At 72.5% G+C, this 57,498-nt stretch carries 49 protein-coding genes and 1 pseudogene (1 of these 50 only partly in view); 22 read left to right on the plus strand and 28 right to left on the minus strand.

What is annotated here, in order from left to right; translation table 11 throughout:
* Positions 1-272: 272 nt before the first annotated feature.
* Complete coding sequence (locus VIW71_RS00835) at positions 273-1,484, minus strand: aminotransferase class I/II-fold pyridoxal phosphate-dependent enzyme (RefSeq protein ID WP_331619824.1); 1,212 nt, start codon at positions 1,482-1,484, stop codon at positions 273-275.
* Between the two features lie 409 nt (positions 1,485-1,893).
* Between VIW71_RS00835 and VIW71_RS00840 the strand changes: the two genes are divergently transcribed.
* Positions 1,894-3,354, plus strand: a complete 1,461-nt coding sequence (locus VIW71_RS00840) for a bifunctional phosphatase PAP2/diacylglycerol kinase family protein (RefSeq protein ID WP_331619825.1) — start codon at positions 1,894-1,896, stop codon at positions 3,352-3,354.
* Between the two features lie 269 nt (positions 3,355-3,623).
* On the opposite strand, the gene VIW71_RS00845 is transcribed toward VIW71_RS00840, so the two are convergent.
* A complete protein-coding gene (locus VIW71_RS00845; protein WP_331619826.1) occupies positions 3,624-4,046 on the minus strand; it encodes an SseB family protein in 423 nt (140 codons plus the stop codon).
* Positions 4,047-4,442: 396 nt separating this feature from the next.
* Between VIW71_RS00845 and VIW71_RS00850 the strand changes: the two genes are divergently transcribed.
* From VIW71_RS00850 to VIW71_RS00860, 3 genes are all read left to right on the plus strand, one after another.
* Positions 4,443-5,084, plus strand: a complete 642-nt coding sequence (locus tag VIW71_RS00850) for a hypothetical protein (protein WP_331619827.1) — start codon at positions 4,443-4,445, stop codon at positions 5,082-5,084.
* A 10-nt stretch (positions 5,085-5,094) separates the two neighbouring features.
* The gene (locus VIW71_RS00855; RefSeq protein ID WP_331619829.1) at positions 5,095-5,520 is read left to right on the plus strand and encodes an ankyrin repeat domain-containing protein; all 426 of its coding nucleotides are present in this window, start codon (positions 5,095-5,097) and stop codon (positions 5,518-5,520) included.
* Positions 5,521-5,841: 321 nt separating this feature from the next.
* A complete protein-coding gene (locus tag VIW71_RS00860; protein WP_331619831.1) occupies positions 5,842-6,021 on the plus strand; it encodes a hypothetical protein in 180 nt (59 codons plus the stop codon).
* 140 nt (positions 6,022-6,161) lie between these two features.
* Here VIW71_RS00860 and alc read toward each other — a convergent pair whose 3' ends face one another.
* From alc to VIW71_RS00880, 4 genes are all read right to left on the minus strand, one after another.
* On the minus strand, positions 6,162-7,295 hold the full coding sequence (alc, locus tag VIW71_RS00865) for an allantoicase (protein ID WP_331619832.1): 1,134 nt from the start codon (positions 7,293-7,295) through the stop codon (positions 6,162-6,164).
* 162 nt (positions 7,296-7,457) lie between these two features.
* Positions 7,458-8,381, minus strand: coding sequence for a LysR substrate-binding domain-containing protein (locus tag VIW71_RS00870; protein ID WP_331619833.1), 924 nt, complete (start codon positions 8,379-8,381; stop codon positions 7,458-7,460).
* A 142-nt stretch (positions 8,382-8,523) separates the two neighbouring features.
* A complete protein-coding gene (locus VIW71_RS00875; protein ID WP_331619834.1) occupies positions 8,524-9,471 on the minus strand; it encodes a TIGR03560 family F420-dependent LLM class oxidoreductase in 948 nt (315 codons plus the stop codon).
* A 19-nt stretch (positions 9,472-9,490) separates the two neighbouring features.
* Entirely contained in the window at positions 9,491-9,868 is a 378-nt protein-coding gene (locus VIW71_RS00880) for a nuclear transport factor 2 family protein (RefSeq protein WP_331619835.1), read from the minus strand.
* Between the two features lie 288 nt (positions 9,869-10,156).
* On the opposite strand from VIW71_RS00880, the gene VIW71_RS00885 reads away from it, so the two are divergent.
* On the plus strand, positions 10,157-10,780 hold the full coding sequence (locus VIW71_RS00885) for a DUF4291 domain-containing protein (protein WP_331619837.1): 624 nt from the start codon (positions 10,157-10,159) through the stop codon (positions 10,778-10,780).
* 201 nt (positions 10,781-10,981) lie between these two features.
* On the opposite strand, the gene VIW71_RS00890 is transcribed toward VIW71_RS00885, so the two are convergent.
* From VIW71_RS00890 to VIW71_RS00920, 7 genes are all read right to left on the minus strand, one after another.
* Entirely contained in the window at positions 10,982-11,761 is a 780-nt protein-coding gene (locus tag VIW71_RS00890) for a L,D-transpeptidase family protein (protein ID WP_331619838.1), read from the minus strand.
* Between the two features lie 199 nt (positions 11,762-11,960).
* Positions 11,961-12,707 carry an alpha/beta fold hydrolase gene (locus tag VIW71_RS00895; protein ID WP_331619839.1) on the minus strand — a complete coding sequence of 249 codons (747 nt, stop codon included), beginning with the start codon at positions 12,705-12,707 and terminating at the stop codon, positions 11,961-11,963.
* Between the two features lie 136 nt (positions 12,708-12,843).
* Positions 12,844-13,572: an SRPBCC family protein gene (locus VIW71_RS00900; RefSeq protein ID WP_331619840.1), complete on the minus strand. Its 729-nt coding sequence runs from the start codon at positions 13,570-13,572 to the stop codon at positions 12,844-12,846.
* A gap of 54 nt (positions 13,573-13,626) precedes the next feature.
* Positions 13,627-14,172 carry a dihydrofolate reductase family protein gene (locus tag VIW71_RS00905; protein WP_331619841.1) on the minus strand — a complete coding sequence of 182 codons (546 nt, stop codon included), beginning with the start codon at positions 14,170-14,172 and terminating at the stop codon, positions 13,627-13,629.
* Between the two features lie 61 nt (positions 14,173-14,233).
* A complete protein-coding gene (locus VIW71_RS00910) occupies positions 14,234-14,893 on the minus strand; it encodes an ArsR/SmtB family transcription factor (RefSeq protein WP_331619843.1) in 660 nt (219 codons plus the stop codon).
* 670 nt (positions 14,894-15,563) lie between these two features.
* Positions 15,564-16,295, minus strand: a complete 732-nt coding sequence (locus VIW71_RS00915; RefSeq protein WP_331619844.1) for a Mut7-C RNAse domain-containing protein — start codon at positions 16,293-16,295, stop codon at positions 15,564-15,566.
* A 305-nt stretch (positions 16,296-16,600) separates the two neighbouring features.
* Positions 16,601-17,404 (minus strand): exodeoxyribonuclease III, encoded by an 804-nt coding sequence (locus VIW71_RS00920; RefSeq protein ID WP_331619845.1) that lies wholly within the window; start codon positions 17,402-17,404, stop codon positions 16,601-16,603.
* A 155-nt stretch (positions 17,405-17,559) separates the two neighbouring features.
* Between VIW71_RS00920 and VIW71_RS00925 the strand changes: the two genes are divergently transcribed.
* Positions 17,560-18,054, plus strand: a complete 495-nt coding sequence (locus tag VIW71_RS00925) for a GNAT family N-acetyltransferase (protein WP_331619846.1) — start codon at positions 17,560-17,562, stop codon at positions 18,052-18,054.
* A 37-nt stretch (positions 18,055-18,091) separates the two neighbouring features.
* Here VIW71_RS00925 and VIW71_RS00930 read toward each other — a convergent pair whose 3' ends face one another.
* From VIW71_RS00930 to VIW71_RS00940, 3 genes are all read right to left on the minus strand, one after another.
* Entirely contained in the window at positions 18,092-19,303 is a 1,212-nt protein-coding gene (locus VIW71_RS00930) for a M14 family zinc carboxypeptidase (protein ID WP_331619848.1), read from the minus strand.
* Positions 19,304-19,954: 651 nt separating this feature from the next.
* Entirely contained in the window at positions 19,955-20,116 is a 162-nt protein-coding gene (locus VIW71_RS00935) for a hypothetical protein (protein ID WP_331619849.1), read from the minus strand.
* Between the two features lie 470 nt (positions 20,117-20,586).
* The gene (locus VIW71_RS00940) at positions 20,587-21,402 is read right to left on the minus strand and encodes an IPT/TIG domain-containing protein (protein ID WP_331619850.1); all 816 of its coding nucleotides are present in this window, start codon (positions 21,400-21,402) and stop codon (positions 20,587-20,589) included.
* Between the two features lie 826 nt (positions 21,403-22,228).
* On the opposite strand from VIW71_RS00940, the gene VIW71_RS00945 reads away from it, so the two are divergent.
* Positions 22,229-23,245, plus strand: coding sequence for a terpene synthase family protein (locus tag VIW71_RS00945; RefSeq protein ID WP_331619851.1), 1,017 nt, complete (start codon positions 22,229-22,231; stop codon positions 23,243-23,245).
* Positions 23,246-23,247: 2 nt separating this feature from the next.
* Positions 23,248-24,594 (plus strand): cytochrome P450, encoded by a 1,347-nt coding sequence (locus VIW71_RS00950; RefSeq protein ID WP_331619853.1) that lies wholly within the window; start codon positions 23,248-23,250, stop codon positions 24,592-24,594.
* Between the two features lie 102 nt (positions 24,595-24,696).
* Here the strand turns inward: VIW71_RS00950 and VIW71_RS00955 are convergent, their stop codons facing one another.
* Genes VIW71_RS00955 through VIW71_RS00970 form a run of 4 tightly spaced genes read right to left on the minus strand, consistent with a single transcriptional unit; the run spans position 24,697 to position 29,984 of the window.
* On the minus strand, positions 24,697-25,674 hold the full coding sequence (locus tag VIW71_RS00955; RefSeq protein ID WP_414720619.1) for a S66 peptidase family protein: 978 nt from the start codon (positions 25,672-25,674) through the stop codon (positions 24,697-24,699).
* 29 nt (positions 25,675-25,703) lie between these two features.
* On the minus strand, positions 25,704-27,698 hold the full coding sequence (locus VIW71_RS00960) for a prolyl oligopeptidase family serine peptidase (protein ID WP_331619854.1): 1,995 nt from the start codon (positions 27,696-27,698) through the stop codon (positions 25,704-25,706).
* Complete coding sequence (locus VIW71_RS00965; protein WP_331619855.1) at positions 27,695-29,155, minus strand: M20/M25/M40 family metallo-hydrolase; 1,461 nt, start codon at positions 29,153-29,155, stop codon at positions 27,695-27,697. The genes VIW71_RS00960 and VIW71_RS00965 overlap by 4 nt, the downstream gene beginning before the upstream one ends.
* The gene (locus VIW71_RS00970) at positions 29,148-29,984 is read right to left on the minus strand and encodes a M55 family metallopeptidase (RefSeq protein WP_331619856.1); all 837 of its coding nucleotides are present in this window, start codon (positions 29,982-29,984) and stop codon (positions 29,148-29,150) included. The genes VIW71_RS00965 and VIW71_RS00970 overlap by 8 nt, the downstream gene beginning before the upstream one ends.
* 1,191 nt (positions 29,985-31,175) lie before the next feature.
* Between VIW71_RS00970 and VIW71_RS00975 the strand changes: the two genes are divergently transcribed.
* Complete coding sequence (locus tag VIW71_RS00975) at positions 31,176-32,777, plus strand: MFS transporter (RefSeq protein WP_331619857.1); 1,602 nt, start codon at positions 31,176-31,178, stop codon at positions 32,775-32,777.
* Between the two features lie 29 nt (positions 32,778-32,806).
* On the opposite strand, the gene VIW71_RS00980 is transcribed toward VIW71_RS00975, so the two are convergent.
* Positions 32,807-35,272 (minus strand): MFS transporter, encoded by a 2,466-nt coding sequence (locus tag VIW71_RS00980; protein WP_414720620.1) that lies wholly within the window; start codon positions 35,270-35,272, stop codon positions 32,807-32,809.
* A gap of 224 nt (positions 35,273-35,496) precedes the next feature.
* Complete coding sequence (locus tag VIW71_RS00985; protein ID WP_331619859.1) at positions 35,497-35,940, minus strand: SRPBCC family protein; 444 nt, start codon at positions 35,938-35,940, stop codon at positions 35,497-35,499.
* Positions 35,941-36,045: 105 nt separating this feature from the next.
* Here VIW71_RS00985 and VIW71_RS00990 point away from each other — a divergent pair, with 105 nt between their 5' ends.
* From VIW71_RS00990 to pssA, 10 genes and pseudogenes are all read left to right on the plus strand, one after another.
* The gene (locus VIW71_RS00990) at positions 36,046-37,086 is read left to right on the plus strand and encodes an Rv2578c family radical SAM protein (RefSeq protein ID WP_331619860.1); all 1,041 of its coding nucleotides are present in this window, start codon (positions 36,046-36,048) and stop codon (positions 37,084-37,086) included.
* 18 nt (positions 37,087-37,104) lie between these two features.
* Positions 37,105-37,704, plus strand: a complete 600-nt coding sequence (locus VIW71_RS00995; protein WP_331619861.1) for a GNAT family N-acetyltransferase — start codon at positions 37,105-37,107, stop codon at positions 37,702-37,704.
* Positions 37,705-37,980: 276 nt separating this feature from the next.
* Positions 37,981-39,867 carry a 3-hydroxyacyl-CoA dehydrogenase family protein gene (locus VIW71_RS01000; RefSeq protein ID WP_331619863.1) on the plus strand — a complete coding sequence of 629 codons (1,887 nt, stop codon included), beginning with the start codon at positions 37,981-37,983 and terminating at the stop codon, positions 39,865-39,867.
* A 124-nt stretch (positions 39,868-39,991) separates the two neighbouring features.
* A complete protein-coding gene (locus tag VIW71_RS01005) occupies positions 39,992-40,783 on the plus strand; it encodes a TetR family transcriptional regulator (RefSeq protein WP_331619864.1) in 792 nt (263 codons plus the stop codon).
* 384 nt (positions 40,784-41,167) lie between these two features.
* The gene (gene ccrA, locus VIW71_RS01010) at positions 41,168-42,505 is read left to right on the plus strand and encodes a crotonyl-CoA carboxylase/reductase (RefSeq protein WP_331619885.1); all 1,338 of its coding nucleotides are present in this window, start codon (positions 41,168-41,170) and stop codon (positions 42,503-42,505) included.
* A gap of 71 nt (positions 42,506-42,576) precedes the next feature.
* Positions 42,577-44,568 (plus strand): annotated as a pseudogene (locus VIW71_RS01015) (protein meaA); the annotation flags it as partial.
* A 2-nt stretch (positions 44,569-44,570) separates the two neighbouring features.
* Positions 44,571-45,122 carry a MaoC family dehydratase gene (locus VIW71_RS01020; RefSeq protein WP_331619886.1) on the plus strand — a complete coding sequence of 184 codons (552 nt, stop codon included), beginning with the start codon at positions 44,571-44,573 and terminating at the stop codon, positions 45,120-45,122.
* A 1-nt stretch (position 45,123) separates the two neighbouring features.
* Positions 45,124-46,338: an acyl-CoA dehydrogenase family protein gene (locus tag VIW71_RS01025; protein WP_331619865.1), complete on the plus strand. Its 1,215-nt coding sequence runs from the start codon at positions 45,124-45,126 to the stop codon at positions 46,336-46,338.
* Positions 46,339-46,519: 181 nt separating this feature from the next.
* On the plus strand, positions 46,520-47,167 hold the full coding sequence (locus VIW71_RS01030) for a phosphatidylserine decarboxylase (RefSeq protein WP_331619866.1): 648 nt from the start codon (positions 46,520-46,522) through the stop codon (positions 47,165-47,167).
* Positions 47,154-48,008, plus strand: coding sequence for a CDP-diacylglycerol--serine O-phosphatidyltransferase (gene pssA / locus VIW71_RS01035; RefSeq protein WP_331619867.1), 855 nt, complete (start codon positions 47,154-47,156; stop codon positions 48,006-48,008). The genes VIW71_RS01030 and pssA overlap by 14 nt, the downstream gene beginning before the upstream one ends.
* Positions 48,009-48,256: 248 nt before the next feature.
* Here the strand turns inward: pssA and VIW71_RS01040 are convergent, their stop codons facing one another.
* Positions 48,257-49,378, minus strand: a complete 1,122-nt coding sequence (locus VIW71_RS01040) for a glycerate kinase (protein WP_331619869.1) — start codon at positions 49,376-49,378, stop codon at positions 48,257-48,259.
* Between the two features lie 194 nt (positions 49,379-49,572).
* Here VIW71_RS01040 and VIW71_RS01045 point away from each other — a divergent pair, with 194 nt between their 5' ends.
* The 3 genes from VIW71_RS01045 to VIW71_RS01055 all read left to right on the plus strand — a co-directional run bounded on the left by VIW71_RS01045 (position 49,573) and on the right by VIW71_RS01055 (position 51,559).
* Positions 49,573-50,115: an NUDIX hydrolase gene (locus VIW71_RS01045; RefSeq protein ID WP_331619870.1), complete on the plus strand. Its 543-nt coding sequence runs from the start codon at positions 49,573-49,575 to the stop codon at positions 50,113-50,115.
* A 282-nt stretch (positions 50,116-50,397) separates the two neighbouring features.
* A complete protein-coding gene (locus tag VIW71_RS01050) occupies positions 50,398-50,682 on the plus strand; it encodes a hypothetical protein (RefSeq protein WP_331619871.1) in 285 nt (94 codons plus the stop codon).
* 142 nt (positions 50,683-50,824) lie between these two features.
* The gene (locus VIW71_RS01055; protein WP_331619872.1) at positions 50,825-51,559 is read left to right on the plus strand and encodes an SIR2 family NAD-dependent protein deacylase; all 735 of its coding nucleotides are present in this window, start codon (positions 50,825-50,827) and stop codon (positions 51,557-51,559) included.
* 71 nt (positions 51,560-51,630) lie between these two features.
* Here the strand turns inward: VIW71_RS01055 and VIW71_RS01060 are convergent, their stop codons facing one another.
* The 5 genes in view from VIW71_RS01060 to hydA are tightly spaced (at most 48 nt apart) and all read right to left on the minus strand, a layout consistent with a single transcriptional unit that may run on beyond the window.
* Positions 51,631-53,052, minus strand: coding sequence for a phytoene desaturase family protein (locus VIW71_RS01060; RefSeq protein WP_331619873.1), 1,422 nt, complete (start codon positions 53,050-53,052; stop codon positions 51,631-51,633).
* Positions 53,049-53,924, minus strand: coding sequence for an inositol monophosphatase family protein (locus tag VIW71_RS01065; RefSeq protein WP_331619874.1), 876 nt, complete (start codon positions 53,922-53,924; stop codon positions 53,049-53,051). The genes VIW71_RS01060 and VIW71_RS01065 overlap by 4 nt, the downstream gene beginning before the upstream one ends.
* A 12-nt stretch (positions 53,925-53,936) precedes the next feature.
* A complete protein-coding gene (locus VIW71_RS01070) occupies positions 53,937-55,451 on the minus strand; it encodes an NCS1 family nucleobase:cation symporter-1 (protein WP_331619875.1) in 1,515 nt (504 codons plus the stop codon).
* Between the two features lie 48 nt (positions 55,452-55,499).
* Positions 55,500-56,519, minus strand: coding sequence for a TIGR03842 family LLM class F420-dependent oxidoreductase (locus VIW71_RS01075; protein WP_331619876.1), 1,020 nt, complete (start codon positions 56,517-56,519; stop codon positions 55,500-55,502).
* A 45-nt stretch (positions 56,520-56,564) separates the two neighbouring features.
* Positions 56,565-57,498 carry the 3' portion of a dihydropyrimidinase gene (hydA, locus tag VIW71_RS01080; RefSeq protein ID WP_331619878.1) on the minus strand. Its footprint extends 470 nt past the window's final position, so 934 of the gene's 1,404 nt are visible here — the last part of the coding sequence; the start codon falls outside the window, past its right edge — the gene reads right to left on this strand; it ends in the stop codon at positions 56,565-56,567.

Consider the following 57,498-nt stretch of genomic DNA (forward strand, 5'->3'; position numbering starts at 1 on the left):
GACGAGGCGCGGTGGGCGGGGACTATCCGGCCGCAGGCCGGTCCCCGGCCACGGCCCCGTTCGCCGCCGGTCGGCTGGTCCCCACGCCGTCCCCGGCCGACCGGCCGTGCGCTGCCGAGGTACGAGACGGCTCGGCGAACCCGCGGGTGCCGGCCGGCGGGGCGGGCGGGTGGGGCGTGGTCGGGGCGAGAGGGGGCTCCGTGGGGTGGGTCATCTGGGCTCCTTCGCGGACGCGGCTCGCTCGCGGCAACCGGAGATCTCCCGAAGGTAAGTCAGGCGCCGCGGGGCCGCGATCCCGTGCCGGCCGCGTCGCCGACCCCGCCGGAGCGGGGGAGGGCGGCGAACGCCGAGGTCAGGGCGGCGAGCCTGGCGGCTGTGTGGGGGACGGCGAGCGGATCGGCGGCGGCCAGCGCCGTACGCCGTTCGGTTTCGGTGGCACCGTGCAGCGGGCCCGTGTCGACGCGGACCCGCGGCTCGTGCGGGTCGTCACCGAAGCGGTGGCCGCCGAGCACGGGCCGGCCGAGCACGGCGGTGAGGTACTCCTCGACGGCCGCCGCGTCGAGGTCGTGGGTGCGCACCGTGGGATAGAGCTGGAAACCGGCCTTCGGCGGGCGGCACAGCGCACCCGCCTGGGTGACCGCGCGGTACGCGGCGGCGGCGATCCGCGCGTGGAGCCGGTTCGCGGCGGCGGCGTGCTCGGTGACGTCGACCGGTTCGCCCAGCACGTACGCGGTGGCGGCGGCGACCGGCGCGGGCAGTACGGCGCGCAGCGCGGCCAGCACGCCCGCCGTCCGGTCCCGCCAGGACGTGCCGTGCCCGGTGCCGGGGAAGCGGGCCAGGGCGGCCGGCACGGTGGCCGGGACGAGGGTCGCGCCGAGGTCGGTGAGGACCACCGTGTGGTCCGGCAGCATCTCGGCCGGGCTGAGCAGCACCGTGTCGTGGTGGTGCAGGGTGTCGCTGTACGTCTCGTCGGAGACGATCAGCAGACCCGCCTCGGCCGCGGCCTCGCACGTCTCGTGCAGCAGCTCGGGCGCGGTGACCGTACCGCTGGGGTCGTCCACCGCGCCCAGCACCAGCAGTCGCGGCTCGCCGCCGTCCGCGCGGGCCCGCCGTACCGTCTCCAGGAGCGCGAACGGATCAGGCACTCCCCCGCCCTCCGCCGCGGTGGGCGCGGTGTGCGCGCGCCGGCCGAGCAGCCCCGCCAGCGGGGTCTGCCAGGCGGCGCACGGCCGGGCGAGAACGAGGTCGCCGTCCACCGCGGCCAGCAGCGCCAGCAGCAGCACCTCGGCGCCCGGCGCGGCCAGTACGTGGCGTGCGTCGCCGGCCAGCCCGCGCCGCCCCCAGTACCCGCAGGCGGCCTCCAGCAGGAACGGTCCGCCACCGGGCGGTTCCGCGCCCGCACGGGCGGTCAGGTGGGCCTCCCAGTAGGGCGGCACCGGCAGCCCTGGGTCGGGCCTGACGTCGTAGGGCAGGGCGAGCCGCATTCCGCACCTCCGCTGCGTGGACCTCTCTCACGTGGACCTCTCTCAGGTAGAGGCCTTCCCCGCCCACGATCCACCCCCGCACGCCGTCCCGCACCAGCGGCCGGTTGCGGTCTCCTGCCCCGGGCGCCGATCGGCGGCTCGACCCCGGCCGCCTCGCCGACGTCACCCGGATGCGCGGGTGCGTCTCGACGGCGGCGGTCATGCCGTCGTGCGAGCGGCCCGTGCCCGGTTCGGTGCCCTCCTCCTGGCCGGGCGGCCGGCCCGGCTCGTCCAGGACCCGCGCGCCACGCGGCCCCCGCCATCGGCAGCCGCACAGCCCTCGGGCGTCCCGCACGACTCCCTGGAGCCCGCTCACCCCGCGGAGCGTACGGCGGGCGTGCCGCGACTCACCGAGGGTAAACGGAGCGTCATGACGTATCGCTGGAAGAACTGGGACCGTGCGATGTTCGCCCAGGTCGCCGACCGGCACTGGCCGGGCGCCGAGCCCGTGCTGCCGCGGCTGAGCCGCGCTGCCGACCACGGGCGGCTGTGGTTCGCGGTGGCCGCCGGCATGGCGGCCACCGGAGGCCGGGGCGGGCGGCGGGCCGCCGTGCGCGGCCTGGGCTCACTCGCACTGGCCTCACTGACGGTGAACGTGGTCGGCAAGGGCGCCGTACGGCGGACCCGGCCGATCCTCGGCACCGTCCCGGTGATACGGCGGCTGCACCGGCAGCCGGTCACCTCCTCCTTCCCCTCCGGCCACTCCGCGTCGGCTGCCGCCTTCGCCGCGGGCGCGGCGACGGAGTCGGGCGCCTGGGGCACGGCACTCGCCCCGGTCGCCGCGAGCGTGGCCTTCTCCCGCGTCTACACCGGAGTGCACTACCCGAGCGACGTGGTGGTGGGCTGCGCGCTGGGAATAGGGGCGGCGCTGGCCGTACGGGCGCTGCTCCCGCCGGCCGATCGGCAGCCGGAGCCGGGGCCCGCGGTCCGGGCTCCGGCTCCGCGCGACGGCGAGGGCCTGCACGTGGTGGTCAACGCGGCGTCCGGCCCGCCGGTGCTGCTGACCTCGCCGGCCGACCGGATCCGGGCCGCTCTCCCGCAGGCCGAGGTGGTCGAGCGCACCGAGGACGACGATCTCACCGAGTTGCTGGAGAAGGCCGCCGAGTCAGCGGTGGAGCAGGGCGGGGCACTCGGGGTGTGCGGCGGGGACGGCACGGTCTCCCGAGCCGCCTCGGTCGCGCTCCGGCACGGCCTGCCGCTGGCGGTCTTCCCCGGCGGCACCCGTAACCACTTCGCGCTCGACCTCGGCCTGACCTCGATCGAGGACACCGCGACGGCCGTACAGTCCGGCCGGGCCACCGCCGTGGACGTGGCGCGCCGCACCGACCTCGCCGACGGCACCTCGGCGATCTTCCTGAACACCTTCAGCATCGGCTCGTACCCCGATCTGGTCCGGATCCGCGAACGCTGGTCCCGGCGGGTCGGCAGCTGGCCGGCCAGCGTGCTGGCCGCCGTCCACGTCCTGCGGACCTGCTCGCCGGTCGCCATCGAGGTCAACGGCCGACCGCGTTCGGTGTGGCTGCTCTTCGCCGGGAACTGCCGCTACTCGAGCTGGGGCCTGGCGCCGGTGCGGCGGCGCGACCTGTCCGACGGCGTCCTCGACGTCCGCATCGTCGACGGCGGCCCCTTCGCCCGCACCCGCCTCCTCGGCGCGGCGCTGACCGGCGTCCTCACCGGCTCCCCGGTCTACACGACAACGACCGTCTCCCGCCTCCGCGTCCGCGTCCCCAGCGAAGGCGTCCGCCTCGCCTACGACGGCGAGGTCGCCCCCGCCCCCGGCGGCCTCCTCCTGGACAAGATCCCGCGCGGCCTGACCGTCTACCGAGGCTGAGCGGCCCCGGCGGCCGCAACGAACGCACCCGCCCGGCGCCCGGTGCCTTCCGGGACGCCGGGCGGGGTCATCGTTCGCCACGACCCCCGCGGCCGCCCTCACGCTCAGGGCTCGGAGCCACCACCCCCGGTGATTGTGCGTGATCCGCGGGGCGGGGCCGGGTGGTCCGGCCGGAGCTCCGGGCGCGCCCGTCCCCGCCGCCGGGACGAGTGGGCGCCCGGCGGACGGGGGCGGGCTCCGGCCCGCACTGGTGGCGCGACCCGCAGGGGTCAGTTGCCGCCGACCAGGCCGGCCAGGGCGCGGACACCCTCACCGGAGATGCTGAGGGCGTCGGGGCTGCCCGTGTCGATGGAGAGGATGAGGTCGTCGGAGGGCCAGGCGCCGCTGAGGGCGGCGAGCTGGACCAGACGGTAGCGGCTGGTGGTCGGGAGTGCCTCGGCCATCCGGGTCTCGGAGGTGAAGACCGGGACGAGCTGGCGGCCGTCCTCCTGTTCGTAGACCGGGAGCTGGATCTCCCGGGGCAGCTCGGCGCCGCTGACACCCTCCGGGTACTCGTCGGCGGCCGGCACCGGGAGCAGCACCTCGCTCACCGCGAGGGTGCTCAGCGCGACGACGTTCTCGCTTCCGTGGGCGATCTCGTGGAGTGCGCGCTGCGCGGGGGGCAGGGCACCGTCGGGGTTGATGTCGGTCATCGCTTCTGGTTCCTCTCGCCGCGTTGGCCTCTCTGGCTGCTGAACCCCGCGCGTACCCCGGGTGGCGTGGAGCATGCGGTCGGGCGGCGAAATCCCCGCACCGGCCCGGTCACCGGGTCCGGTAACCGGACCACCGGGCTGCCCGGCTGCCCGGCTGCCCGGCTGCCCGGCTGCCCGAAGCGTCACCGTACGAGCAGCAAAGGCGCAGGCCGCGTGAAGCTTTCTTGCCCGACCACCGCCCGGTGGGGGCCGGTTCGGCGTCGTCACCGGGGACCGCGATCTCGTACGGCAGTTGGTGGTCTGGCCGCCGCTCGGCTGAGGACGTACCGTCCTGACTGAGGGGTGATGCTCATGTCAGGTCGAGTGTTACGCGCGTTGTGCGTGACAAGTGGGGCATTGGCGTTGGTCACCGGCTGCTCGCTGGGCACGCACACGCACGTCCCGGCCACCGCGCCGACGGTCTCCGCCTCTGCCCTGCCCCCCGTCGGCAGCATCGAGCACCCCCGACCTGTGGAGTGCGTCGACGGCATGTCCGACCGCCTTGCGAACGGCAGCCCGCCACCCGCCTGGGCCGCCCCACCCACCAGGTACTCGAGAGCCTCCGGCCCGACCACGCCCACCGGCGCCCCCTCCACCGGCCCTTCAGCGGCGGCCGGGAGCGATGTGACGGTCGGCCCGCTGACCTGGAAGGGTCTGGGCACGCTGGCCACCGGCCGGCAGACCACCTACGGCATCCAGAACTCCGACGGCTGGCACTACCGGATCGGCCCCGACATCCGGTCCGGAGCGGTGGTCACCGTCGTCATCGGCACCGAGCAACGCGCCCGCGCCGGGCTGGAGTACGGCGGCGGTTACGGCACCAGCCCGGCTCCGGCCGTCACCTTCCACGGTTGTGCGGGCTCCACCACCACCTTCCCCGGCGGTTTCTTCGTCGCGGGGAACGGCCGCGCCTGCGTCCCGGTGGACGTGCGGATCGGCGACGGTGCCCCGAGACGGGTGATGATCTCCTTCTTCAACGGTGACTGCCCTTCTGTTTAGGGTGGGCTCCATGACCGAACCCACGCCCGATTCCGCATCCGCCAACGACCCGGCGCACGACCCCGAGGTCCTCCAGCTCGCCGCCCAGGTCTTCGGCCTCGCCCGGCAGGGCGACACCGCCAAGCTCGCCGCCTACGTCGACGCCGGCGTGCCCGCCGACCTCACCAACGACCGCGGCGACACCCTCCTCATGCTCGCCGCTTACCACGGCCACGCGGAGACCGTACGGTCCCTGCTCCACCGCGGCGCGGAACCGGACCGGGCCAACGACCGCGGCCAGACACCGCTGGCCGGAGCAGTCTTCAAGGGCGAGCAGGACGTGATCAGCGCCCTCCTGGACGGCGGCGCCAACCCCGCCGCCGGTACGCCCTCCGCCATCGACACGGCCCGCATGTTCGGCAAGGAGGAGTTGCTGGCGCGGTTCGGAGCGCAGTGACAGCTCCCGGGGAGGCTGACGCCCGAGCTCCTGGAGTGGGCGGCCGAGGCACGAGGCCGCCCGCGCAGGGAGCGAGCAGGAAGACCGACCACGACACTGACCCCGAGCACAGGGCAGGACCCGGGGCCCGGGTGCAGGCCGGGGCCGGCGCCGCCTGGCCCGGTGGAGCGCCGGGCGTGCCCGCCTCCGTGGCGGCGGTGCTCGGAGGGGCCGGCCCGGGCGGCTGGACATCCACCCCGCTCACGCACAGCGTGCTCAACCAGACGACCGGCGGTGTCTGGCGGTGTACCGGTGCGGGCGGCAGCGCGGTGCTCAAGCTGTGTGTCACCGGAATACTGCTGGCTCGCCCCGCTGATGCTCACCCGGCTCGCCTCCGGCACTCCCGTCGGCTCTGCCTCCTACGACGTCGGCGGGGACGACGCCACGGTCCTGCCGCGTCGCATCGGCCTGTTCGGGCACCTGGTCTCCTGGTCGGAGCAGATCCTGGGCCCTCGGGCCTGACACCGGTGCCCGCCCCGCCAGCCCATCGCCTCAGAGCGGCAGCATCTGCCGGACCCGGAACCCCCGCGGCCCACCGCTCCCGCCGACCTGCCTCCTCCGCACGCCACGCCGCTTCCCAGCCGGCGCCGCAGCCGCCCCGCTCAGCTGATCGCTGCTATTCGCTCGGCCAGCCGCGCGGTGCCGCCTTCCGTCAGGGAGCCGTAGAGGCGCAGCCGGGAAATGCCGCCGTCCGGGAAGATGTCGATCCGGGCGTGGGTGGCGGGGACGGGGTTGACCAGAAAGCGGTGGACGGTGTCCGGCTGAAGGCGGACTCGGGGGACGAGTGGGACCCATTCCCCGTCGGCGCCATCACGGGCCCAGAGGGCCGCCCAGCCCGCCGAGTTGCCCTTGAGATAGGCCGTGTCGATTTCCACGGCTCGGATCGTGCCCTGGTCGACGAGTCGGTAACGGATCCAGTCGTGGCCGGTGTCGCGGCGGCGGCGGGTCTCCCAGCCGTCGTTCATCTGCCGGGAGCGGCCCGGAAGGATGGTGTGCTCCGGCGGCGAGTAGAAGCGGTCGGACGCGTCCTCCACCGTGCCGCCGTTCTCCAGCGCGACCAGGTCGAAGGTGCCCAGTTCGCTGAGCCAGCCCGGGTCGGGGGCCACGTCCCCGTACACCCGCAGTCGGGCGACGCCGCCGTCCGGGTACTGCCGCAACCGCAGGTGGGTGAAGCGCCGCTCGACGTGGACCGCGAAGGCGTTCTCCGCGTGCCCGCCGACCGGGGTGCGCGGGATCAGCTCCGTCCACTCCACCCCGGCGTCGAGCAGGTCCTCGGGCGCGGCCGACAGAGAGTGGGCGGTGGCTTCGACGGAGACGGCCTGGGGGTAGTTCCCGCGGAAGTGGGCGGTGTCGACGACTATGCCGCGGATGACCCCGGGAACTCCGAGCCGTACCAGCGCCGAGTCGTTGTCCGCCGGGTCAGGATGCGGGACCTGCGCGGACACGCCGCGCCGCCGCCGCGTCTCCCAGCCGTCCATCACTTTGCCCTTGTGACCGAAGTGCTCGGGGTTGAAGACGGCAGGTTCCGGCACCAGCAGATTCTCGCGTTGGGCGAAGAACTCGTCGTTCGCCGCGATCACTCCGGCGCCCAGCCTCCGGTCGGCGAGGTCCACCAGCCCTGCGAAAGGCAGTTCGGCCTTGCGGTAGTCCGCGTACGGGTGCCCTCCGCCATAGGGCAGTGCGTCCCCCGCGAAAGAGGTCAGCGCGGTGAAGCTCTCGTGTTCCGTAGTCGTCATGACCTCATTCCACCTCATTCCCCTCTCCTGCCGCGCCCTCGCGCGCGCCCACGGTGTCCTGTACCGCACCGTTGTGTCGCCCCGCCGCCTCGTCTCGTGTCATGCCTCTACTCTCACCTCCCCCGACCCTTCACGTCCATCGATACTTTCTGAATCGATCTTTCAGCTGACCTGAACAAGCGGGTCGAGTTCCGCCGCCTCCCGCAGCGCCCCCAACGTCCTCCGCAGCAGGGGCGCGTCCTCGGCTCCGCCGCGCACCGCCCCCACGATCCGCCGAAGCGGCCGGTCGGCGTCCAGCGGCCTGACGGCGACCTCGCGACGCAGCCCGCCCGCGGTGGCCATCCGCGGCACGAGCGCGATCCCCATACCGGCCGCGACCAGGGAGAAGATGGCCGGCCAGTCCACGGCGGCGTGCGTCTGCTCGGGGACGAACCCGGCGTCGGCGCAGGCCGCCAGGGTGATCTGGCGCCACGGCCCGCGACGGCCGAAGATCCATGGTTCCTCGGCGAGTTGGGCCAGCCGCAGCCCCGGCACGCCCGCGAGCGGATGCCCGGTCGGCAGTGCGACGTCCAGCGGGTCGGTGAGCAGCGGAAAGAGGACGAATCGAGGATCGCGGGCGGTCGGGGCGTCCACCGCGAGCGACAGCGCCAGGTCGACTTCGCCCGCGGCCAGTTCCTCGTACGCCTCGGCGGCCTCGGTCTCCCGGACGGAGAGCGTGATTCCGGGCACGGAGCGGCGCAGCAGCGTGGCGGCCGGGACGACCAGGCGGTGGATGGCGGTCGCGATGGTGCCGATCCGGACGACGCCGACCTCGCCCCGCGCGTAGCCGTCGAGTTCGGCGCCGGCCCGTTCCAACTGGGCGAAGACGACCTCGGCGTGGCGCAGCAGTACGTGGGCGGCGCCGGTCAGCCGTACGCCGCGCCCGCGCGCCTCGGTCACCGGGGCGCCTATCTGCTTTGAGAGCGCGGCGAGTTGCTGCGACACCGCGGACGGCGTCGTGCGCAGCGCCGCTGCGGTGGCGGTCACCGTGCCCGTGTCGTGCAGCACGCGGAGGACGTGCAGCTTCCGTAGGTCCCACTCTTTCATGCAGTCAGTCTAAACAGTCAGTGGCCAATGGCCCGGGTCCGTGTCGGGCCCCGCAGCCGAACCGGGCGACCCGCAGCCGGTACGAGCGCCCCGTGGCGCCCCGCCCGCGCCGTGGGGTGCGGCTCCCCCGGCGCGACGGGCATCAGACCGGAATGCTCACCGCCGGCACCCGGTACGCGTCGATGTACGCCACCTTCGACACCGTCTGGGGCTCCCGGTTGAGGTCCCTGATGGCCGGGGCCGCCTGGGTGAGGGTCTTCAGGACGCCCGGGGTCCAGGGGCCGCCCGGCACCAGGACCACGTGGTCGATGCCGAGGTCGGCGAGGTGGCGGCAGTGGGCGACGAGTTCGTCCGCCGTCTCCTCGGGGCGCAGCCGGGTGCTGGCCGAGACGTCGATCTCGGAGACCGGCCGGCCGAGCTTGCGGCAGTGCAGGGCCAGGATGTCGAGCTTGCGGCGGAGCGTGGCGCCGCCGTGCGGCACGTCCAGCAGGTTGCACGCGTCGGCGTACTTGGCGACCAGCGGCAGCATGCGGGCCTCGCCGTTGCCGGCGATGAGCACCGGCGGGCGCGGGGCGCTGAGCGGCAGCGGGCTGGCGTACGGGCGGGCGAGTTCGGTGTGCGCGCCGAGGAACGGGCTGTCGTCGCCCGCCCACATTCGGCGGGCCAGCCGCAACAGGTCCTCCATCCGTTCGAACCGCTCGGGCAGTTCGGGCATCGGCAGGCCCATCGCGGCGGCCTCGTGCTCGGCGTACCCGGCGCCGACGCCGAGCCAGGCCCGGCCCCCGGAGAGCACGTCGAGGGTGGTGACGGCTTTCACGATCAGGCCGGGAGCGCGGTACGTGACGGGGCTGGCCATCGCGCCGAGCCGTACCCGTTCACTGCGCGAGGCAAGGAAGCCGAGGGTGGTGTACGCCTCCAGCATAGCCTCGCCGGGGGAGCCGGCCGGGTCTGCCTGGAGCAGGTGGTCGGCGACCCACACCGTGTCGATGCCGATGTCGTCGGCAGTCCTCACGACGCGATCCAGTTGTGCGGCCGAACCCCGCGGCCCCTCGGGCCACGCGTGGTGGGCGACATTGATGCTGATACGCATGGTCTACGCCTCCGGTCCCTCAGCGTCCGCCGGTCGGGCTGAGGTGGACGGCCGCCAGCTTCCAGGCGCCGTCTTCCTCAACGATCATCTGGGTGACGCGGAAGCTGCCGTCCGCGTCGCGCCCGTCGTAGATGCTCTGCTGTGCCTGCACGCCCACCGCGACGGCGGCCCGTCCGTACTGCCGGGTCGTCACCTCGTCCCAGGTGAACGCGTCGTGGATGAGCGCCCCGGAGGCGTACCGGTCGAGCCACTGCTTCTTGTCCAGCACGAAGCCGCGAGGCCCTACGGCGGTGAAGTCGTCGGTCAGCAGCGCGTCGAGCGCCGCGACGTCCCCGCGCCGCTCGGCCTCGGCCCAGCCTCGCGCGAACGCGGTGAGCCGTTCCTCGTCGTGGTCCATGCCTTGCCTTCCTCACGGTTCCGGCTTCACGCCTCCGGGTTCTCATTCAGGGTCCCGGAACCGGCCCCGCACGGCATCGACCGGCAGTATGTCCTTGCCGTACTCCCTCGGTCATCGCGCGCCACGACCGCCTGTACTCCTGCGGGAGTAAGGCCCGGGGCGGGCCTCCCGGGGCGGCGTCCCGGCGGAGTGCGGGGCCGTGGAACGGCGGCGGGGACCGCAGGTCGCCCGACTCCCGTCCGTCAATTCGCTGGCCACGGTCCGCGCCGTGACGGCAGGGTGTACGCCATGGAGGAACCCGCCCGCCGCATCCGTGCCCTGCACACCCCGGCCACGGTCACCGTCTACCAGGCCTACGCACCCGCGATCGGCGTGCCCGCGGCCCGCGACGGCCGCTTCCCCGCCGCCTGGAGCCGGGCCAGGATGACGTGGGTCAAACCGTCGTTCCTGTGGATGATGTACCGCTGCGGCTGGGCTGCGAAGCCGGACCAGGAGACCGTCCTGGCCGTCGAGATCAGCCGGTCGGGCTTCGACTGGGCGCTGCGCCACGCCTGCCTGTCCCAGTACGTGGTCGGCGTGCACGCCGACCACGGGACGTGGCGGCAGCAGCTCAGGGTCGCGCCGACGCGCGTCCAGTGGGATCCCGAACGCGACCTGGGCCTGCGCCCGTTGCCCCACCGCTCGCTCCAACTCGGCCTGTCCGGGGAGGCGGTGCGCCGGTACGCGGACGAGTGGATCGTCGGCATCCGCGACGTGACCACGCTCGCCCGGGAGATCCACGGCCTTGTCCGTGCCGGCCGCACCGGGGAGGCCGCCGCGCTGCTCCCCGAGGAGCGGGTGTACCAGGTCGCGGGCGGGCTGCCGGGCCAGTTGGTGGGGCGGGAGGCCGTCGGCGGTCAGTGCGAACCGTAGCCGTGGAGGAGAGCGGACACCCCCGGGACGCCGACGACGGTGAACCGCCGCCTCGGCCGCCCGGTCACGCCGGCGGGAGTCCGTGAAGGCGGCGCCGCCGGCCGGCTGAACCGGGACCCAGGGCACACGGCCGGCTGAACCGGGGCCCAGAGCGGCGGCGACCCCCGCGCGTACGTCGCAGGGCAGACCCGACAGGTGGCGTCAGGTGGAGAGGGAGGCCCGGTCGCCCATGACGATGACGGGGTGGGCGGTGGGATGGAGGGTGTGGAGGAGGTCGACCATGTGGGAGGCGGAGACGCTGACGCAGCCGTGTGTGGGGCCGCCGTGGTCGACGTGGACCCAGATGCCGCCGCCCCGGCCGGCGCCGAGGGGCTGGGAGCCGTCCAGCGGTGAGGTGCCGGCCACGCGGTTGTAGTCGATGGCGATGACGTAGTCGAACGCGTCGTCAAGCGGCTCGCCCGCGAAGCCCACACCGCCCACCAGGAACCTGGACGAGTGGTGGTAGGGCAGCTTCGCACCGGGGTCGGGTTCGAACCCACCCGCGTCGCTGAGCGTGAACACGCCGATCGGGCTGCGCAGATCACCCGCGTGGTGGGTGCGGGTCCAGCCGCGCAGGGCGTTGTGCGCGGGCCACGTCGAACCGGGGCGCCAGCGCCCGTCATCGGTACGGGACCACAATGTGACGACGGTACTGGCGGAGTTCTTCGCCGCGCCGGCGGCGACCAGCACCTGGCGGCTGGCGGCCGGGATCGCGGCGCGGGTCTTCGGGCCGAGACCCGGGATGACCGTGGGCAACGCGTCGCGAACGCTACCGTGCCTGCCCGCCGGAGCCGCCCCCCTGCTCACGGCTTCCCGCGCGCTCTGTTCGGCGCCCCGGGCGTTCACCGGCCCACCGGACCGGCTGACGACCAGGTATGCCGCGCCGAGTACGACCAGCCCCACCACGCCCGCGGCCGCCACCGTCGTCCAGCGTCGCCGCACGGCAGGACGAAGCCTTCGGTGCCGGCGTCGGCCACGGCTTTCGGTGGTTTCACGGTCGGCGGGCGCGCCGGGAGGAGCGGTAGTCATCCCCCCGATCCTTGCAAACTCGAACCCGCCACACCGCAATTAGCTACCGTTTCGCCCCGTTTTGCCCCATACATTCCTCTCTCGATACCACCGTCCGGGTTATCACCGCCCTTCAGCCGACGCCCACCCCACCCCGGTCCAGCCCCCGCAGCAGCGCCTCCGCCAGTTCGCGGGGGCGGCTGAGGGCCACCAGGTGGCCGCCCGGAACCTCTTCGACGTCGAGGCCGAGGCGCTCGTGGGCTTGGCGGCGCTGGAAGTCGAGAGGGAAGAAGCGGTCTTCGCGGGACTGGAGGACGCGGGTGGGGACGTCGGGCCATGCGGCGAGGGGCCAGGGCTGGGTGAAGACGCCGGCGGGCGGGCCGGCCGGAGGGTGGGCGAAGGCCGCGTCCGTCACGTCGTCGGGCACGTCGTGGAAGAAGTCGGTGCGCGGGTCGAACTCCGCGGCCGTGCCGTGGCGGCCGATCGCGGCGGCGTACTCCGCCCGCGCCTCGGCCTGCCCGGTGTCGGCCCACCAGTCCCCCGCGGTCTCGCCGGGCGCCGGGATCATCGCGTTGACGAGGATCAGCCGGTCCACCGGCAGCCGCGTGCAGACCAGGGGCGCGGAGAACCCGGCGAGCGACTGGGCGACGACGATCAGCGGCCGGTCGCCCGGGCCCCCGGAAGACGCCGCGTCCCCGCTTCCGTCCGTCTCCCGGACCGCCCCCGCGATCGCGTCCGCGAAGTCGTCCAGATCGGACGCGTCGTGCGACGGCAGGTCGAGCGTCACCACCCGGTGTCCCCGGGCCCGCAGCTCCGGTACCACCAGGTGCCAGTACCAGGCCGAGCCGTCAGCGCCTGGGACCAGGACGTACGTGGCCATGTCACTCACCTCCGGGCCTGCGGACAGGCGTCACCGGACTCCGGGTGGTCAGCACGCTCTCCCTGCCGTTGTGCCGGTTTCCACGGAGGCCCGCCTCCCCGGCCTGACGCGGGGAAAACCGGACCGCACGCGAGGGCTACGCGTAGACCCGCTCCAGCCATTGCGTCCACTCCGTGCCGATCCGCTCCGCGTCGGCGGCGGGGGCGAAGTCGTGGACGGAGACGCCGACCGTCGCGCCGAAGCGGTTACGGCCGAAGACGCGGTACATCGCCTGGTCGGTGCGCAGGCCGATGAAGTACGGGTTGCGGTAGTCCAGCACGGCCACCGGGTCGTCCGCACCGGGAAGCCGGACGCTGACGGTGTCGCCCACGGCGGCCTGTGGGGCGAGGCCGAGCGCGCGGCCGGCCACCTCCAGGGCATCGGGGGCGCCCGCCGCCGTGGGGCCGTCCACGGTCGCGAAGGTCACCGGGCGGCCGGCGAAGTGCAGCAGGTACTGCCGCAGCGTGTGCAGGTAGAAGTCGGTGTGCTTGTCGGCGCCGTCGTACTGATTCTCCCAGTCGTCGACGAAGATCCCGCTGTGCACGTACCGCACCCACGAGCCGCCGCCCTCCCGCGGTCCGATGAGGTGCTCGAGCTGGTTGAAGGTCTGCTGCGGCACCCCCTCGGGACTGTCGGCGCGGCTGATGAACCGGCGCGGCGGCTCCCAGACGGTGACGGTACTGCCGAAGGGTCCGGCGCCGCCTTCCTTGGGTTCGAACTCCATCGGCCACAGCCATCCGCCTGTGCCCGTGGTGACCGCCTCCCACACCTCCTCGGGGGTGGCCTCCACCTCGAACTCGCGGACGATCTCGAACTCCTTGCCCATGGTCGTTCAGTGACTCCTTCGTATGACGGAACGGACGGAGAGGGGGACAGCGGGTCAGCCGCGCCGCGGCGCGTAGACAACGTGGTGCACGCCGGACCCGAACATCTCGGACTTCACCACGCTGAGCGGGGTGGTGGGCAGGCCGTCCTGGAACAGCCGCTTGCCGTGCCCGACGACCACCGGGTCGACCAGCAACTCGATCTCGTCCACCAGACCCTGCCCGAGCAGCCACTGCACGAGCGTCGCGCTGCCCATGACGGTGATGTCGCCGCCTGCCTCCTCCTTGAGCGCGCGGATCGTGTCGGCCGGGTCCACGGCGATGATCGTGGAGTTGTTCCACTCGGCCTTTTCCAGGGTCGTGGAGACGACGTACTTCGCGACCCCGTTCATGTGGTCGGCGCCCGGCGCGTCCGGCATCGCGGGCCACGCCGCGGCGAAGCCCTCGTACGTCCTGCGCCCCAGCAGCAGCGCGTCGGACCCGGCCATCTGCCCCGCGACCGTGCGGGTCATGTCGTCGTCGAAATACGGTCCGTGCCACTCGTTGGGCGCCTCCATGACACCGTCGGCGGTCAGGAACTCGCTGACGATCAGCTTCCTCATGGCGATTCCTCGACTTTCGTGCTGCGGGGGTGTTCGGGCTTTCGGGGTGCCGTGCTGTTCTTCACGGATGCGGGGTCGTCACGGATGCGGGGTCGTCACGGCCCGCGCCTTCCACGGGCTTCTGCTCCTCCCCCGCCGCCGGCTTCACGGTCGGGTGCAGGGCGACGACGATCCGGTGCGGGCGACCGCCGTCGGCGTCCTGGTCGTGGTACTTGGCGACCAGCGCGCTCACGCCACGGGTCAGTTCCTCGACGAACGCGGCCCGGTCGGCCGCGGAAGCGAACCGCACCTCGCCGTCGAGCGCGTAGGTGGCGACCCGCTGCCGTGCCCGGTCCGCCCCGGTGATCAGCGTCCCGACGTCCCGGACCAGCCGGGCCGCGACCGCCAGCAGCCACCGCGCGGACAGCTGGTCCCGGAACCGCGCCGGGTCGGGCTCCACGGCGGCCAGCGCCATGGGCGAGATGACGTACGAAGCCGCCGTCGCCCGCATCAGCCGCTCGGTGACGTTGCCTTTCCTGCGCTCGCCCGACAGCTCGACCAGGCCGTGCTTCTCCAGCGCCTTCAGGTGATAGTTGACCTTCTGCCGCGGCAGCCCCACCCGTGCGGCCAGCATCGTCGCCGACGCGGGCCCGGCGGCGAGTTCGGCCAGCAGCCGGGACCGTATCGGATCCAGCGAGACGGCTGCCGCCTCCGAGTCCTCGATCACGCTCACGTCCAACATGCCTCCACCCTCTCACCGAACACTTTTTTTGTCCAGAGCAATTCTATTGTCGGTTAGGGGGGTCCGGCAGGTGGTGAGTGGCGAAGGCGCGGGGCCCGGCAGGGCGGGGGCGGGGCCGGTGGGACCGTGGGCCAGTGAGCGGGCGAAGCCTCCGGGGCACGGCGGGCGGAGGGCCGGCGGGAAGCACCCGCAGACCCGGCGAGGCGGCTCGCCCGTAGGACCAGCCGTAGGACCAGGGACCGGTGAGCGGGACGGCGGGGCGGGGTCGCTCAGTCAGCCGGACGGCAGGTTTCAGCGCGTCGACGGGGACGGTGAGCCGGCGGAACCGGCGGCCGGGCCGGGACAGCGAGGCGGCAGGTTCATGATCTGCAGGGCGGCGAGACCGCGGGGCCGGTCAGACGGCGGGACGGGAGTGCCGCGGGGGCCGCGGGGCCGGTCAGACGGCGGCACCGCGGGACCGGTCCGACGGACCGCGGGCCGGTCAGGCGGCAGGACGGCTCGGCGGCAGGACCGCAGGAACGGTCAGGCGGCCGAACCGCGGGACCGGTCCGACGGACCGCGGGCCGGTCAGACGGCAGGACAGCTCGGCGGCAGGACCGCAGGAACGGTCAGGCGGCAGGGCGGCCATCCCGTACCGCCCCGGGCCCCGCGTCCGGGGAGCCCTGTGGACTCACCGTCGGGAGCCGTGGTCGCGGAGGGCCTGGTCGACGAGCGCTTCGAGCCGGGCGTGGTGGGCGCCGCGCCAGTAGACGCGGTGGCATCCGGTGCACTGGGCGAAGACGTCATAGGACGTGCGGGTGCCGTGATGGAGGCGGTCGCGGACGGAGTCCTTGTCGGCGTCGACGAGGGGGCCGTTGCAGGCGACACAGCGGGTCCAGGGGGCGAGGTCCGGGGCGAACCGTCCCAGGACGTCGTGGAGTTGGCGTTCCGGCCGGTCGCTGTAGACGTACGCCCCTGCCCAGATCTCCCGCCGCCGCAGCAGCCCGCGGTCGCGCGACAGCATGACCCGCCGTTCCGCCGCCGACCGCGCGGCCAGCGCCGCGTCGCCGATGTCCTCGTTCTCGTATGCCGCGTCGACCCCGAGCAGCCGCAGCCGCCGGGCCAGCGTGCCCAGGTGCACGTCGAGCAGGAAGCGCAGCGGCGCCCCCGGCACCCGCTGCGGCCGTTCCACCCCGTGAACCCGTACGTCCTCTCCCGCGGTCGGCACGTGCGCCGTCCGCACCTCCCGCCCGTTCACGGTCAGCCGCCCGACCTCGGTGAGCGGCACCCCCAACGACTCCACGACGTGCCCGAGTGACGACGCTCCGTCCGTCACCACCTCCGTCACGTCGCCCCGACACTCCACTGCAACGAAGACATGCAGTTCGGCGGGGATCCTGACGGTGATACGCGGTCGGTTCACCCGGCCAGCATGCCACCGGCCTCCGGCCCGTCTCCACACGGATTTCCCCCGGCGCGCCCCGGACATCCGCGGCGCTGCGGTGCCGCCGCTGTCGCCTGCGGGCTTCCCGGGTCAGCGGCCGGCGACGCCGCAGGGCACCGGCTCGATGTCCAGATCCGTCACCGGCGCGCCGTCCCGCGGGCGCCGCGGGCCGCGGACCCGCAGCCGGGGACGGCCTGCTCTCCCGCGTCCGCGGTCAACCCTTCGGCCCACGATGCGCGGGTCGTGATCCGGCCGGATCGACGCCTGGCCCCCCGCGCCGCCGGTCACACGTCGTACGTCACCGTGACCGGCGCATGGTCCGACCAGCGCAGGTCGTACGAGGGGGCGCGCTCGACCACCGCCGTGGTGGCGCGCTTGGCGAGGTCCGGAGTGGCCGCGTGGTAGTCGATGCGCCATCCCGTGTCCGCGTCGAAGGCCCTGCCGCGGTAGGACCACCAACTGTAGGGGCCGGTGGTGGCCGGGTGCAGCATGCGGACCACATCGGTCCAGGTCGTGAACGCCTCGGTGAGCCAGGCGCGTTCCTCGGGGAGGAAGCCGGCCGACTTCTGGTTGGCGCGCCAGTTCTTCAGGTCGGCCTCGGTGTGGGCGATGTTCCAGTCGCCGCACACCAGCGCGTGGGTGCCGTCGGTCGCGGCCCGGTCGTGCAGCGCGGTGAGATGGGCGCCGAACGCGTCCATGAAGCGGAACTTCTCGTCCTGCCGCGCCGTGCCGACGTCCCCGGAGGGCAGGTAGAGGCTGCCCACGGTGAGCCCGGGACCGGGGAACGGCAGATCGACCTCCAGGTACCGCCCCGACGCGTCGAACTCCGCGGACCCGAAGCCGACCCGCACCGCGGAGGGCCTGCGGCGGGTGAGGACCGACACCCCGGCCCGGCCCTTCGCGGCAGCCGGGGCGTGGTGGGCGTGCCAGCCGTCGGGGTCGCGCAACTCCGCCGGGAGCTGGTCGGGTTCGGCGCGCACTTCCTGCAGGCAGACCACGTCGGCGGCGGTCGCTTCCAGCCAGGGGAGGAAGCCCTTCCTGGCGGCGGCCCGCAGCCCGTTGACGTTCACGGTGGTGACGGTGAGCACAACATGCTCCTACTGGTGGTACGGTCGCGGCTCCCGGTCCACGGCACGGTGTTCGTGGTGACGGTGAGCATCCCTGGACCCTACCCGGGCCCTCCGGCGAGCTGTGACCGTACCGGCGTGCGACCCCGGACGTACGTACGAAGAGGCACCGTACGATGGGGCCCGTGGAGATCAGAAGGACGCGCTACGACGACCCCGACGCAGTAGAACTGAACGACCTGGTGCAGCTCGAGTACGTGCAGCGCTACGGAGACGGGGATCTGACCCACATGGACGCGGCGCACTTCGACCCGCCGCGAGGCGTGTACCTGCTGGTGTACGACCCCGACGGCACTCCGGTGGCCAGCGGCGGCTGGCGGGCACAGGACGCGTCGCCGGAGGGGTTCGCGGACGGCGACGCGGAGATCAAGCGGATGTTCGTGGTGCCCGGGGCGCGCGGGCGCGGCCTGGCCCGTACGGTGCTGGCCGAGCTGGAGGCGAGCGCGACATCGGCGGGCCGCACCCGTATGGTGCTGGAGACCGGGCTGAAGCAGCCGGAGGCGATCAGTCTGTACACGTCGTGCGGGTACCGGCCGGTGCCGAAGTTCGGCTACTACCGCGATGACGAGCTGAGCGTCTGCCTGGGCAAACCACTGCCGGGCGCCTCCTGAGCGGGACAGCGCGGCAGCGGGACGTGCGGTCATCCCGCTACCCGAACGGTCCCAGCTCTTCGTAGACCGCGAGCACGCTGCGTGCCTGCTGCTCGACCTGGTCGGCGACCGGCACCCAGCGTGGCCGGTAGGCCGCCTCGTACGCCGCGCACCACTCGTCGACCAGCCGGGTCACGCACGGCACCGCGGCGATCCGCCGCAGCATCGCGGCGGCGCGCAGGGGGACGCGCTGGGCGTACACCTCGATGCTGGTGACGCGGGCGTGCGTCATCGGGGGCAGTGGGGCTGCGTCGGGCGGCCGGACCGCGGGGTCCCACTCGGCGGTCAGCCGGGGGCCGATTCCCACCAGTTCACGCACGGTCCGCAGGATCGGGCCGTCCGCACCGTCGAGTTCGGGGCCGATGTCCCGCAGCACCTCCGCCACGGTGGGCAGGTCGCGCCGCAGCGCCGCGCCCGCCGTACGCAGGGCGTGGTCGGGGTCGGGGTGCGGGGTGGTGTCCGCGGTACGGTCGCAGGCCCACATGGGGACCTCGACGATCGCGGTGACACCGTCGTAGCGCTGCGCGTGCGCCCAGGTGGAGTGTGCGCCGTCGCCGGCCGCCGGGTCGGACGCGGGCGGCATGACGTACACGCCGGGGCCGGGGCTCGGCCACTGGAAGGCGTCCGAGGAACCGCTCTCCAGCGGGATGTCCAGCTCCGCCGCGGACTTGCCGATCCGCTCGGGCACTCCGGGGACCTCGCTGGTGAGCTGGACGAAGCTGCCGCCGACGTCGATGCCGTGCAGCGAGCACTGGAGCACCGGACGCAACCGGTCCAGCACCCCGAGCAGGGCACGCGTCTCGGGCAGCGCGGTCTCCTGGAGGACGCCGTCGCGCGGCAGCCACTCGGGCTGTTCGGCGGCGCACGGCCGGAAGAAGTACTCGTAGTGGCCGCGCAGTGTGTAGGGCCCGGCCAGCCATGGCTCGTTGAGCGCGGCGCCGTCCGGGTCGATGCACAGCAGGAAGTGCCAGGCGCTTCCGTCGTCCTCGCCCCGCTCCCGCGCCGCTGCGATCTGCCCGGCCAGCCGCAGTACGGTCGCGCCGCCGACGGCCGCCTCGTTGGCGTGCGGTCCGGCCACCACCAGGACGTTCCGCGCCCCCTGACCGACCGTCAGCATCAGCAGCGGGCGTCCCGCCCGCGACCTGCCGACCGCCCCCAACCGGCAGATGTCCGGATACCGCACAGTCAACACCCGAGCACTCTCGGTCACTTCATCCGTCGTCGGATACCGATCTCTGGTCACCGCAGTCCCCCTGGAGCCGGGGCACCCGATCGCCCGGCGCATCACGACATCGCGTGGATCCGGTCAGTAGGCCATGACCCCGCGGAGGTGTCAACGGTGTGTCGGCGATGCCCCTTTCGGCGGCACGTAGGCCACGGGGGTGGTAACAGCGTCCGATCACCGCGGGATCAGCCCGGGGCGACCTGGGATCGCCGCGCCGTCCGTACCGGGCCGAGGGGCCCGCGCCCCGCAGCACCGCGCGCGACCACGACCAGCGCCGCGGCCCCGTATGGAGGACGCCTGGAGTGTGGTCCCGTGCGTGCCGATCCGGTTGCCCGTGCGGAGCGCGAGCCCGGCGAGCCGCACGGCCAACCACTCCCGGCGGCCAGTCCAGCGCGGCCAGGGCGACCATCACCAGCGCGTACCCGTAGTACGACGGCGGGGTGAGCGGCAGCGCGGTGCCGGTCGGCACCGGCGCGCCGCCCCACGGGCGCCGCGGGTCGCCGCGCGGGAGGACGTGGACCGCGGTGGCGCGGATGGCCCCCAGTGCGACCGCGCCCGCCGCGTTGTCGGGCAGTGCGGGCCGAGGCAACGCGAATCGCGTACGGTGCCGGACTCGTAGCCCTGCTCCTTCAGGTGTCAGGGGAGGTGGCCGAGGACGTCGGCGCCGGACCGGACGACGTAGGGAAGATACGCGAGGGCGATGACGGCGAGCGCCGCAGGGACGATACGCAGCCACTCGTGCGGGGAGTGGAGATCGTGCGCGTCCGGCATCGCGAGCCCGGGCGGCGGTTTCAGCACGATCGCGGCGCCCCAGCGGTGCGCCGCGTCGTACCGGACGGGTGGTCACGCCCAGGGCGAGCACGGTCAGGGGGACGCCGAGGGTGTCCACGTGGGCGTCGTTCACGGCGGCGACCGGTACCGGCGGGCGCCGCCCCCACAGCGCGGCGCCGGCGCAGCGCGAGCACCAGGCCCGGGTGGTGGCCACGGCGAGCACGGCCCCGGCGGCCTGCGTGGACTTGTGCGGCGCGCGGGCACAGGCGCGGGCTCCGCCGCGGCCCGACGGCGACGGGGCGTGGACGACCGGGTACCGGCTTTCGGCGACCGGCGGGTAGGGGGTGTGGACGTGCGGGCGGTCGATGTGCGTGCGGGCGCGAGGTCGGGCGCAGGTCCCAGCCGGGGCGCGGGGCGGCGCCCGATCTCTCGGGGCCCGCCGGGCAGACGGACCGGCCGGGGGCTGCCGGCCGGTCCGCTGGTGCCGCTTGTGCGGGTCACACGTAGGTGAACCCGCCGGTGACGGTCGCGCTGCCGGCGGGCGTCGTCACGACGACCGCGGCGTTGCCGAGCAGACCGCCCGGGGTGATGCCGGTGAGCACCGTACCGCCCGGGTTGACCACGACGGTGGGAACCGGGACGCCCCCGATGGTGACCGTGGCGCCGGTGAGGTTGGTGCCCGTGATGACGAAGACGGTGCCGCCGGCGACAGCGCCCGACGTCGGGGTGATGGTCAGGACCGTCGGCGGGGTGGTCGCCGCGGTGTAGGTGAACCCGCCGGTGACGGTCGCGCTGCCCGCCGCGGTGGTCACCACCACCGGGACGTTGCCCGCGGCACCGGGCGGAGTCACACCGGTCAGCACCACACCCCCCACCACGTTCACACCCGTGGCGGGAACACCCCCGAACGTGACCGCCGCACCAGTGAGGTTGGCACCCACGATCGTGAACGGAGTCCCGCCCGTGGTGGGACCGTTCACCGGAATCAGGGACAGGACGGTCGGCGGCTGGGAAACGGGCGGTCCCACGTAGGTGTAGTTGGCCGGCGTACTGGGTCCTGCCGCAGTGGTGACGACGACAGCTGCATTGCCGGGGGTGTGCGGCGGGGCGATGACGGTGACGAGGAACCCGAAGGGGTCCTGGGCCACGACGGAGGCGGGCGCGCCGCCGAACGTCACGGACGTCGCCCCTCCGAGGTTGGCGCCGATGAGCAGGACGAGGTTGCCGCCGGCGGTCGGACCGAAGCCCGGGATCGCGGCAAGCAGGCTCGGCTGCGTCAGGACGGGTGGCAGGGGGAAGAGAGCTGCGGACATGAGTGTCCTCCTCAGCGGGTGGATGGGTGATGTGAGCCGCCTCAGTCGCCGGCTCCAGCCCTGCGTCGCCGGGGCGAGGCGATGCCATGGCGGAGCTGTTGTGGCACTGAGCGGGTCTTCCCGGTATCGGGCGCGGGCTTGCCGACAGCTCGGGGTAAGCGCGTCTACGACTGAGGCCCACCGGTGACGGCGGTTACGATCCGTCAGCGACCTGTGACGCTGCCCTCCGGCTTGGGCGGGGCGGCGCAGCACCGACCCGTGTTGCGAACAACCGCAACAGGACAGGTCAGCGGACATCAGCGATGCCTTTGCTGCCCGGTTGGATGGGCTGCCTACCGGCATCTCCAGTGACGCAGACGGACTAATGGCGTGACAAGAGAATTGACGCAACGTCACCCGTATGGCGGGCGCGAAGGAACTCCGCCGTTCGCGGGAGCCGGCGGACCTTGTCTCTGTTCCCGGCCCTGCAACGCCAAGGAGCCGGAGGCGCCGGAACCTGGACCTGCCTGAACTCGCCGCCCGCAGTGCACCGGTTGCCTTCCGGCTCACCTCGTGGCCTGCCCCTCTCCGCGGGGGACCAGCACCATGGCGACGGACCTCTCGGACAGGGCGGTCACGACGGCGTGGCTCGTCTGCGGTGCCGCGTCGGCAGGGCATCGGCGAACGCTTCGAAGGTGGCGGCCAGGTCGACTGTCCAAAAGGGCAATGCCCGGTGTCCTACGGTGCAGCCATCCCGCCTCGGGCCGGATGGGGCCCTCATGCTGTTCCCCACAGCCGCACGCCGGCTGCCTCCGTTCCACTGCGTCGACTCCTTGGAGGAATCGTGATGCCGGAGGGCACCGACATCGGACCGCCCCTCATGCCCCGGGCGGGCATCAGCACGATTGCGGCGTTACAGTCAGGTCTGCCGTCGCCCGCGGGCCTGCCAGGCCCCTTTCTCTCTCGTATGCCGGCCGGCCTCGACATCGCAGAGGTTGAAGATCAGCTCGCCGAGTGGGCGCAGAGCCACGGCCTTCTCACTGACTCGGCAGCCAGGTCCAGGTTTTCCCGGGCACAGTTCGGGCAACTCGCCTCGCTCGTGTACCCCGAGGCAGGCGATCTGATCAGCTACGCCAAGTGGATCGCATGGCTGTTCCTCTTCGACGACTACTTCGACGAGCACCCCGACGGCCTTACGCCCCGCGACGAGGGCCTGAGCGAAGGCGTGTCTGCGTTCATGCCGCTGCCCGACGGTCACCACCCCCCTCAGCCGGCGTCGATTCACATCGCCGCGTTGTCCGAGCTGTGGGAGGAGCTTTCGCCCACCATGCCGGTCCCCCTCCAGACAAGGTTCCGGCGGCACGTCGACGAATACGTCCGATCGTACGACACGACCGTGGCGGCGTCCCGAAACACCAAGGCTCCCGAACTGTCGGTCTATATTCGACTTCGCCGGTCGAGCGGCGCGGTCGACACATGTTTGGACTTGATCGAAAGACAGCCTGGCGCGTATCTCACACCAGCCGAAGCCGGTTCACCCGTCCTTCTCGCATTACGTGAAGCGGCGAACGACGTCATCTGCTGGACCAACGACATCACGTCGGTTCACAAGGAGGCGCAGCACGGCGAGTTGAACAATCTCGTCACGGTGATGCGACACAGTCTCGGCATCGGGTGGCCGGCTGCCTTCGACATCACGGCTCAGATAGTCGCCTCGCGTACACGAGAGTTCCAGCAGCTGTGCTGTGCCAGTTGGCCTGACGGGCCGTCCCCAGCGCTTGTCCGCTTCATTGAAGGTGTACGGCTGTGGATCTCCGGCAGTCACCTCTGGCACCAGCAGTCGTCGCGATACGCAGGGAGCTAGGAATGCCGGTCCTCACCGCACCTCACCGTTTGCCGCTGCTGGGCCATGCGATACCGCTCGCCCTGCGGCGGGTGTCCTACCTGCAGTCGCTTCGCGACATGGGTGACATCGTTCAGATCGCCATCGGCCCACACCCCATGTACGTCGTCAACTCGGTCGAGGCCCTCAACCAGATGCTGGTGACTCAAGGCGAGAGCTTCGACCAGGGCCGGCTGTTCGAGAACTTACGCCCCTTCCTCGGCAACTCCGTGCTCACATGTCCGCGTTCCGAGCACCGAGAGCTACGCCGAATGCTGCAGCCCACCTTCCGACCGCAGGCTGTTTCCGGGTACGCACGCCTCATCGCCGACCGTGCCGCACATCTTGTCGGGTCCTACCGCGAGGGCGATGTTCTCGACGCCGAGCACGAGATGCACCGGCTTACCGCGGGGGTCATGACAAAGATCCTTTTTGCCGCGGATGAAACGGCCGACGTCTGTGAACAGATCCAGGGATCCCTCCCGCAGCTGATCCAGGGAGTCATGCGGCGCACCATGATGCCCGCCGAATTCCTGAACCACATCCCAACCCCGGCCAACCGGCGCTACAACCAGGCCGCCAGGGATATCCGCGCCGCGGTTCAGGGCGTGATCGACAAGTACCGCGCAGAGGGCGCCGACCGCGGCGACATGCTTTCCGAACTGCTGGTGGCATCGGTGGAGGGCCGTCCGCTCACGGATGAGGAGATCTGCGACCAGGTCGTCACTCTCTTGATGACCGGCAGTGACACCATGGCCGGCATCATGTGCTGGTTCTTCTACGCGCTGACCCGAGCTCCTGAGGTCGAACGCCGGATCGCGGACGAGATTCACTCGGTGCTGCAAGGGCGTACACCCACTCCGGATGACCTGAGGAATCTGACACACCTCCAGCATGCGCTGCTGGAAACACTTCGGCTCCACCATCCGGTCTGGTTCCTCACCCGGCGGAGCATCACCCCGGTCACGCTGGCCGGGATCGATTTCCCCGCCAACACTGACTTCGGGTACAGCCCCGCCACGCTGCACCGTGATCCTCGGCTCTTCCCCGACCCCCTGGCCTTTCGTCCCGAGCGCTGGGCCCAGGCCACGTCGGATCGACGTGCCTACCTCCCCTTCGGCGCGGGCGCCCGCAAATGCATCGGTGACAACCTCGCAATGACAGAAGCGGGTCTGATCCTCACCATCATCCTCCAACGTTGGAGCCTGGCTCCGGCCGAGCAACGCGACGTCAAGCCGGTCGCGCACGCGGTGATTCACCCCGACCGGCTGCTGGTGCGCCTTTCCGCGCGCAAACCGTCCTTGACCGGAGCAGCCGCCCCCGGAGCCTGAGCGCGCGAGCCCGAAACACCGGCCGCGGCCCGGACGGCACCGCCCCGTGCCGCCCGCACTCGTAACGGCCCTCCCCGGTGGACGAGACCATCGGCCCGGCCCTCACGCCAGTGCCGGTACGCCCAGCGTGAGGGTCGCCGCGGTCGCGTCCAGGACCGCGGGTATGCCGAGGGGAACCGTCAGCGTGGAGGGGCAGTGGCCGAAGCCGAACTCCTCGACGATCGGTACTCCGAGTCCGCCGAGACGGTCAAGGAAGAGGGGCCGCAGGTCCTCGTAGGGACCGCATTCCTCCCAGGAGCCGAGGACGATTCCGGCGACTCCGTCGAGCCAGCCGGAGCGCAGGAGTTGGGTGAGGATGCGGTCGAGGCGGTAGGGCTCCTCGCCGATGTCCTCCAGGACGAGGATGCCTCCGGCTGCCGAGGGCCGCGCGTACGCCGTCCCGAGGTCGGCGGCGAGCAGGCTGACGCAGCCGCCGACGGTGACGCCCGCCGCCCGGCCGGGGACGAGGGTGCGGGCGGTGGGCGAAGTGAGTTCCCGCGTGTCCTCGGGCGCGAAGAGGGTGCGCCGCAGGTGGTCCTGGGTGGGGCCGTCCTTGAGGAAGGTCACGGCGGCGGCCATCGGGCCGTGCAGGGTGACCACGCCCAGCCGGGTGGCGAACGCCTCGTGCAGCGCGGTGATGTCGCTGTACCCGATGAACACCTTGGGGGCGGCGGCCCGCATCGCCGACCAGTCCAGCAGGTCCGCCATGCGCTGCACCCCGTAGCCGCCACGGGCGCACAGCACGGCTGCGAGCGTCGGGTCGCACCACGCCTGCTGGAGGTCGTCGGCCCGGTTCCGGTCGGCACCGGCGAGATAACCGGACGGGTGCTCGTCCAGGACGTGCGGCGCCACCACCGGATCGAGGTCCCAGCTCCGCAGGATGTCCAGGCCGGCGTCCAGCCGCTCCCGCGGTACCGGTCCGCTGGGCGCGACGATCCCGATCCGGTCACCGGGGACGAGCCGCGGGGGGCGGACCAGCGCGGGCACGGGCACGTCGACGGCACCCCACGCCCCCGCCGCGCCCGGCACGCTGCCCGCCATGCCCGCCGCGCCCGCCACCGGGTCGATCGTCATGTCGTCAGCTCCAGTTCCGGCACCCCCGTCGGCGTGAAGCCGAACACCCTTCCGTACAGGGCCAGTTCGGACTCCAGGCAGGTCACCATCGTGTCGAGGCGGCGGAAGCCGTGGCTCTCGCCGGCGAAGGTCAGATAGGCGTGCGGGATGCCGCGCCCGGCCACCGCGGCCAGGAACCGCTCACACTGTGCGGGCGGGCAGATCACGTCGTCGAGGCCCTGGAGCAGCAGGAAGGGGACGGCGATCCGGTCTCCGTGGTTGACCGGGGAGCGGTCCCGGTACCGCTCGGGGACCTTGTCCAGCGGCCCCACCAGCGACTCCAGGTACTGGGACTCGAAGTCATGGGTCTCCCCGCCCTTCCGTGACCAGCCGATCAGGTCGAGGATCGGGTAGATCACGGTGCCGCAAGCGTAGGTGCCGGTGGAGGTGAGGGCGGCGGCGCTGGTCCAGCCGCCCGCGCTGCCGCCTCGGACGGCCAGCCGCGCGGGGTCGGCCGCGCCCTCGGCGACCAGCCCTTCGGCGACCGCGGCGCAGTCCTCGACGTCCACCACGCCCCATTGCTCCCGCAGCCGGTCGCGGTAGGAGCGGCCGTAGCCGCTGGAGCCGCCGTAGTTGACCTCGGCGACGCCGATGCCGCGCGAGGTGAAGTAGGCGATCTCCAGGTCGAGGACCATCGCGGCGCGGCCGGTGGGGCCGCCGTGCACCCACACCACGTACGGGGCCGGGCCGTCGGCGCCGGCCTCCGGATTGCGCGGCGGGTAGAGGTGGGCGTGCACCTCGCGCCCCCCGGGCCCGGTGAAGGTGCGGGCGACCGCCTCGGGGAGGTAGGCGGGGTCCACCGTGTCGTGGTGGGCGCTGCCGAGCACCCGGGTGCGGCCGGTCGCCGCGTCCAGTTCCACGATCTCGTACGAGGTGCGGGCGCTCGCGGCGATGCCGATGACGCGGCTGCCGGTGACTGCGAGCGCCGGGTTCCACTCGGTCCACGGTCCGGACGCGTCCGCCAGCTGGCCGGTTGCGGGGTCGAGCAGGCCGAGCCGTGCGGCACCGACACCGTGCAGTACGGCGATCCGGCCGTCGTCCAGCGGCGCGAACCAGCGGTGGCCGAGCTTCCACAGCGCGCCGGCGAACTCCTCCTCGCGCGGGCAGAGGTTGACCGCCTCGCCGGTCGCCGGGTCCACCCGGTGCGGGTTCCACCAGCCGGTGCGGTCGGTGGCGGCGAGCAGGGTGCCGTCGACCGCCCAGTCGACCTGGGCGACGGACTCCCCCGGGCCGCCGATCACCGTGCGCGCGGCCCCGAACAGGCCGGAGTCGGGGTCCACCTCCGCGAGCCGCAGTTCCGTGCCGTCCCACGGCATCAGCGGGTGGTCCCAGGCGAGCCAGGCTGCCCGCCGCCCGTCCGGCGAGAGCCTCGGCCCGGTGACGAACCGGTGGGTGGCGTCGGCCAGTTCGCGTACGGCGCCGCGGTCGTCGGCGGCCGATCCGTCGAGCGGTACGGCGGCGGGCACCCGGCGGACGTCGGACGGCCCCTGACCGGTGAACTCCTCCAGTACACCCCATACTTGACCCCGCGCGGGGTGGATCGTGAGGTCCGCCCAGCGCAGTCCGCCGCCGACCGCCGAGACGGGGGTGAGCGGGCGCGGCTCAGCCGCGGGGTCGTCCGGCCGGAAGGCGTAGAGCCGCTGGTCGGGGTAGTGGACGAAGACGATCAGCGGGGAGCCGTCCAGCAGGGCGCCCGCCCAGGGCGTGCCGCCGTACTCGATGACGCGGCTGCGGACGTTCCAGGGCGCGGGCAGTGGGCATTCCTCGGTGCCGTCGGCCCGGCGGCGGATCAGCGCGCGCCGCCCCGCCTCGGCGGGCCGGGGCGCGGTCCACCACACCTCGTCGCCGACCACGCCGACGTACTCGGGGCTTCCGTCGTGCGCGGCCGCGGTCGCGGCGTCGATCGGCGACGCCCAGGTCCCGTATTCCGCGCGCCCGGTGGTCGCGGTCATCCCGAGGCCTCCTCACCCGAAACCGCCCCGGTCGCCCCCGCGCCCCGCAGGAACCGGTCCAGCACCCGCACCCCGAAGTGCAGCGCCTCCACCGGGACCCGCTCGTCCACCCCGTGGAACAGCGTCTGGTAGTCGAAACCGGGCGGCAGCTTCAGCGGCGAGAAGCCGTATCCCGTGATGCCGAGCCGGGAGAACTGCTTGGCGTCGCTCCCGCCCGACATGCAGTACGGCACCACGTGCGCCGCCGGGTCGAAGTGCTCCAGAGCCTCCCGCATCGCCGCGTACGTCGGGGAGTCCACGGGTGCCTGGAGGGCCACCTCGCGGTGGTGGTACTGCCAGGCGACCTCCGGTCCGGTGAGCCGGTCCATGGTGGTGGTGAACTCGTCCTCGCCGCCGGGCAGGACGCGGCCGTCGACATAGGCGGTGGCGGAGCCCGGGATGACGTTCACCTTGTATCCGGCCTGGAACATGGTCGGGTTGGCGCTGTTGCGGACAGTAGGACGCACCAGCGCGGCGGCAGCGCCCAGTCGGTCCAGCAAGGCGTCCACGCCGTCAGCGCTGTCAGCGCCGTCAGGACCGTCCGTGTCGCCGAGGTCCGCCGGCACCCCGTACAGCGCGGCGAGCTCGGCGAGCGCGGCCCGGACCGTGGGGGTGAGCCGGACCGGCCAGCGGTGGGCGCCGATCCGGGCGACGGCGGCGGCGAGGTGGCTGACCGCGTTGTCGTGGTTGACCTTGGAACCGTGGCCGGCCCTGCCGGTCGCCGTCAGTTTGAGCCATGCGGTGCCGCGCTCGCCCGCCGCGACGGGGTAGATCCGCAGGGAGTCGCCGTCGTGGAAGGTGTAGGCGCCGGACTCGCTGATGCCCTCGGTGCAGCCCTCGAAGAGGCCGGGGTGCTGCCCGACGAGGAAGTCGGAGCCGTAGGCGGCACTGTCCTCCTCGTCGGCGGTGAAGGCGAGCACGATGTCACGGGCGGGCCGCCGGCCGGAACGGGCCCAGGCGCGGACGGTGGCGAGCACCATCGCGTCCATGTTCTTCATGTCGATGGCGCCGCGGCCCCAGACGACGCCGTCCCGGATCTCGCCGGAGAAGGGCGGCACGGTCCAGTCGGCGGCCTCGGCGGGCACCACGTCGAGGTGACCGTGGACGAGCAAAGCGCCGGCGGCGGGGTCGGCGCCCGGGATGCGGGCCACCACGTTGGCGCGGCCGGGCGCGGATTCCAGGATCACCGGCTCGATACCGGCGTCGGCCAGATGAGCGGCGACGTATTCGGCGGCGGGCCGTTCGTTGCCGTCGCCGCCGCCGCGATTGGTGGTGTCGATGCGGATCAGGTCGGAGGTGAAGCGGACCACCTCGTCCAGCGCCCACTGGTCGATCACCGCACCGGTGGCGTCCACCGGTGCCGCGTCGGCCGCTCCCCCGCCCGGGGCCAGGAACAACTCGGCGGACCGCTCAGCCATACTGCTCCTCCACTGCCTGCGACACGAGTGTGGTGACGGCCTTGAAGGCCCGGATGCCCTCGTACATGGTGGGCAGCGTGTAGGCCACCCGCCGCTCCCCGGTACGCTCCACGCCCGGTACCACGGCGGCGGCACCGGCCAGGTGGACCGCGTCGAACTCCACCTCCACCGTGAACGGCCCGGCCTGCACCGGCTCGTGGCGTACGGCGAGCGCGGTGGCCTCCTTGGCGGCGGCCCGGATGTCGGCGGCGGTGCGCGCGGGGGTGCGGCAGACGGCCGCGTACCGGGAGACGTAGTCCTTCACCGCGACCGTACGGGCCAGCGGCGCGTAGCCGTGGGCGTCCAGCGCGGTGCGGTCGTCGCCGGTGACGAGGATGACGGGGACTCCGTACTCGGCGACGACGAGTGAGTTGAGGCGGCCCTCGCCGGCCGGCTCGCCGTTGACCCACACGCCGGTGATGGAGTTGGCGAGGTAGGTGTGGGCGAGGACGCCCTCGGTGCCGGCGCCGCTGTGGTAGCCGACGAAGGCGATGCCGTCCACGTCACCGTGCTGGACGCCTTCGACCATGGAGAGGTCCTTGTGACGGCCGGTGAGCATCTGCGCGCGCTCGTCCAGCTTCTCCAGCAGCAGGTTGCGCATGGTCCAGTGCGCCTCGTTGATGAGCACCTCGTCGGCGCCACCGTCGAAGAAGCCGGCGACGGCGGCGTTGACGTCGGACGTGAACATGTGGCGGCAGCGCTGCCACTGCTCGCTGCCGGGCAGCACGTCGGCCGGCCAGGTCACACCGGTCGCGCCTTCCATGTCCGCGGAGATCAGGATCTTTCCCATGTGACGTCACGTTACGCGGCGCCGCCGACCCCGGGCCAGGGTCCACGGCCGGCCTGTGGACAACTCCACCGGTCCAGACCGGTCCAGACCTCTAGTGCCGCGTGGACCGGCCGGAAACGCCTCCGCGACCCGCCGCGGATCGCCCCGCACCCGGCGGCCCGCGCGCTCGCCGGCGGGACCGCGCGGGGCACGGGCTCCGGCAGCCGGTGGCGAGCCGGAGGGACCGGCGGACCCGGCGTGCGGCGCGAAACCCGGCGCGGTCCGTTCGACCAGGTTTGGTCGCCACCGGACCCTCGGCCCCCGGGGCCGCCGGCCGTCGGCACCCGTACCCGGGCCGTGCCGGCGGCGGGCACCAGCGGCCGTGCGGCGCCGGGCCCGGCCGGCGGACAGGCCCACCACAGGACGTCGGGCGCGGTACGGTCCGGGCCGATCGCCGCACCGGTTGTACCATTGGCACCGTAAGCACCAATCGCACTGTCGGCACCATCGGCGGGCTCCGCGCCGTCCGCGGGGTCGAGCATCCAGCCCGGCCGGCCGTCGGACACGGGGTGCCGCGGTTCAGCGACGATCGAGGTCCGGGCCGAAGTTCTCACCGGGTGGGTAGGCCGCATCCGCCCCATGTCCGGCCTCGTCCAGCGTTTCCACCACGGACCACAGAAATCCACCGCCGGCGCCCGACCACCTTCTGCCGGGAGAGGCCGAAGAGCTTGCGCGCGGGCCCGTACTCCGCGTGTGACCGGGCCCGCGGCGTCCACGACGATCACCGCGAGCGGGATCCGTCCGGAAGGCCCTGGTGGACGACAGCGGACGACAGCGGTCCCACGGTCTCGCCGGATTCCTTTCCGCGGCGGCCGCGGGCAGGGCGAGAAGGGTGACCACCGTGCCGGACACGAGATCTGCGGTGCCGGTACCCCGCTCCGGCCGGACTGAGGTACCAAGGAGGCACAGCACAAAACTGGGCGCACGCCCGCGCAGAGGCAACCAAATGCGCCGTGCTAGCGTCCAAACACTCTGTTCGAAGTCTGCTCCCGGCCGTCCCGGGCAGGGCTTCGACCCCGCCGGACGGGAGCCCGGCCGGGACACTCCGCAGCCCCTTACGGAAGAGGCCACGTGACCACCTGGACGCCCGCGCGCATCGCCGCCGTAGGGGGACCGAGGGCACAGCTGCGGCGATTCGATCCCCGGCGTCCGGTGATCATCGCCACTGCCGCCGCAGCGGTACTGCACATCCTGTGGGCGCTGTTCCTGGCCAAGGACTCCGGCGACATGGCCGCGCAGTACGCCTGGACGGACTTCATACGAGAACACCCGTCCGCCTCGTACAACCTGTCCTGGTACGGCGGCCTGCACCCGGCCTCGTACAGCATCCTCTCGCCGTACATCATGGCGGCGCTGGGCGTGCGGACCACCGCGGTGATCGCCGGCACCCTGTCGGCGACAGTGGCCGCGTCGCTGCTGATGCGGGCGAAGATCGACCGACCGCTGGTGCCGGTGCTGTGGACGACGTTCGCTCTTTGGTGTGACGTGGTCTCCGGGCGGGTGACGTTCGCGCTCGGCATGCTCTTCGCCCTCGTGGCCACGGTGCTGCTGTTCCCGGCCGACCGGGCGGCACGGGGCCGGCCGCCACGGCTGGCGATGGCCACCGCGCTGAGCGCGCTGGCCACCATGTGCAGTCCGGTGGCCGGGCTGTTCATGCTGGTGGTGGCCGCCGCGATGTTCCTCACCGGGCGACGCGGTGAATCGTATCCGCTGTTCGCCGCGCCGCCGCTGGTGGTCGGTGCGACCTCGCTGCTCTTCCCGTTCTACGGGGTGCAGCCGTTCGCCTGGTACTTCGCGATCATCCCGCTGGCCACGGCCGTGGTGAGCGCAGTGGTGGTGCCGGAGCGCTGGCGGTCGCTGCGCGCGGGCGCCTGGGTGTACGCGCTGGGCGTCCTGCTCACCTGGATCATCCCGTCACCCATCGGGAGCAACGTGGAGCGGCTGGCGCTGCTCTTCGGCGGCAGCCTGCTGCTGGTCGTCGCGATGGGCAGCTCCTGGGGAGGCCGTCGGACCATCGCCCTGTGGCTGGCGTTCGCCGGTGTGGCGGCGTGGCAGATCACCAAACCGATCACCGACCAGGTGAACACCACCGCGGTCTCCGCAACCATGCGGCACGCGACTCCGCTCATCGACGAGTTGCAGGATGTGCATGCCGACCGGGGCCGCGTCGAGGTCGTCCCGCTGCGCTCGCACTGGGAGGCGTCGGGCCTGGCCCCGCACGTCAACCTGGCCCGCGGCTGGAACCGGCAGGCCGACGTGGAGCGCAACCCGCTCTTCTACGACGGCACGCTCACCCCGGAGACCTACCGGGACTGGCTGCGGCGCTGGAGCGTGAACTACGTGGTACTGCCGGCTGACCAGCCGGACACCGCGGCGGTCGCCGAGGCGAAGATCGTGGCCGGCGGGCACGACTGGCTGCGCCCGATCTGGAAGGACCCGCACTGGCAGGTGTTCGAAGTGTCCGGCGCGGACCCGCTGGCCGACCCGCCGGCCGTGGTCGAGCAGGCCGGGCCCGCCGAACTGACCGTGCGGATGCCGGAGGCCGGCACCACGCTGCTGCGCATCCCGTGGTCGCCGGTGCTCGGCATCGAGGGCGCCACCGACAACAAGCACGGCTGCCTCACCCCGGACGGCGACTGGACCCGCCTGTACGCGCCCGCACCCGGCACCTACCGCATCGGCGGCAGCTACGCGCTGATCCGGGGCACGCAATGCCCGAAGAGCGATCCCCCGCCTACCTCCGACCGGAGGTAGGCGGGGGATCGCTCCGGGTGCACGGCGGCTCAGTCGGCATGCCCCACCTGGAGGTCCCGTTCGGTCCTGCCGCCGCCCGCGACCTGGAGGACGGTGGCCACCGGCGGGTATCCCGCCGCGATCACCGTGTACTCGCCGGCCGCCAGGTCCACGAACCGGAAACGGCCGTCGGAGCCGGTGGTGACCGAGTCCACCACATTGCCCGCCGCGTCCAGAAGGGTGACCCGGGCGTCCTCGACCAGCCTCCCGCCAGGGGCCCGTACGGTACCGCGCAGCACCGCGCCGCCCGCCAGTTCCACGTCCTGCCGGGTCTCCCGGGACGCCTGTACCGATACCGGTAGGGCGGCGGGGCGGAAGGCGGGCGCGCTGGCAGCCAGCGTGTACTCCCCCGCGACGAGTTCGGTCAGGGCGTAGCCGCCCTCGCGTCCGCTGCGAGAGGTGGCGACCACGTCGCCGCGCACGTCGGTGAGGGTGACCACGGCGTCCCTGACCGGGGTGCCGTCGGCGGTGTGCACGGTTCCGGCGAGACGGCCCGCGCCGCCGAGCACCACATCGAGTTCGACCGGGCGGTCCGCGACGGTGACGCTGACGGCCTGCGGCTGGTGGCCGCCGGCCGCGGCGATCAGCACATAGCTGCCGCGGCCCGGGGTGCTCAGCGCGTACCTGCCGTCCTCCGCGGTGGCGCCGCGGCCGACCTGCCGCCCGGTGCCGTCGATCAGGGTGAGCGCGGCCCGCCCGACCGTGGTGCCGTCGGAGTGCTGGACGGTGCCGCAGACGGGCATCCCGCCGTTGTGGTGCGACCGCCGGGCGCCGGGGACGGCGGAGTCCGGCCCGGCCGGTTGGGTGCCGGACGCCGGGGTCGCGCGGGCCGGGCTGTCCGGGACCACCGCGTCCGAGGCGAAGGTGTCGGCCGCGTCGTATGTGGCCGGTGCGGCGGGGGCGTGCTGGTTCACCAGGGGTTTCTCCTTGAGCAGGAAGGCGAAGAGGAAGCCGAGGACGAGCACCGGCACCAGGTAGAGGAAGATCCGCGGCATGGCGTCGGCGTACGCGCGGACGTATCCGTCGCGGACCGGCGCCGGGAAGGTGCGGACCAGTTGAGGGGTGATCGACTGGGGGTCGGGGAGACGGACGCCGCGCGGGAGTTCGGCGGCCAGGCGCTTGCCGAGGCGGTCGGCGAAAAGGGTGCCGAAGACGGCCGCGCCGACCGAGCCGCCGATCTGCCGGAAGTAGTTGTTGGCGCTGGTGGCGGAGCCGAGGTCGGTGGGGCGCACCGAGTTCTGCACGGCGAGCACCAGCACGGGCAGCACCAGGCCGATGCCGAGGCCGAGGACCGCCATGGACACGCTGTACTCGGCACGCGGGGTGTCCGCGTCGAGCCGGGACAGCAGCCACATGCCGGCGGCGGCCAGGGCGCCGCCGAGCACCGGGAAGAGCTTGTACCGGCCGGTGCGGCTGATCAACTGGCCGCCGGCGACGGAGGCGAGCACCACGCCGAGCATCATCGGCAGCATGTCGAGGCCCGATCGGGTGGCGCTCACGCCGTGCACCATCTGCAGGAAGGTCGGCAGGTAGCTGGCCGCGCCGAACAGGGCGACGCCGGTCACCGCGCCGATCAGCGCGGTGACGGTGAAGACCCCGTCGCGGAAGAGCCGCAGCGGGATGACCGGTTCGGCGGCGAACCGTTCGACCAGGACGAACAGCAGCGCGCACAGCAGCGCGCCGGAGCCGAGCCCCAGGATCTGCCGGGACCGCCACTCGTACGTGGAACCGCCCCAGGTGGTCAGCAGCACCAGACAGGTGGAGCCCCCGGCGAGCAGCACGGCACCGAGCACGTCGAGCCGGGGCCGGGCGGGCGGTCCGGGGAGCCGGAGGACCAGGGTGACGACGGCGAAGGTGACCACACCGAAGGGCACGTTGATCGCGAAGCACCAGCGCCAGGAGGCGTGGTCGGTGAAGAAGCCGCCCAGCAGCGGGCCCGCGACCGAGGCGAGGCCGTAGGCGGCGGCGATCATGCCCATGTACCGCCCGCGGTCCCGGGGCGGGACGATGTCGGCGATGATCGCCTGCACGCCGATCATCAGCCCGCCGCCGCCGATGCCCTGGATCGCACGGAAGGCGATGAGTTCGTCCATGGTGCGGGACCAGGCGGCGAGCGCCGAGCCGGCCACGAAAGTCAGGATCGCGAACTGGAAGACGCCCTTGCGGCCGAGGAGGTCGCCGAGCTTGCCGTAGACGGGCAGGCCGATGGTGGAGGCCAGCAGATAGGCGGTGACGACCCAGGACATCCGGTCCAGGCCGTGCAGTTCGCCGACGATCTTCGGCAGGGCGGTGGCCACGATCATCTGGTCGAGGGCGGCCAGCAGCAGGGCGAGCATCAGGCCGGTGAAGACCAGGCGGACACCGCGCGGCGTCAGGTCCGTGTCCTGTCCCGCGGGGTCCGCGGGGTCCGCGGGCGGCCGGTCCGCCTCCTCGGTCACCGCGGCCGTACGCTCCATCAGCGTGCTGCCACTCACTGCCACTCCCCTCGTCGCGTCTGCTTCGCCACCGTTTCCCGCTTGAGGCGACAACGACGAGCAGACGCGGCGAGTCTCAGGAAGTAGCCGAAACCACCCGTATCAGTGAACGATCACGAAACCAGTCGACCGATCGGATATCGGCACGTGGTATAATCCGGCCGCCGTAGCCTTACGGCCCCCGCGGTCCGGCCGGCGTGCGCGGCCTACTTCTCCACCTCCGCCGCGAGCGAGGCCAGCACGGCGTCGTGGATCCGGTTGAGTCCCTTGGGCGCGAACGTGCGCTCGAAGAACCCGCCGACACCGGTCGCGCCCTGCCAGGTGGTGGTGGTGACGACCTTGCTGCGGCCGGTCCCCGCCGGGGTGACGGTCCAGGTGGTGACGAGCGAGGAGTTGCGGTCGGTCTCGACGAGCCGGCCCGGCGTGGGCTCGGTGACGTCGAACAGGCAGTCGCGGATCCGCTTGCTGGTGGCCTGGAGCTTCCAGTGCACGAGCGTGCCCGCGCCGTGGCCGCCCTCCCTGACCTCGTACTCGCTGAACTGTTCGGGGAGCACCCGGCCGCGCGTGCCGGCGTAGTCGGCGAGGGCGTCGTAGACCCGCTCGGGTTCCGCCTCGACGATCCGCTCGGTGGTGGCCTCGACCAGCGCCATGACTTCTCCTCGGTTCGCGTGGGATTGGTGACGCCAAGCCAACCACACGCGGTATTCGAATCTGTGTTCTATTGTGGAGGACGGGAACGAACGAAGGAGGGCACCATGCGCTGGGACCGGCTGGGCCGCGACGGCTCCGCGGGAGCGCTCTTCGGTACGGACGCGGTGACCACGCGTACCTTCGACACACCTGGCTTCCGCGGCATCACCTTCCACGAGATACGGGCCCGGTCGATCCTCAACAAGGTGCCGGGCGCCTCCCGGATGCCCTTCGAGTGGACCGTCAACCCCTACCGGGGGTGCGGCCACGCGTGCGTCTACTGCTTCGCCCGCAAGACGCACAGCTATCTGGACCTCGACACCGGCCACGACTTCGACACGCAGATCGTGGTGAAGGTCAACGCGCCGGAGCTGCTGCGCCGCGAGCTGGCCTCGCCGCGGTGGCAGGGCGAGCATGTCGCGATGGGCACCAACGTGGACTGCTACCAGCGGGCCGAGGGCCGGTACCAGCTCATGCCCGGCATCCTCACCGCACTGCGCGACCGCGCGAATCCGTTCTCGATCCTCACCAAGGGCTCGCTGATCCTGCGCGATCTCGAACTGATCCGGCAGGCCGCGAGCGTCACCGAGGTGTCCGTCGCGCTGTCCGTCGGCTTTCTCGACAGCGAGCTGTGGCGCAGCGTGGAGCCGGGCACACCGTCCCCCCGGACACGTCTGGCGGTCTGCCGCGCCCTCAGCGGGAACGGCGTCCCGTCGGCCGTCCTGATGGCGCCCGTCCTGCCCTTCCTCAGCGACTCGCCGGAGCAGTTGCGGGCGACGGTACGGGCCATCGCCGCGGCCGGCGCCAGGTCGATCACCCCGCTGGTGCTGCATCTGCGGCCCGGGGCGCGCGAGTGGTACATGGCGTGGCTCGCCCGCCACCACCCGCATCTGGTACGGCGCTACGAGGCGCTGTACGCCGGCGGTTCGTACGCGCCCACCTGGTACCAGCGGCGGGTCACCCGCCACGTACACGGGTTCGCGGCGGAGTTCGGGTGCGGGCCGGCGCGCCACGGGGAGGCACGCCGGCCCGCCGAACCGCGGACGCCCCAGGCCGCCGCCCCCTCGCCCACCCCGCCGGAAAACACTCAGCTCACGCTGATGTGACTGCTCCAAGGTCGGCCCATGACGCAGATCCGGGCGATGACCGAGGCCGATGTGGAGGCCGTGTCCGCGATCCGGGTACGGGGCTGGCAGTCGGCGTACACCGGGATCGTGCCGCAGAGCACTCTCGACGCGATGGACGTGGCCGAGGACGCGAGCAGGCGCCGGGAGTTCCTGGCCAAGGCCGCGGGACGGGTGCACAACCTGGTCGCGGTGCGCGGGGAGACGGTGGTGGGCTGGGCGGCGTTCGGGCCGTACCGCGCCGAACAGGGCGATGTGCCGCCGGGCGCCGGGGAGTTGTACGCCCTCTACGTCCGGTCCGACCTGATCGGCACCGGGATCGGCCGCGCGCTCACCCGCGCGGTGGTCGAGCACGGACCCGTACTCGGCTGGCGGCGCCTGCTGTTGTGGGTGCTCGCCGACAACACGGGGGCCCGGCGCTTCTACACCCGGGCCGGCTTCACACCGGACGGGGCGGAGACGACGGACGACTACGACGGGGTGGCGCTGCGCGAGGTGCGGTACGGGCGCGACCTCCAGGAGGCGCGCCGCAGCCACGGATGCACAGCGGAACCACCCCGGTACTCTCCGCACAACTCGCCCTGCAGCGCTCATCTGTAGGCAGTCCACGTCACATGCACACAGGGCTGGCGGAGAAGTTACCAGCCGGTTAATCTCAAAGAAGGCGCGCGGCGGCCCGGTGACGCGGCCACCGCGCGACCCGTACCACCCACGTCGGTTCGGCAACATCGCGGTGCGGCCCCGGGACAGGGCCGTCCACACTTCGCGCGGGCGCGCTGCGCACCCTTGGCGCACGCCGGCCGCGACTCCACCAACTCCTCAGCCGTGCGCGCGTTTCGGCACGCCCGCGGTCTCCTCAGCGTCTGGAGTCATGCGATGGACCGTCCGTTCACGTCCTCACCGTCCCCCGCCCTCGCCGTCCCGGCCGGCTCCCCGCAGGCCGCCGCGCGACCGGCCGCCACGTCACCGGGCGCCGCCCCCGCCGCCAACCTGCCGTCCGTCATCGCCGTCGTGGGCCTGGGCACCATGGGCACCGGCATCGCCGAGGTCATGACCCGGGCCGGGCACGAGGTGATCGGCATCGACCTCAGCGACGCCACCGCGAGCCGCGCGGTGGCGGTGCTGGAGCGTTCCACCGCCCGGGCCGTGGAGCGCGGCCGGATCTCCCCGGCCGAACGCACGGACGCGCTGGCCCGGTTCCGCACCTTCCCCGAGCTCCAGGCCGCCGCCGACGCGGACCTCGTCATCGAGGTGGTGGACGAGCGCTACGACACCAAGCGGGACGTCCTCGTCGCGCTGGACCGGATCGCGAAGCCCTCCGCGGTCCTGGCCACCGGTACCAACGCGCTGTCGGTGACCCGGCTGGCGGCCGAGACCACCCGCCCGGACCGCGTGCTCGGCCTGCACTTCTTCACGCCCGCGCCGGCCATGAAGCTGGTCGAGGTGGTCTCCACGGTGCTGACCTCGCCGGAGACCACGCAGTCGGTCACCGAGCTGGTGCGCAGCCTCGGCAAGGAGCCGGTCCCGGTCGGCGACCGGCCGGGTTTCATCGCCGACGGGCTGCTGTTCGGCTACCTCAACCAGGCCGCCGCGATGTACGAGGCCAGGTACGCCACCCGCGAGGACATCGACGCCGCGATGCGGTTCGGCTGCGGGCTGCCGATGGGCCCGCTGGCGCTGCTCGACCTGATCGGTGTGGACACCGCCACCACCGTCCTCGACGCGATGTACGAGGCCACCCGCGACCGCCTGCACGCGCCGTCGCCGGTGCTCCGGCAGCTCACCGCCGCCGGTCTGCTCGGCCGCAAGTCGGGCCGCGGTTTCTACACCTACGAGGCGCCGGGGAGCGCCGTGGTGGTGGCGGACGCGGAGACCCCGGCCGACCGGCACGCGCGGGTCTCCGGGCGCGTGGTGCGCACGGTGGGTGTGGCCGGTTCCGGCACGATGGCCACCGGCATCGCCGAGGTGTTCGCGAAGGCCGGTTTCGACGTGGCGCTGGCCGCCCGCACCCCGGAGAAGGCCGGGCAGGCGGTGGCGCGGCTCACCACGTCCCTGGACCGCTCGGTGGCCAAGGGGCGGCTGACCCGGGAGCAGCGCGACGAGGCGCTGGCCCGGGTGACACCGGCCGCCTCGTACGACTCCTTCGCGGACGCCGATCTGGTCGTCGAGGCGGTCACCGAGGACCTTTTCGTCAAACAGCAGCTCTTCCGGATGTTCGACAAGGTGTGCAAGCCGGGCGCGGTGCTGGCCACCACCACCTCGTCGTTGCCGGTGGTGGCGATCGCCCGGGCCACCGACCGCCCGCAGGACGTGGTCGGCATGCACTTCTTCAACCCGGCGCCCGCGATGAAGCTGGTCGAGGTGGTGCGTACGGTGCTGACCGCGGACGACACGCACGCCACCGTGCGCCAGGTGTGCGGCACCCTCGGCAAGCACGCGGTGGACTGCGGCGACCGGGCCGGCTTCATCGTCAACGCGCTGCTCTTCCCGTACCTGAACAACGCGGTGAAGATGGTGCAGGACCACTACGCGAGCGTGGACGCGATCGACGCGGCCATGAAGCTCGGCGGCGGCTATCCGATGGGCCCGTTCGAACTGCTGGACGTGGTGGGCCTCGACGTCTCGCTGGCGATCGAGCAGGTGCTGCACGAGGAGTTCCGCGACCCGGGCCTGGCGCCCGCGCCGCTGCTGGAACACCTGGTGTCCGCGGGGTGCCTGGGCCGCAAGACCGGCCGCGGCTTCCGCGAGTATGCCCGCGGCTGAGCCGTCGGGCGGCAGGTGGGGCAGGGCCGGGCGGGCCGGGCGGGGGCGAACTTCCCGTCCGGTGAGCTGGGGTGATTTCCCGCCGGCGGCCGGACGGGGCACTCCGGCATGTTACGTTCCCCACATGTCCCAGTCCGTGAAGTCCGACGTCCCCGAGACCGCGAACGGCCGCCGCGCCGCCGCCCAGCGCCACCGGGTACGGCAGGACCTCGCGTCGGCAGCGATGCACCTGTTCGCCACGCAGGGGTACGAAGCCACGACCGTCGACGAGATCGCGGCCACCGCCGGCGTCGCCCGGCGCACCTTCTTCCGGCACTTCCGCTCCAAGGAAGAGGCGATCTTCCCCGACCACGACGACACCCTGGTACGCGTGCAGGCCGTGCTGGACTCGGCCGACCCGCACGAGCACCCGCTGGACACGGTGTGCCGCGGCATCACCGAGGTGCTGCGGATGTACGCCTACATGCCCGAGGTGTCCGTCGAGCGGTACCGGCTGACCCGCGAGGTGCCGACGCTGCGGGAGCGGGAGATCGCCTCGGTGGCCCGGTACGAGCGGCTGTTCACCCGCTATCTGCTGGGCCACTTCGACGAGGGCGCACACCGGGACGGCGACGACGACCCGCTGCTCGCGGAGGTCGCCGCCTCCGCGGTGGTGGCGGCCCACAACCACGTGCTGCGGCGCTGGCTGCGGGCCGGCGGCCAGGGCGACGTGGAGACGCAACTCGACCACGCCTTCGAGGTCATCAAGGCCACCTTCGGCACGGGGATCGGCGCGGGCCGGATACCCTCGCGCGCCGCGACGGGGAATTCGGCGACGGTGTCGCGCCGGGGCGAGGTGGTGGTCGCGGTGGCCAGGACCGACGCCTCCCCCGCCGAGATCATGCGCAGCATCGAGGAGGCGCTGCGGCGGGCCTGAGCGCTCCCGTACCCCGCTTCCGCACGACACCGACACACCCCGCCGGAACCACCGGCGACAGCGCCCCTCCGGACCCCCGGACGGGGCGCTGTTCTCGTCGACCCCCCTGCTGTTGCTCATGTGTGCCCACGGGGTGACACTTGAGAGGAATTGTTGGCACGCAGTGTCTTTACGAGTGGCACGGGGTGTCATACCGTGACAGTACGTTCAGCGGCAGGGCCCGTCCCAGGCCCGTCCGAGCCACCCGTACCACTCGATCCACTCGACCTTCGCCGAACCGACGCCGGCACCCATCCCATCCGACCCCCGCGTTCCCGCATGCGTTACCGCACCACGCGTTACCGCACGAACGCTTCGCCGGAGGCGAGTCCCATGACGAGTCACATGAAGGAAATCCTGGACACGATCCAGGCGCCGGACAGCTCGCAGGCCGACTTCGCGGGCCTGAAGCTGCCCGAGTCGTACCGCGCCGTCACCGTCCACAAGGACGAGGCGGAGATGTTCGCCGGCCTCGCCGGCCGCGACAAGGACCCGCGTACCTCGCTGCACCTGGACGACGTGCCGCTGCCCGAGCTCGGCCCCGGCGAAGCCCTCGTCGCCGTGATGGCCAGCTCGGTCAACTACAACTCGGTGTGGACGTCGATCTTCGAGCCGGTCCCCACCTTCGCCTTCCTGGAGCGCTACGGCCGCCTGTCGCCGCTGGGCAAGCGGCACGACCTGCCGTACCACATCATCGGCTCCGACCTGGCGGGCGTGGTGCTGCGCACCGGCCCGGGGGTGAACAAGTGGCACCCCGGCGACCGCGTCGTCGCGCACTGCCTGAGCGTGGAACTGGAGTCCGCCGACGGCCACAACGACACGATGCTCGACCCCGAGCAGCGCATCTGGGGCTTCGAGACCAACTTCGGCGGCCTCGCCGAGATCGCCCTGGTGAAGTCCAACCAGTTGATGCCCAAGCCGGAGCACCTCACCTGGGAGGAGGCCGCCGCTCCCGGCCTGGTCAACTCCACCGCCTACCGGCAGTTGGTCTCCCGCAACGGCGCTGCCATGAAGCAGGGCGACAACGTGCTCATCTGGGGTGCCAGCGGCGGACTCGGCTCGTACGCCACGCAGTTCGCGCTGGCCGGCGGCGCCACCCCGATCTGCGTGGTGTCCAGCCCGCAGAAAGCGGAGGTCTGCCGCCGGATGGGCGCCGAGGCGATCATCGACCGCACCGCGGAGGGCTTCCGGTTCTGGCAGGACGAGCACACCCAGAACCCGCGCGAGTGGAAGCGGTTCGGCGCCCGCATCCGCGAACTGACCGGCGGCGAGGACGTGGACATCGTCTTCGAGCACCCGGGCCGCGAGACCTTCGGCGCCTCGGTCTACGTCACCCGCAAGGGCGGCACGATCGTCACCTGCGCCTCCACCTCCGGCTTCACCCACGAGTACGACAACCGGTACCTGTGGATGAGCCTGAAGCGCATCGTCGGCTCGCACTTCGCCAACTACCGCGAGGCGTGGGAGGCCAACCGGCTGGTCGCCAAGGGCCGCATCCACCCCACCCTGTCCCGCACCTACCGGCTGGAGGCGACCGGCCAGGCGGCGTACGACGTGCACCGCAATCTCCACCAGGGCAAGGTCGGCGTCCTCGCGCTGGCCCCCGAGGAGGGCATGGGCGTGACCGATCCCGTGCTGCGCGAGAAGCACCTGCCGGCGATCAACCGATTCCGGGACGCCTGATGAGCGAGCGGAACGAGACTGAGCTCCGAGCCGGTGTCGACGGTCCTCCGCCGGAGGCGAAGGCACGCCGAGAAGGCCGAAAAGACAGTCCGTGGCTGATGCGGACCTACGCCGGGCACTCGACCGCGGAGGCGTCCAACGAGCTGTACCGGCGCAACCTCGACAAGGGCCAGACGGGTCTGTCGGTCGCCTTCGACCTGCCGACGCAGACCGGCTACGACCCGGACCACGTCCTGGCCCGCGGCGAGGTGGGCCGGGTCGGGGTGCCGATCGCACACCTCGGCGACATGCGGCGGCTGCTGAAGGACATCCCGCTGGAGCGCATGAACACCTCGATGACCATCAACGCCACCGCCATGTGGCTGCTGGCGCTCTACCAGGTGGTCGCCGAGGAGCAGGGCGTGGACATCACCGCGCTCCAGGGCACGACGCAGAACGACATCGTCAAGGAGTACCTGTCGCGGGGTACGCACGTCTTCCCGCCGAGCCCCTCGCTGCGGCTGACCACGGACGTGATCGCGTACACGGTCAACAGCATCCCCAAGTGGAACCCGATCAACATCTGCAGCTACCACCTGCAGGAGGCCGGGGCCACGCCCGTACAGGAGATCGCGTACGCGATGTCCACCGCGATCGCCGTGCTGGACGCGGTGTTCGCCTCCGGGCAGGTGGCGCGGGACCGCAGGGGCGAGGTGGTCGGGCGGATCTCGTTCTTCGTCAACGCCGGGGTGCGGTTCGTCGAGGAGATGTGCAAGATGCGCGCCTTCGGCCGGATCTGGGACACCCTCACCCGCGAGCGGTACGGCATCGAGGACCCCAGGCACCGCCGCTTCCGGTACGGCGTGCAGGTCAACTCGCTCGGCCTGACCGAGGCGCAGCCGGAGAACAACGTCCAGCGGATCGTGCTGGAGATGCTGGCCGTCACCCTGTCCAAGGACGCCCGCGCCCGCGCGGTGCAGCTCCCGGCATGGAACGAGGCGCTGGGCCTGCCCCGGCCGTGGGACCAGCAGTGGAGTCTGCGCATCCAGCAGGTGCTGGCGCACGAGAGCGACCTGCTGGAGTACGAGGACCTCTTCGCCGGCAGCCACGTCGTCGAGGCCAAGGTGGCCGAGCTGGTCGAGGCGGCCACCGCGGAGATCGCGCACATCCAGGAACTGGGGGGCGCGATGGCGGCCGTCGAGTCCGGCTACCTGAAGTCGCAGCTCGTCTCCTCGCACGCCCGGCGGCGGGCCAGGATCGAGTCCGGCGAGGAGCAGATCGTCGGGGTCAACGTCCACCAGGGCACCGAGCCCAATCCGCTCACCGCCGACCTGGACACCGCGGTCATGACGGTCGATCCGCGGAACGAGGCGCGGGTGGTGGCCGCGCTGCGCGAGTGGCGGGCGGCGCGTGAGGAGAAGCGGGTACGGGCCGCGCTGGACGCGCTGCGGTCGGCCGCGGCCGGCCCCTGGAACCTGATGGGGGCGACCGTGGAGTGCGCCCGCGCGGGTGTGACGACCGGCGAGTGGGCCGGGGCGCTGCGGGAGGTCTTCGGGGAGTTCCGGGCGCCGACCGGGGTGAGCAGCGCGCCGGTCGCGGTGGCCGCCGAGGACGGCAGCCCGCTGGCGGAGGTGCGGCGCAAGGTCGCGGACACCGCGGCCGAGCTGGGCGGCGGCCGGCTGCGGCTGCTGGTCGGCAAGCCCGGTCTGGACGGGCACTCCAACGGCGCCGAGCAGATAGCCGTACGGGCCCGCGACGCGGGTTTCGAGGTGGTCTACCAGGGGATCAGGCTGACGCCCGAGCAGATCGTGTCCGCGGCGGTCGCCGAGGACGTGCACTGCGTGGGCCTGTCGATCCTGTCGGGCTCGCACGCCGCGCTGGTGCCCGACGTACTGGAACGGCTGCGCGAGGCCGGGGTGGAGGACGTTCCGGTGGTGGTCGGCGGCATCATTCCGGCGGCCGACGCCAGGGAGTTGCGCGCCGCGGGCGTGGCGGCGGTCTTCACGCCCAAGGACTTCGGTATCACCGGGATCATCGGCCGGATCGTGGACGAGATCCGGCTCGCGAACAAGCTGGAGGTATGACTGTGCAGTTCGGGCGCACCTACGAGGAGTTCGAGATCGGTGCGATCTACAAGCACTGGCCCGGGAAGACCATCACCGAGTACGACGACCACCTCTTCTGCCTCCTCACCATGAACCACCACCCGCTCCACCTGGACGCCCACTACGCGGAGCAGAGCACCGAGTTCGGGCGGAACGTGGTGGTGGGCAACTACATCTACTCGCTGCTGCTCGGCATGTCGGTGCCCGATGTGTCGGGCAAGGCGATCGCCAACCTGGAGATCGAGTCGCTGCGGCACGTGGCGCCGACCTTCCACGGCGACACGGTCTACGGCGAGACCACCGTCCTGGACAAGTGGCCGTCGAAGTCCAAGGACGACCGCGGCATCGTGCACGTCGAGACCCGGGGCCACAAGCAGGACGGCACCCTGGTCTGCGTCTTCCGCCGCAAGGTGATGGTCCCCACCGCCCTGTACGTCAAGGAGCACGGGGTGGGGGCGCCTCCCGGCCGCCAGGCCGGCGGACAGCAGCCCGGCCGCCCGGAGCCGACCGCCGACCCGCGGGGAGGGAAGTGACATGGCCAACCGCCTCGCGCAGACCGACGGTCTGACCGACGTCCAGCAGGAGATCCTGGCCACCGTCCGAACCTTCGTGGACAAGGAGATCCTGCCGGTCGCCACCGGTCTGGAACACCGTGACGAGTACCCCACGGAGATCGTCGCGGGCCTGAAGGACCTCGGCATCTTCGGCCTGATGATCCCCGAGGAGTACGGCGGTCTCGGCGAGTCGCTGCTCACCTACGCGCTCACCGTCGAGGAGATCGCCCGCGGCTGGATGAGCGTGTCGGGCATCATCAACACCCATTTCATCGTCGCGTACATGCTCATGCAGCACGGCACGCAGGAGCAGAAGGACTACTTCCTGCCACGGATGGCCACCGGCGAGATCCGCGGCGCCTTCTCCATGTCGGAACCGGGCCTGGGCTCGGACGTCTCGGCGATCCGTACCAGGGGCGTACGGGACGGGGACGCGTACGTGCTCAACGGCCAGAAGATGTGGCTGACCAACGGCGGCACCGCCAACCTGGTCGCGGTGCTCTGCCGGACCGACGAGGGGCAGCCGGCGGACGCGCCGGCCCACAGGTCGATGACGACCTTCCTGATCGAGAAGGAGCCCGGCTTCGGGCCCAACGAGAAGGTCCCCGGGCTCACCGTGCCCGGCAAGATCGAGAAGATGGGCTACAAGGGCGTCGACACCACCGAGCTGGTCCTCGAGGATGTGCGGGTCCCGGCCGACCGTGTGCTCGGCGGGCAGAGCGGTCGCGGTTTCTACCAGATGATGGACGGCGTCGAGGTCGGCCGGGTCAACGTGGCCGCGCGCGGCTGCGGGGTGGCCCGCCGGGCGTTCGAGCTGGGCATCGCGTACGCGCAGGCCAGGCACACCTTCGGCAAGCCGATCGCTCAGCACCAGGCGATCCAGTTCAAGCTGGCCGAGATGGCCACCAAGGTGGAGGCCGCGCACCAGATGATGGTCAACGCGGCCCGCAAGAAGGACTCGGGGCAGCGCAACGACCTTGAGGCGGGTATGGCGAAATACCTGGCCGCCGAGTACTGCAAGGAGGTCGTGGAGGACGCCTTCCGCATTCACGGCGGCTACGGCTTCTCCAAGGAGTACGAGATCGAACGGCTCTACCGGGAGGCGCCGATGCTGCTGATCGGTGAGGGGACCGCCGAGATCCAGAAAATGATCATCGGGCGCCGACTGCTGGAGGAATACAAAATCCAGGGATGAATGTCCTACTATGAGGCGATCAGGGCGAGACGGAGATCACAGTTTGCGATCGCCAAAGGCGCCGGAACCAGCCATCGACTCGCCCTTGAGCTTGCCCAGTTGCCCGTGTCAGCCGATACCATCGAGTAAAGCCGCCGTCCCCCGAAGCAATTCGCGGCACCCTCCGCTACGAAGGTCTTCCATGCCCCACAGCCATTCCTCTGCACCACGCGGCCAGGTCCGCCTCGCGCGCGGAGCGTCGCCGTGGCTCCTCCCGACCGTGGCCACCGCGGCGGTCAGCCTCGTCCGAGCCCGCCGTTCCGGGCGCTGGGCGACCGTGGCCGTGCCCGCCACCGCCCTCGCGGCGGGCATGCTGTGGTTCTTCCGCGACCCCGAGCGGGAGATCACCGACGGCCGCGTGATCAGCCCGGCCGACGGTGTGGTGCAGAGCATCATGCCCTGGAAGGACGGACGCACCCGCGTCGCGATCTTCATGAGCCCGCTGAACGTCCACGTGAACCGTGCCCCGCTCGCGGGCACAGTCACCTCCGTCGAGCACATCCCCGGCGGATACGTACCGGCGTTCAACAAGGAGAGCGAGAACAACGAGCGGGTGGTGTGGCACTTCGACACCGAGCTCGGTGACATCGAGGTGGTGCAGATCGCCGGGGCCGTCGCCCGGCGGATCGTGCCGTACGTGCCGCGCGGCTGCAAGGTCGAGCAGGGTGACCGGATCGGTCTGATCCGGTTCGGCTCCCGTGTCGACGTCTACCTCCCGGCCGGCATCGAGCCCGCCGTCGAGGTCGGGCAGAACACCACGGCAGGGGTGACACGCCTTGACCGTGGTTGATCCGGACGCGAAGTCGACCTCGACCTCCTGGGTGACCGAACTGGAGGACGAGGTCGCCGACCTCCCGCTGTCCACCCGGCTGTCCATCGCCGACGCGCTCACCCTCGGCAACGCGATCTGCGGCTTCATGGCCGTGTACTTCACCACCACCGGCGTCCTGGTCCCGCACCTGATGGGTACCGGCGACGGCGGGATGTCCAAGCACAGCGCGGCGAACGCGGTCACACTGATGCTGATGGCCTCGGTCTTCGACCTCTTCGACGGGCTCGTCGCCCGCAAGCTGCGCAGCTCGGCGATGGGCGCGGAGCTGGACAACCTCTCCGACCTGATCAGCTTCGGACTGGCACCCGCGTACTTCGTGATCGTCTGGGGCATCGTCTCGGAGGACGCGCACAGCAGGGTGGCGGCGCTGACCGCGGTCCTCGTCGTACTCGCCGTCGTCCTGCGGCTCGCCCGGTTCTCCTGCACGACACTGCGGGACGGGGTCTTCCAGGGCATGCCCAGCCCCTTCGGGGCGATGACCGTGGTCTCCGTGGTCCTGCTGGAGCTGCCGTTCGTACCCACCGTGGCGGCGATCGTGGGCATCGCGTGGCTCATGGTCAGCCGCGTCGAGTACCCCAAGCCGCGCGGCCGGCTCGCCCTGATCACCTTCTGCTGGACCCTGGTCAGTATGGGCTGCCTCGCCGCGTGGGCGCTGGACGTCCCCGGCGGCCACGAACTGCTCCAGGCGGGGTGCGCGTTGCAGTGCTCCGCGGCGGCGATCATTCCGTGCTTCGCGACGACCCGCCGGGTCAACACCTTCTGGACGAACCGCCGGGAGGCCCGGGCAGCGGCCCGGTAGCGCTGGCGCGTGAGGCCCCGGGTCCCTCCGTGTCGACGGAGGGACCCGGGGCTTTCGCATGGGCTGCCGGTCGGCAGAGCGCTGCCGGACTCCGTGCGTGGGGCTGAGCTCGGTCGCGCGGGGGGCGGGTCCACCCGTGGAAGGGACCCGGCGGGGGCGCCGACACCTCGGGGCAGCCGTCCTTCGCCGCAGCGCGTTCGGCCACGACGGCGGAGCCCGGTGGTACCGGGCGCACCGTGCCGACCGAGCTACCGCAGGAAGTCGCGCGCCAAATGCTCGGCGACCCGTTCCAGGAGGGGGCCCGCCTCGGCGATACAGCGAGTCACGTCCGGTTCGATCTCGGTGAGAGCGTAGGCGCGGCGGATACCGGCGGAGCCGAGAGCCGCGGGGGGAAGGGCGAGACGGCCGCAGACCGCGACGACGTCGAGGCCTCGGGCGCGGGCGGCCTGGGCGACGCCCAGCGGTGCCTTGCCGTGCAGGGTCTGCTCGTCGAGGGAGCCCTCGCCCGTGATGACCAGGTCGGCGCGGGAGAGGGCGTCCGCGAAGCCCAGGACGTCGAGGAGGACGTCGACGCCGGGCCGGAAGGAGGCCCCGAGCCCGACCAGCGCCCCGTACCCGAGGCCACCCGCCGCGCCCGCGCCGGCCGCCCCCGCCGCCCGTGCCGCCGACACGCCGACGGCCTCGGCCAGCACCTCGGCGTACCGCCCGAGCGCGGCGTCCAGCGCGGCCACCTCCTGAGGTGACGCTCCCTTCTGCGGCCCGTACACCCCCGCCGCACCCTTCGGTCCGAGCAGCGGGTTGTCGACGTCGCCGGCGAGTACGATCCCGGTCCCGGCCAGCCGCGGGTCCAGTCCGGCGAGGTCTGCCGTGACCAGCGTGGACAGGGCGGCGCCGCCCGGCGCGACGGGCACGCCGTCCGCGTCCAGCAGCCGCGCGCCGAGTGCGGAGAGCATTCCGGCGCCGCCGTCGCTGGTGGCACTGCCGCCGACCCCGAGGACGATCTCGCGGACGCCCGCGTCGAGGGCTGCCCGCAGCAGTTCCCCGGTGCCGTAGGTCGTCGCGGTGAGCGGGGCCAGGACCCCCGGCGGCAGATGTCGCAGCCCGGACGCCTCGGCCATCTCCACCACGGCGGTACCCTGCCGCAGCGCGTACGCCGCCTCGACCGGCTCGCCGAGCGGCCCGGTGACCCGTACCGCACGGCGCTCGAACCCGCTCGCGACGGCCGCGTCGACCGTGCCCTCCCCGCCGTCCGCGACGGGCAGCGACTCGACCGCCACCCCGGGCACCGCCTTGCGCAGGCCGGCCGTCACATGCACGGCCACCTGTACCGCCGTGAGTGAGCCCTTGAACTTGTCGGCGGCGATCAGCACGCGTGCCGTTGAGGGATGCGCCGGGTGGGACACGTGGGACTCCCGCCGAGAATGCGTACAGGGGAATGCACAGAGGGCAACGTGGTGCCGCTCGGAACCCTATCTCCGGCCCGGCCCGCGCGCCCGTCCCCCGCGCGGTGCGTCACCGCGCGATCAGGGAAGCACGGCCAGGCCCGGCCCCGTAGGTTGACCGTATGAGCATCGACTTCGCCGCGTACATTGCCGGTCTCCCCAAGATCATCGCAGGAGCCAACACCCTCTTCCGCTCGGCTGACGGCCGCATCCTGCTGGTGGAGCCCAACTACCGCGACGACGGCACCTGGACCATGCCCGGCGGCACCATCGAGTCCGACCTCGGCGAGACTCCCCGGCTGGCGGCGCGCCGGGAGACCGCGGAGGAGATCGGCCTGGACATCGCGCCGGGCGCGCTGATCGCCGTCGACTGGGTGACCGGCCCCGGCCGGCCGGCGCTGGCCAGCTACCTGTACGACGGCGGGGTGCTCACCGAACAGCAGCTCGGGGCGATCAGGCTCCAGGAGGAGGAGCTCGACTCCTGGCGTCTGGTTCCGGCCGACGAGATCGGCCAGTACCTCACCGCGGGCGCCACCCGCCGCGTCCACGCCGGCCTCGCCGTCCTCCTCGCCGGCACCGGCCCCGCCGAACTGGTCAACGGCCACCCGGCGGACCCGGCAGCGGACGCGGCGGCAGACCCGGCGGCGGACGCGGCGGAGAGCTGAGGCCCCTCGGGTCAGCGGCCGACAGGTCCACCGGGTCCGGCCCGCCCCTCCACGCCGGAACTTCCGCGGGGATCGCCGGTTGACGGCGACACATCACATCGGTTGCCCCTATGCTTCCGGGGGCGCCCGCCCCGTGTGGAGGCAGGACGCCCGGCGGTTTCCACCGCGTCTTTCGCAGCCCTCCCCCGCCGCGTGACCCCACGGCCGCGTGTCCGACGGTGCGGGCTGCCCGGAAACCCCTGAAATCCGAAGCTCTTCGAACAACCGAAAGGCACACGCACCATGGCTCAGCAGGTTCTCGGCAGCGGCACCACCACGTCGTGGGAGCGCTTCTGGTACATCCTCGGCTGCATCAACTTCGGCGCCGCGTACCTCTCGAAGGTCCCGGCGAAGAAGGCCCTCAGCGAGTACGGGCTCGTGACGATGACGGGTGCCGAGAGTTTCTGGTACGTCCTGCTGTGCATCTGCTTCGGTGCCGGGTACTTCTCGAAGGTCATCACGAAGAAGGCGCTCTCCGAGGTCCAGTTCGCGGCGCCGGGCTACGGCGCCCCCGGCCCGGCCGCCTGACGCTCCGGCGGCACCACCGACCTGACCGGGCCCCGCGGGACCACCCCGCGGGGCCGGCCGTGGGCGCGGCACGGCACAGTACCGGACGTCGTCGGCCGAAACGTGCTCGCCCCCGCACCGGCGCCCGGCCTACCCTCGGCGCATGAGCACCCGTAAGCCTCTGGTGGCGCTGCTGAGCGGCGCCGGCATCTCCACGGACTCGGGTATCCCGGACTACCGCGGACCCAACGGGCTGTGGCGCCGCGACCCGCAGGCGGAGAAGCTGGTCACGTACGACGCCTACATGTCCGACCCGGAGATCCGCCGCCGGGCGTGGCGGATGCGGCGGGACAGCACGACGTGGCGGGCCGAGCCGAACGCGGCGCACCACGCGATCGTGCGGCTGGAACGGGCCGGGGTGCCGCTGCGGGTGATCACACAGAACGTGGACGGGCTGCACCAGATCGCCGGGCTCACCCCGCGCAAAGTGCTCGAACTGCACGGCACCGCACGGACCGCGGTCTGTACGGAGTGCGGCGCGCGCACCCCGATGGCCGAGGAACTGGAGCGGGTGGTGGCCGGCGAGGAGGACCCCGCGTGCCGCGCGTGCGGCGGAATCCTCAAGTCGGCGACCGTGATGTTCGGGCAGCGGCTCGACCCGGCGGTCCTGGCGGACGCCGTGGCGATCACCAAGGGCTGCGACGTCTTCATCGCGGTCGGCACGAGCCTCCAGGTCCAGCCGGCCGCCTCTCTGGTGGGGCTGGCCGCGGAGCACGGCGCCCGCCTCGTCATCGTCAACGCGGACCCGACGCCGTACGACGCGCTGGCCGCGGAGCTCGTCCGGGAACCGATCGGTACGGCTCTTCCGGCCCTGCTGGCCGCGCTCGCGGAGGGGTGAGCGGCGGTACGCCTCCGGGTCCGCCGCGGGGTGCGCCACCGCCGTGGCCGGTCGCGCGGTTCCCCGCGCCCCTACAGGGCGCTCACATACCGCAGTACCGCTCGGGCCGCGTGGTGGCCGCTCATACCGTGGACACCGGGGCCGGGTGGGGTGGCGGAGGAGCAGAGGAAGACGCCGGGGCGGGGGGTGGCGTAGGGGATCGCGGCGAGGCGGGGGCGGAGGAGGGTCTGGAGGCCGGCGAAGGCGCCGCAGGCGATGTCGCCGCCGACGTAGTTCGGGTTGCGGGCGGCGAGGTCGGCGGGGCCGCTGACGGCGCGGGCCAGGACGAGATCGCGGAAGCCGGGGGCGAACCGTTCGATCTGCCGCTCGATCGCCTCGGTCGCGTCGCCGCGCCAGGCGTGCGGGACGTGGGCGTAGGCCCAGAAGACGTGTTTGCCGGCCGGGGCCCGGGAGGGGTCCACGACAGTGGGCTGCGCGGTGATGAGGAACGGCGTCCGCGGCGGGCGGCCGGTGACCGCGCGGCCGAGGGCGTCGCCGATCTCGGTGGAGGTGGGCCCGAGGTGCACGGTTCCGGCGCGCCGCGCGTCCGGCGCGGTCCACGGCACCGGGCCGTCCAGCGCGTAGTCGATCTTGAAGGCGGCGGGCCCGTACCGGTAGCCGCGGTAGACGTCGCCGAGCGCGGCGATCCGGGCGAGCGCGGTCGGTGAGGTGTCGAAGACGTACGCCCGCGCGGGCGGCAGTTCGTCCAGCTTGCGTACGGTGACGCCGGTGCGGACGACCCCGCCGAGTTCGGTGAGGTGACCGGCGAGCGCGTCGGAGATCGCCTGGGAGCCGCCGCGCGCGACCGGCCAGCCCCGCTCGTGCGCGGCGAGCGCGAACATCAGCGCCATCGCGCCGGTGAACGGTTGGGTCAGCTTGGACATCGCGTGCCCGGCGAGCCCGGCGATCAGCGCGCGCGCCCTGGGGTCGCGGAAGCGGTACGACAGCACGGCGGCCGGCGGCGTCCCGGTGAGCCCGAACCGGAGGAAGCGGTAGGGGTCGCTGGGCAGCCCGGCCCACGGCGGGCGGAAGAAGTCGGCGGCGACGGTGTCCCAGCGGCCGGCGTACGGGGCGAGCAGCCGCCGGTAGGTGCCGGCGTCACGCGGACCGAGGGAGGCCGCGGTCTCCCCCACCGTGCGGCCGAGCACCACGGCGGTGCCGTCCGGAAAGGGGTGCGCCATCGGCACCTCGGGGTGCAGCCATTCCAGGCCGTGTCCGGCCAGCGGCAGCGCGCGGAAGGCGGGCGAGCCGACGCCGAAGGGGTGCACGGCCGAGCAGGTGTCGTGGAGGAACCCGGGCAGCGTCAGTTCCTCGGTACGGGCACCGCCGCCGACCGCGTCCGCGGCCTCGTAGAGCTGGACCGAGAGCCCGGCGCGGGCGAGTTCGACCGCGGCGGTCAGCCCGTTGGGGCCGGCGCCGACGACGACCGCGTCGGCCACCACGGCCCGGCTCACCCCTTCTCCTCCCCCGGTCCGCCTGTCATCAGCTGCACGACGCGGCGGGCGGTGGCCGCGTCACGGGCGACCGTGAACGGCAGCGCGTTGGAGCCGGGGACGCGGAAGGGCACTCCGGAGGCGGTGCGGCTCGCGCCCCCGGCCTCGGCGACGAGCAGCAGCCCGGCGGCGTGGTCCCAGGGCGACTCCCAGAAGAACGCCACCCCGTCCGTCTCCCCGCGCGCCACCTCGAGGTAGGCCAGGCCGGCGCAGCAGCAGGGGAGGCACTCGACGCCGCCGGCCTCGAGGCCGGCCAGCATCTCGCGTTCGCGTGCGGTCCGGAAGACCGGGTTGGAGGTCCACAGCCGCAGTGGCCGGCCGGCGTCCGCGGTCCGCAGCCGCTCGCCGCCGAGGTACGCGCCGTGGCCGCGCCGGGCGGTGGCGAACAGGCCGAGTCGGGGCGCGTAGGTCCAGGAGGCGACGGGTTCGCCGTCGACGACCAGGGCGACCAGGGTGGCGAAGGTGTCCTGGCCGCGGACGAAGGCGGCGGTGCCGTCCACCGGGTCCACCACCCACACCGGCGCGGCGCCGCGCAGCCGGTCCAGCACGGCCGGGTCCGCGCTCACCGCCTCCTCCCCGACGACGACGGAGCCGGGAAGGAGAGCGGTGAGCTGCTCGGTGAGGCGTTCCTCGGCCAGGCGGTCGGCCGTGGTCACCAGGTCGTACGGGCCGCTCTTGGTGGCGATGTCCGCGTCGGCCAGTTGCCGCCAGCGCGGGATCACCTCGGTCGCGACGACCGCTTTGACCGTGTTCTCGACGGCCGCGAGCAGCGCCTCGCCGACGCCGTCCGCACCCGCCTCCCGACTGGTGACCGCACCGACCTCGTTGCCCATGCGGCCATCCAATCAGACCGCGGCGGTCCGCGGCCGGGCAGTGCGCATCAGCGCCACGTAGAGCACCAGTGAGGACGTCAGACCGACCGCCCACCCGTAGTCGGCCAGCGGTTCGAGGAACGGGATCATGCCGTCCTCGGGGAACGGACCGGCTCCGGGGGCGGAGTAGGAGCCGCCGATCGCGAGCACGCCGCCGACGGCGAAGGCGACGACGGCCCGCCAGTTCCAGCCGCCCGCGTACCAGTAGCGGCCGCGCGGGTCGTACAACTCGTCCAGGTGCAGGACGGTACGGCGGACGATCCAGTAGTCGGCGATCAGCACGCCGGCCACCGTGCCGAGCACGCCGCCGACCACACCGAGCCAGGTGAAGATGTACAGCTCGGGGGTGGAGATCAGCTTCCACGGGAAGATGATCACACCGACCACGCCGGTGATGAGCGCGCCGGTGCGGAAGTTCACCAGTTTCGGGGCGAGGTGGGACAGGTCGTAGGCCGGGGAGACCACGTTGGCCGCGATGTTGACCGAGACGGTGGCGACCAGGACCGTCAGCAGCGCGTAGAGCAGGCCGATTTCGTTGCCGCTCTTGGCGGTGAGCGCGACCGGGTCCCACAAGGTGGCGTCCTTGGTGCCGTAGACGGCCTGGGCGCCGGAGGTGACCAGCACCGACAGCAGGGCGAACGCGGTCATCGTGGTGGGCAGGCCCAGCGACTGGCCCCAGGCCTGGGCGCGCTGGCCGGCGCCGAAGCGGGTGAAGTCGGGGATGTTCAGCGAGAGGGTCGACCAGAAGCCGATCATGCCCATCAGGGAGGGGAAGAAGACCTTCCAGAAGTCGTGGCCCCAGCCGAGCTGCGAGGGCTGGTCGAGCAGCGGGCCCAGACCGCCCGCCTTGACCGATATCCAGATCAGCAGCACCACCGCGCCGACCAGGACGAAGGGCGCGGCCCAGTTCTCGAACCGCCGCAGGGTGTCCATGCCCCGGGCGATGATGGCCAGTTCGAGAACCCAGAACAGCACGAAGCACAGCCACAGCGGCCAGGGGTAGCCGCCGATCTGCCGGGCGGCGGCCCAGTCGCCGCCGACCACCCGGTCGAGCAGCACGAAGATGCCCTGGCCGCCGATCCAGGTCTGGATGCCGAACCAGCAGCAGGCCACCGCCGCCCGCACCAGCGCGGGCAGGTTGGCGCCGCGCAGCCCGAACGAGGCGCGGGCCAGCACCGGGAAGGGTATGCCGTACTTCGGTCCGGCGTGCCCGGTGAGCAGCATCGGCACCAGCACGATGACGTTGGCCAGCGCGATGGTGAGCACCGCCTGCTTCCAGTCCATGCCGAGCGCGACCAGACCGGAGGCGAGCGTCCAGGACGGGATGTTGTGCGCCATCCCGATCCACAGCGCGGTGAAGTTGTACGTCGTCCAGGTGCGCTTGGCGACGGGTACGGGCAGCAGGTCGGGGTTGGCGTAGGGGCCGCTGGGCGGGCCCGCGTCGGCGGACAGTTCGACGCGGTCACCCGCGCTTTCGGCTATGGCCATGGGGACGCCTCATCTCGGATCAGCACAGTGCGTTCACACACAGAGCGGTCATCTCAGAGCGGGGATGATGTGTTCGCCGTAGGCGTCGATGGTCGACTCCTGGGCGTCGTGCATGTCGTAGATCGCGAAATGGTCGACGCCCAGGTCGCGCAGCGCCGACAGTTTGGCCAGATGGGCCTGGGGCGGGCCGATCAGGCAGAAGCGGTCCACGATGTCGTCGGGGACGAAGGCGGTGTCGGGGTTTCCGCTGCGGCCGTGGTGCGAGTAGTCGTACCCCTGCCGCTGCTTGATGTACGCGGTCAGCTCGTCGGGGACCATCGCGGAGTGCTCCCCGTACCGGCCGACGAGGTCGGCGACGTGGTTGCCGACCATGCCGCCGAACCAGCGGCACTGTTCGCGGGCGTGGGCGAGCGCCTCCGGGGAGTCGTCGGCGGTGACGTACGCGGGCGCGGCCACGCAGACGGTGACGGCCGCCGGGTCGCGGCCGGCCTTCTCGGCGGCGTCCCGTACCGCCTTGACCATCCACTCGGTGAGGTAGAGGTCGGCGAGCTGGAGGATGAAGCCGTCCGCCTTCTCGCCGACCAGCGCCAGGGCCTTGGGACCGTAGGCGGCCATCCAGACCGGCAGCCTGCCCTCGCCCTCGGGCACCCAGGGCAGCCGCACCGCGGTGCCGTCCACCAGGGCCTCGCGGCCCTCGGCGAGGTCGCGGATGACAGTCATCGCCTCGCCCAGCCGGGCCAGGGTGTTGGGCTTGCGGCCCGCCACCCGCATCGCCGAGTCGCCGCGGCCGATACCGCAGATCGTGCGGTTGCCGTACATCGAGTTGAGGGTGGCGAAGGTGGAGGCGGTCACCTCCCAGGTGCGGGTGCCGGGGTTGGTGACCATGGTGCCGACGGTGAGCTTGTCGGTGTGCTCCAGGATGCGGCTGTGGATGACGAACGGTTCCTGCCACAGCACGGCGGAGTCGAAGGTCCAGCCGTGGGTGAAGCCGTTGCGCTCGGCACGGCGCATCAGGCCGACGACCTTCGAGGCGGGCGGGTCGGTCTGCAGTACGAGGCCGAAGTCCATGGCGCCACTCCTTACGGGATCAGCGGATCAGCGGGTTCAGCGGGATCAGTCGACGTAACTGCAGATGCCGCGCGGGGTGTACTGGCCGTGTCCGGCGCGTCCCACGTACGTCCGGTCGTCGATCACCGGGACGCCGCGGGACAGCACGGTCTCCACCCGGCCGGTGATCCGCTTGCCCTCGTACGCGCTGTAGTCGACGTTCATGTGGTGCGTCTCGGCGGAGACGACCTGCTCGGCGTGCGGGTCGTAGATCACCACGTCGGCGTCGGCGCCGGGGGCGAGGGTGCCCTTGCGGGGGTAGAGGCCGAACATCCGGGCCGGGGTGGCGCAGGCGATCTCGATCCAGCGGCGGCGGGAGATGCGGCCGTCGACCACGGCCTGGTGGAGCAGGTCCATCCGGTTCTCCACGCCGGGCAGACCGTTGGGGATCCTGGAGAAGTCGCCGCGGCCGAGCTCCTTCTGCCCCACGAAGCAGAACGGGCAGTGGTCGGTGGAGACCACCTGGAGGTCGTTGGTGCGCAGGCCCCGCCACAGCGCGGCCTGGTGCTCGACGGGACGCAGCGGCGTACTGCACACGTACTTGGCGCCCTCGAAGTCCGGCTCGGCGAGGTTGTCGGTGGACAGGAAGAGGTACTGCGGACAGGTCTCGCCGAAGACGGGCAGGCCCATGTCGCGGGCGGCGGCCAGTTCGGCCACGGCCTGCTCGGCGGAGACGTGCACCACGTACAGCGGGGCGCCGGCCACCCGGGCGAGCTGGATCGCGCGGTGGGTGGCCTCGGCCTCCAGCAGGGCGTGCCGAACCTCGCCGTGGTAGCGGGGGTCGGTCTTCCCGGCGGCGAGCGCCTGCTGGACCAGGACGTCGATGGCGATGCCGTTCTCGGCGTGCATCATGATCAGCCCGCCGTTGCCCGAGGCACGCTGCATGGCTCGCAGGATCTTGCCGTCGTCGCTGTAGAAGACGCCGGGGTAGGCCATGAAG

The sequence above is a fragment of the Streptomyces sp. genome (assembly GCF_036524955.1).
Lineage (GTDB): Bacteria > Actinomycetota > Actinomycetes > Streptomycetales > Streptomycetaceae > Actinacidiphila.

Bases quoted from the DNA above. Each gene is read 5' to 3' on its own strand.
- VIW71_RS00835 (WP_331619824.1), bottom strand. From the start codon at position 1,484: ATGCGGCTCGCCCTGCCCTACGACGTCAGGCCCGACCCAGGGCTGCCG.
- VIW71_RS00840 (WP_331619825.1), top strand. From the start codon at position 1,894: ATGACGTATCGCTGGAAGAACTGGGACCGTGCGATGTTCGCCCAGGTC.
- VIW71_RS00845 (WP_331619826.1), bottom strand. From the start codon at position 4,046: ATGACCGACATCAACCCCGACGGTGCCCTGCCCCCCGCGCAGCGCGCA.
- VIW71_RS00855 (WP_331619829.1), top strand. From the start codon at position 5,095: ATGACCGAACCCACGCCCGATTCCGCATCCGCCAACGACCCGGCGCAC.
- alc (WP_331619832.1), bottom strand. From the start codon at position 7,295: ATGACGACTACGGAACACGAGAGCTTCACCGCGCTGACCTCTTTCGCG.
- VIW71_RS00870 (WP_331619833.1), bottom strand. From the start codon at position 8,381: ATGAAAGAGTGGGACCTACGGAAGCTGCACGTCCTCCGCGTGCTGCAC.
- VIW71_RS00875 (WP_331619834.1), bottom strand. From the start codon at position 9,471: ATGCGTATCAGCATCAATGTCGCCCACCACGCGTGGCCCGAGGGGCCG.
- VIW71_RS00880 (WP_331619835.1), bottom strand. From the start codon at position 9,868: ATGGACCACGACGAGGAACGGCTCACCGCGTTCGCGCGAGGCTGGGCC.
- VIW71_RS00885 (WP_331619837.1), top strand. From the start codon at position 10,157: ATGGAGGAACCCGCCCGCCGCATCCGTGCCCTGCACACCCCGGCCACG.
- VIW71_RS00895 (WP_331619839.1), bottom strand. From the start codon at position 12,707: ATGGCCACGTACGTCCTGGTCCCAGGCGCTGACGGCTCGGCCTGGTAC.
- VIW71_RS00900 (WP_331619840.1), bottom strand. From the start codon at position 13,572: ATGGGCAAGGAGTTCGAGATCGTCCGCGAGTTCGAGGTGGAGGCCACC.
- VIW71_RS00905 (WP_331619841.1), bottom strand. From the start codon at position 14,172: ATGAGGAAGCTGATCGTCAGCGAGTTCCTGACCGCCGACGGTGTCATG.
- VIW71_RS00910 (WP_331619843.1), bottom strand. From the start codon at position 14,893: ATGTTGGACGTGAGCGTGATCGAGGACTCGGAGGCGGCAGCCGTCTCG.
- VIW71_RS00925 (WP_331619846.1), top strand. From the start codon at position 17,560: ATGGGGCCCGTGGAGATCAGAAGGACGCGCTACGACGACCCCGACGCA.
- VIW71_RS00940 (WP_331619850.1), bottom strand. From the start codon at position 21,402: ATGTCCGCAGCTCTCTTCCCCCTGCCACCCGTCCTGACGCAGCCGAGC.
- VIW71_RS00945 (WP_331619851.1), top strand. From the start codon at position 22,229: ATGCCGGAGGGCACCGACATCGGACCGCCCCTCATGCCCCGGGCGGGC.
- VIW71_RS00950 (WP_331619853.1), top strand. From the start codon at position 23,248: ATGCCGGTCCTCACCGCACCTCACCGTTTGCCGCTGCTGGGCCATGCG.
- VIW71_RS00955 (WP_414720619.1), bottom strand. From the start codon at position 25,674: ATGGCGGGCAGCGTGCCGGGCGCGGCGGGGGCGTGGGGTGCCGTCGAC.
- VIW71_RS00960 (WP_331619854.1), bottom strand. From the start codon at position 27,698: ATGACCGCGACCACCGGGCGCGCGGAATACGGGACCTGGGCGTCGCCG.
- VIW71_RS00965 (WP_331619855.1), bottom strand. From the start codon at position 29,155: ATGGCTGAGCGGTCCGCCGAGTTGTTCCTGGCCCCGGGCGGGGGAGCG.
- VIW71_RS00970 (WP_331619856.1), bottom strand. From the start codon at position 29,984: ATGGGAAAGATCCTGATCTCCGCGGACATGGAAGGCGCGACCGGTGTG.
- VIW71_RS00980 (WP_414720620.1), bottom strand. From the start codon at position 35,272: ATGGAGCGTACGGCCGCGGTGACCGAGGAGGCGGACCGGCCGCCCGCG.
- VIW71_RS00985 (WP_331619859.1), bottom strand. From the start codon at position 35,940: ATGGCGCTGGTCGAGGCCACCACCGAGCGGATCGTCGAGGCGGAACCC.
- VIW71_RS00990 (WP_331619860.1), top strand. From the start codon at position 36,046: ATGCGCTGGGACCGGCTGGGCCGCGACGGCTCCGCGGGAGCGCTCTTC.
- VIW71_RS00995 (WP_331619861.1), top strand. From the start codon at position 37,105: ATGACGCAGATCCGGGCGATGACCGAGGCCGATGTGGAGGCCGTGTCC.
- VIW71_RS01000 (WP_331619863.1), top strand. From the start codon at position 37,981: ATGGACCGTCCGTTCACGTCCTCACCGTCCCCCGCCCTCGCCGTCCCG.
- VIW71_RS01005 (WP_331619864.1), top strand. From the start codon at position 39,992: ATGTCCCAGTCCGTGAAGTCCGACGTCCCCGAGACCGCGAACGGCCGC.
- ccrA (WP_331619885.1), top strand. From the start codon at position 41,168: ATGAAGGAAATCCTGGACACGATCCAGGCGCCGGACAGCTCGCAGGCC.
- VIW71_RS01025 (WP_331619865.1), top strand. From the start codon at position 45,124: ATGGCCAACCGCCTCGCGCAGACCGACGGTCTGACCGACGTCCAGCAG.
- VIW71_RS01030 (WP_331619866.1), top strand. From the start codon at position 46,520: ATGCCCCACAGCCATTCCTCTGCACCACGCGGCCAGGTCCGCCTCGCG.
- VIW71_RS01045 (WP_331619870.1), top strand. From the start codon at position 49,573: ATGAGCATCGACTTCGCCGCGTACATTGCCGGTCTCCCCAAGATCATC.
- VIW71_RS01050 (WP_331619871.1), top strand. From the start codon at position 50,398: ATGGCTCAGCAGGTTCTCGGCAGCGGCACCACCACGTCGTGGGAGCGC.
- VIW71_RS01055 (WP_331619872.1), top strand. From the start codon at position 50,825: ATGAGCACCCGTAAGCCTCTGGTGGCGCTGCTGAGCGGCGCCGGCATC.
- VIW71_RS01065 (WP_331619874.1), bottom strand. From the start codon at position 53,924: ATGGGCAACGAGGTCGGTGCGGTCACCAGTCGGGAGGCGGGTGCGGAC.
- VIW71_RS01070 (WP_331619875.1), bottom strand. From the start codon at position 55,451: ATGGCCATAGCCGAAAGCGCGGGTGACCGCGTCGAACTGTCCGCCGAC.
- VIW71_RS01075 (WP_331619876.1), bottom strand. From the start codon at position 56,519: ATGGACTTCGGCCTCGTACTGCAGACCGACCCGCCCGCCTCGAAGGTC.